Origin of the sequence: Butyrivibrio sp. FC2001 (assembly GCF_000424125.1) — a bacterium.
Classification (GTDB): domain Bacteria; phylum Bacillota; class Clostridia; order Lachnospirales; family Lachnospiraceae; genus Butyrivibrio.
This window is the reverse complement of sequence record NZ_AUJH01000008.1, coordinates 115,344-173,014: the sequence shown is the minus strand read 5'-3', so window position 1 is coordinate 173,014 and position 57,671 is coordinate 115,344. Positions and strand designations below refer to the sequence as shown.

At 42.5% G+C, this 57,671-nt stretch carries 46 protein-coding genes (1 of these 46 only partly in view); 11 read left to right on the top strand and 35 right to left on the bottom strand.

Features of this window, described 5'->3' with window-relative positions:
* Positions 1 to 40: 40 nt before the first annotated feature.
* The gene (locus G601_RS21935; protein ID WP_155834461.1) at positions 41 to 322 is read right to left on the bottom strand and encodes a hypothetical protein; all 282 of its coding nucleotides are present in this window, start codon (positions 320 to 322) and stop codon (positions 41 to 43) included.
* A 92-nt stretch (positions 323 to 414) separates the two neighbouring features.
* On the opposite strand from G601_RS21935, the gene G601_RS0104650 reads away from it, so the two are divergent.
* On the top strand, positions 415 to 942 hold the full coding sequence (locus G601_RS0104650; RefSeq protein ID WP_026664630.1) for an Abi family protein: 528 nt from the start codon (positions 415 to 417) through the stop codon (positions 940 to 942).
* Between the two features lie 1,353 nt (positions 943 to 2,295).
* Here G601_RS0104650 and G601_RS21930 read toward each other — a convergent pair.
* The 5 genes from G601_RS21930 to G601_RS24680 form a co-directional block, all read right to left on the bottom strand.
* Entirely contained in the window at positions 2,296 to 3,510 is a 1,215-nt protein-coding gene (locus G601_RS21930) for an AAA family ATPase (RefSeq protein WP_051205586.1), read from the bottom strand.
* 172 nt (positions 3,511 to 3,682) lie between these two features.
* The gene (locus G601_RS24685; RefSeq protein WP_026664629.1) at positions 3,683 to 4,795 is read right to left on the bottom strand and encodes an AAA family ATPase; all 1,113 of its coding nucleotides are present in this window, start codon (positions 4,793 to 4,795) and stop codon (positions 3,683 to 3,685) included.
* A 183-nt stretch (positions 4,796 to 4,978) separates the two neighbouring features.
* Positions 4,979 to 6,253 (bottom strand): hypothetical protein, encoded by a 1,275-nt coding sequence (locus G601_RS0104625; RefSeq protein WP_026664628.1) that lies wholly within the window; start codon positions 6,251 to 6,253, stop codon positions 4,979 to 4,981.
* 241 nt (positions 6,254 to 6,494) lie between these two features.
* Positions 6,495 to 7,496: a type II TA system antitoxin MqsA family protein gene (locus G601_RS0104620; RefSeq protein ID WP_026664627.1), complete on the bottom strand. Its 1,002-nt coding sequence runs from the start codon at positions 7,494 to 7,496 to the stop codon at positions 6,495 to 6,497.
* Positions 7,497 to 7,518: 22 nt separating this feature from the next.
* Positions 7,519 to 7,887 carry a type II toxin-antitoxin system MqsR family toxin gene (locus tag G601_RS24680; protein ID WP_051205584.1) on the bottom strand — a complete coding sequence of 123 codons (369 nt, stop codon included), beginning with the start codon at positions 7,885 to 7,887 and terminating at the stop codon, positions 7,519 to 7,521.
* Between the two features lie 271 nt (positions 7,888 to 8,158).
* On the opposite strand from G601_RS24680, the gene G601_RS0104610 reads away from it, so the two are divergent.
* The 3 genes from G601_RS0104610 to G601_RS0104600 all read left to right on the top strand — a co-directional run bounded on the left by G601_RS0104610 (position 8,159) and on the right by G601_RS0104600 (position 11,662).
* Entirely contained in the window at positions 8,159 to 9,631 is a 1,473-nt protein-coding gene (locus G601_RS0104610) for an ISLre2 family transposase (protein WP_026664626.1), read from the top strand.
* 404 nt (positions 9,632 to 10,035) lie between these two features.
* Entirely contained in the window at positions 10,036 to 10,725 is a 690-nt protein-coding gene (locus tag G601_RS0104605) for a hypothetical protein (RefSeq protein ID WP_026664625.1), read from the top strand.
* A 295-nt stretch (positions 10,726 to 11,020) separates the two neighbouring features.
* Entirely contained in the window at positions 11,021 to 11,662 is a 642-nt protein-coding gene (locus tag G601_RS0104600) for a flavin reductase (RefSeq protein ID WP_026664624.1), read from the top strand.
* Positions 11,663 to 11,752: 90 nt separating this feature from the next.
* Here G601_RS0104600 and pseB read toward each other — a convergent pair whose 3' ends face one another.
* Positions 11,753 to 12,754: a UDP-N-acetylglucosamine 4,6-dehydratase (inverting) gene (pseB, locus tag G601_RS0104595; RefSeq protein ID WP_026664623.1), complete on the bottom strand. Its 1,002-nt coding sequence runs from the start codon at positions 12,752 to 12,754 to the stop codon at positions 11,753 to 11,755.
* A 158-nt stretch (positions 12,755 to 12,912) separates the two neighbouring features.
* On the opposite strand from pseB, the gene pseC reads away from it, so the two are divergent.
* Entirely contained in the window at positions 12,913 to 14,118 is a 1,206-nt protein-coding gene (gene pseC, locus G601_RS0104590) for a UDP-4-amino-4,6-dideoxy-N-acetyl-beta-L-altrosamine transaminase (RefSeq protein ID WP_026664622.1), read from the top strand.
* Positions 14,119 to 14,292: 174 nt separating this feature from the next.
* Here pseC and G601_RS0104585 read toward each other — a convergent pair whose 3' ends face one another.
* The 17 genes from G601_RS0104585 to G601_RS0104505 form a co-directional block, all read right to left on the bottom strand.
* Positions 14,293 to 15,030 (bottom strand): DUF4276 family protein, encoded by a 738-nt coding sequence (locus G601_RS0104585; RefSeq protein ID WP_026664621.1) that lies wholly within the window; start codon positions 15,028 to 15,030, stop codon positions 14,293 to 14,295.
* Positions 15,030 to 16,196 (bottom strand): AAA family ATPase, encoded by a 1,167-nt coding sequence (locus tag G601_RS0104580; protein ID WP_026664620.1) that lies wholly within the window; start codon positions 16,194 to 16,196, stop codon positions 15,030 to 15,032. The genes G601_RS0104585 and G601_RS0104580 overlap by 1 nt, the downstream gene beginning before the upstream one ends.
* 60 nt (positions 16,197 to 16,256) lie before the next feature.
* A complete protein-coding gene (locus tag G601_RS0104575; RefSeq protein WP_155834459.1) occupies positions 16,257 to 17,093 on the bottom strand; it encodes a hypothetical protein in 837 nt (278 codons plus the stop codon).
* Positions 17,094 to 17,104: 11 nt separating this feature from the next.
* The gene (locus tag G601_RS21915; RefSeq protein ID WP_051205582.1) at positions 17,105 to 17,923 is read right to left on the bottom strand and encodes an ABC transporter ATP-binding protein; all 819 of its coding nucleotides are present in this window, start codon (positions 17,921 to 17,923) and stop codon (positions 17,105 to 17,107) included.
* The gene (locus tag G601_RS0104565) at positions 17,923 to 18,702 is read right to left on the bottom strand and encodes an ABC transporter permease (protein ID WP_026664685.1); all 780 of its coding nucleotides are present in this window, start codon (positions 18,700 to 18,702) and stop codon (positions 17,923 to 17,925) included. The genes G601_RS21915 and G601_RS0104565 overlap by 1 nt, the downstream gene beginning before the upstream one ends.
* An 11-nt stretch (positions 18,703 to 18,713) precedes the next feature.
* Positions 18,714 to 20,864 carry a glycosyltransferase gene (locus G601_RS21910; protein ID WP_051205580.1) on the bottom strand — a complete coding sequence of 717 codons (2,151 nt, stop codon included), beginning with the start codon at positions 20,862 to 20,864 and terminating at the stop codon, positions 18,714 to 18,716.
* A gap of 24 nt (positions 20,865 to 20,888) precedes the next feature.
* Complete coding sequence (locus G601_RS24675) at positions 20,889 to 22,118, bottom strand: glycosyltransferase (RefSeq protein ID WP_081673386.1); 1,230 nt, start codon at positions 22,116 to 22,118, stop codon at positions 20,889 to 20,891.
* 14 nt (positions 22,119 to 22,132) lie between these two features.
* Positions 22,133 to 23,338, bottom strand: a complete 1,206-nt coding sequence (locus tag G601_RS0104550; protein ID WP_026664617.1) for a UDP-N-acetylglucosamine 4,6-dehydratase — start codon at positions 23,336 to 23,338, stop codon at positions 22,133 to 22,135.
* Between the two features lie 140 nt (positions 23,339 to 23,478).
* The gene (gene rd / locus G601_RS0104545) at positions 23,479 to 23,634 is read right to left on the bottom strand and encodes a rubredoxin (RefSeq protein ID WP_022761029.1); all 156 of its coding nucleotides are present in this window, start codon (positions 23,632 to 23,634) and stop codon (positions 23,479 to 23,481) included.
* A 65-nt stretch (positions 23,635 to 23,699) separates the two neighbouring features.
* Positions 23,700 to 24,092, bottom strand: coding sequence for a DUF2304 domain-containing protein (locus G601_RS0104540; RefSeq protein WP_026664616.1), 393 nt, complete (start codon positions 24,090 to 24,092; stop codon positions 23,700 to 23,702).
* A 24-nt stretch (positions 24,093 to 24,116) separates the two neighbouring features.
* Positions 24,117 to 24,836 carry a glycosyltransferase family 2 protein gene (locus tag G601_RS0104535; RefSeq protein ID WP_026664615.1) on the bottom strand — a complete coding sequence of 240 codons (720 nt, stop codon included), beginning with the start codon at positions 24,834 to 24,836 and terminating at the stop codon, positions 24,117 to 24,119.
* A gap of 16 nt (positions 24,837 to 24,852) precedes the next feature.
* Positions 24,853 to 26,586 carry a hypothetical protein gene (locus tag G601_RS0104530; RefSeq protein ID WP_026664614.1) on the bottom strand — a complete coding sequence of 578 codons (1,734 nt, stop codon included), beginning with the start codon at positions 26,584 to 26,586 and terminating at the stop codon, positions 24,853 to 24,855.
* Positions 26,561 to 27,346 (bottom strand): ABC transporter ATP-binding protein, encoded by a 786-nt coding sequence (locus G601_RS21900; protein WP_035790319.1) that lies wholly within the window; start codon positions 27,344 to 27,346, stop codon positions 26,561 to 26,563. Before G601_RS21900 ends, G601_RS0104530 begins: the two co-directional genes overlap by 26 nt.
* 22 nt (positions 27,347 to 27,368) lie before the next feature.
* Complete coding sequence (locus tag G601_RS0104520) at positions 27,369 to 28,157, bottom strand: ABC transporter permease (protein ID WP_330368800.1); 789 nt, start codon at positions 28,155 to 28,157, stop codon at positions 27,369 to 27,371.
* Positions 28,158 to 28,170: 13 nt separating this feature from the next.
* Entirely contained in the window at positions 28,171 to 29,301 is a 1,131-nt protein-coding gene (locus G601_RS0104515; protein WP_026664612.1) for a glycosyltransferase, read from the bottom strand.
* Positions 29,302 to 29,388: 87 nt separating this feature from the next.
* A complete protein-coding gene (locus G601_RS0104510) occupies positions 29,389 to 30,723 on the bottom strand; it encodes a glycosyltransferase family 4 protein (protein ID WP_026664611.1) in 1,335 nt (444 codons plus the stop codon).
* Between the two features lie 160 nt (positions 30,724 to 30,883).
* Positions 30,884 to 31,699 (bottom strand): hypothetical protein, encoded by an 816-nt coding sequence (locus tag G601_RS0104505; RefSeq protein ID WP_026664610.1) that lies wholly within the window; start codon positions 31,697 to 31,699, stop codon positions 30,884 to 30,886.
* Between the two features lie 326 nt (positions 31,700 to 32,025).
* Between G601_RS0104505 and G601_RS0104500 the strand changes: the two genes are divergently transcribed.
* Positions 32,026 to 32,940 carry a hypothetical protein gene (locus G601_RS0104500; protein ID WP_242834379.1) on the top strand — a complete coding sequence of 305 codons (915 nt, stop codon included), beginning with the start codon at positions 32,026 to 32,028 and terminating at the stop codon, positions 32,938 to 32,940.
* A gap of 963 nt (positions 32,941 to 33,903) precedes the next feature.
* Here G601_RS0104500 and G601_RS0104495 read toward each other — a convergent pair.
* Positions 33,904 to 34,692 (bottom strand): hypothetical protein, encoded by a 789-nt coding sequence (locus G601_RS0104495; RefSeq protein WP_026664608.1) that lies wholly within the window; start codon positions 34,690 to 34,692, stop codon positions 33,904 to 33,906.
* A 1,237-nt stretch (positions 34,693 to 35,929) separates the two neighbouring features.
* Here G601_RS0104495 and G601_RS0104490 point away from each other — a divergent pair.
* The 5 genes from G601_RS0104490 to G601_RS0104470 are packed head-to-tail and all read left to right on the top strand — an operon-like array spanning position 35,930 to position 41,375.
* A complete protein-coding gene (locus G601_RS0104490) occupies positions 35,930 to 36,748 on the top strand; it encodes a PHP domain-containing protein (RefSeq protein WP_035785623.1) in 819 nt (272 codons plus the stop codon).
* A gap of 27 nt (positions 36,749 to 36,775) precedes the next feature.
* Positions 36,776 to 37,906 (top strand): ABC transporter ATP-binding protein, encoded by a 1,131-nt coding sequence (locus G601_RS0104485; protein WP_026664607.1) that lies wholly within the window; start codon positions 36,776 to 36,778, stop codon positions 37,904 to 37,906.
* A 6-nt stretch (positions 37,907 to 37,912) separates the two neighbouring features.
* Positions 37,913 to 38,812, top strand: coding sequence for a carbohydrate ABC transporter permease (locus tag G601_RS0104480; RefSeq protein WP_026664606.1), 900 nt, complete (start codon positions 37,913 to 37,915; stop codon positions 38,810 to 38,812).
* Positions 38,813 to 38,826: 14 nt separating this feature from the next.
* A complete protein-coding gene (locus tag G601_RS0104475) occupies positions 38,827 to 39,702 on the top strand; it encodes a carbohydrate ABC transporter permease (protein ID WP_026664605.1) in 876 nt (291 codons plus the stop codon).
* The gene (locus tag G601_RS0104470; RefSeq protein ID WP_026664604.1) at positions 39,699 to 41,375 is read left to right on the top strand and encodes an ABC transporter substrate-binding protein; all 1,677 of its coding nucleotides are present in this window, start codon (positions 39,699 to 39,701) and stop codon (positions 41,373 to 41,375) included. Before G601_RS0104475 ends, G601_RS0104470 begins: the two co-directional genes overlap by 4 nt.
* A 517-nt stretch (positions 41,376 to 41,892) precedes the next feature.
* Here the strand turns inward: G601_RS0104470 and G601_RS21895 are convergent.
* From G601_RS21895 to G601_RS0104420, 10 genes are all read right to left on the bottom strand, one after another.
* Positions 41,893 to 44,067: a glycoside hydrolase family 3 protein gene (locus tag G601_RS21895; RefSeq protein ID WP_051205578.1), complete on the bottom strand. Its 2,175-nt coding sequence runs from the start codon at positions 44,065 to 44,067 to the stop codon at positions 41,893 to 41,895.
* 9 nt (positions 44,068 to 44,076) lie between these two features.
* Positions 44,077 to 46,107 carry a beta-galactosidase gene (locus tag G601_RS0104460; RefSeq protein ID WP_026664603.1) on the bottom strand — a complete coding sequence of 677 codons (2,031 nt, stop codon included), beginning with the start codon at positions 46,105 to 46,107 and terminating at the stop codon, positions 44,077 to 44,079.
* A gap of 88 nt (positions 46,108 to 46,195) precedes the next feature.
* Positions 46,196 to 47,878, bottom strand: coding sequence for a response regulator transcription factor (locus G601_RS0104455; protein WP_081673385.1), 1,683 nt, complete (start codon positions 47,876 to 47,878; stop codon positions 46,196 to 46,198).
* A gap of 126 nt (positions 47,879 to 48,004) precedes the next feature.
* A complete protein-coding gene (locus G601_RS0104450) occupies positions 48,005 to 49,858 on the bottom strand; it encodes an extracellular solute-binding protein (RefSeq protein WP_026664601.1) in 1,854 nt (617 codons plus the stop codon).
* A gap of 35 nt (positions 49,859 to 49,893) precedes the next feature.
* The gene (locus tag G601_RS0104445; protein WP_035785666.1) at positions 49,894 to 50,862 is read right to left on the bottom strand and encodes a carbohydrate ABC transporter permease; all 969 of its coding nucleotides are present in this window, start codon (positions 50,860 to 50,862) and stop codon (positions 49,894 to 49,896) included.
* Between the two features lie 22 nt (positions 50,863 to 50,884).
* Positions 50,885 to 52,321 carry an ABC transporter permease subunit gene (locus G601_RS27180; protein WP_026491103.1) on the bottom strand — a complete coding sequence of 479 codons (1,437 nt, stop codon included), beginning with the start codon at positions 52,319 to 52,321 and terminating at the stop codon, positions 50,885 to 50,887.
* A gap of 166 nt (positions 52,322 to 52,487) precedes the next feature.
* Positions 52,488 to 53,654: a serine hydrolase domain-containing protein gene (locus G601_RS0104435; RefSeq protein ID WP_051205577.1), complete on the bottom strand. Its 1,167-nt coding sequence runs from the start codon at positions 53,652 to 53,654 to the stop codon at positions 52,488 to 52,490.
* Between the two features lie 20 nt (positions 53,655 to 53,674).
* A complete protein-coding gene (locus G601_RS0104430; protein WP_026664599.1) occupies positions 53,675 to 55,534 on the bottom strand; it encodes a sensor histidine kinase in 1,860 nt (619 codons plus the stop codon).
* The gene (locus G601_RS0104425) at positions 55,531 to 57,279 is read right to left on the bottom strand and encodes an extracellular solute-binding protein (protein WP_026664598.1); all 1,749 of its coding nucleotides are present in this window, start codon (positions 57,277 to 57,279) and stop codon (positions 55,531 to 55,533) included. The genes G601_RS0104430 and G601_RS0104425 overlap by 4 nt, the downstream gene beginning before the upstream one ends.
* A protein-coding gene (locus tag G601_RS0104420; RefSeq protein WP_026664597.1) for a glycoside hydrolase family 31 protein crosses the window boundary here: on the bottom strand, positions 57,279 to 57,671 show its end. It continues 1,644 nt past the right edge of the window; the window shows 393 of its 2,037 coding nt (coding positions 1,645–2,037); the start codon falls outside the window, past its right edge; it ends in the stop codon at positions 57,279 to 57,281. The genes G601_RS0104425 and G601_RS0104420 overlap by 1 nt, the downstream gene beginning before the upstream one ends.

Here is a 57,671-nt window from a genome sequence, read left to right as displayed (position 1 = left end):
ACTTGTAACAATCTCTTTATGCATGTAACCTAAAGTCCCGTCATTTTATACCAAGGTTTGAGCATGTCGGGACATTTACCCCCATGAACTCATAGAGTTCACACTGCTTTGCTGTTATCTCCGATAGATGATGTGCCTTTCCAGGCTGCTGATAATACTCAATAGTATCCAGTTCATCAAGTAATGACTGGATTGTGAACTTGTTAAACAGGCCATTTTCATCCATCTGCTTTTTGATATAAGACACCATCTGAAGTGCTATAAACTGAATAAACAGCTTGCCTTCAAAGTCTTCTTCTGATGCGACGGACATTCGTCGCATGGAAAGTCTTTCTTTGAGATTGCCAAAGGATTTTTCAATAAGATCCTTGAGGCGGTAGATGTGATGATTCTTGTAACATCCGGACAGGATTCTTGAATCATCATTGTGGTGATATAATTGTTAAGTATGATGGCGCGTATCCGATCTGGGCTTTTCTAGAGGTTATACCTTTTGGACGTCTTGTTTCGTTTTATGGTTTTTGCGCAGACAGATTTGCCGATAAGAATATGAAAAATAATTATTATAGGTTATTAACCTGTAAAGAAATACGAAATGCTTCTGCTCATAGTAACTGTATTCTTAATGATTTGAAGGCAAGAACAGCAAGCCATGATACCAATGCTGGAGTTACAAAGGCGTTGATGAGTATCGAGGGCATGAATAAAAATTTTAGAAAGAATCGAATGAGCAATGCAAGAATTCAGCAAATTGTGACTCTTCTTTATATGCACAAAGAGATTGTCACGAGTGAAGGCGTACATAAAAAAGCGGCTAAGGACCTTCAGGATGTGATCGCCAGGGCATTCAAGAATAATGATTATTATAAGAACAATCCTATGCTCAAGGGTACTTTTGATTTTCTGAAATTGGTTGTTGACAGTTGGTTTACTCCTGAGTAAAATACAAGTACAAAGAAAAAGTTCGACTTTTGCAGAGCGGCATTGCACATTGTGTGATGTTAGCTCTGTTTTTCGTTGTATAGTTATTCTTGCCTCAAGTTGGTTCCAATCTATTCTTTGGTCTGTCAGCCTTCACCATAATGAGCTATAGCAACTTATTGAGCATCCAACACCGGTGGCTTACATCTTTTTACACGGTCTATAATTGGATACAGCATTCTGAAGTGTAATCTCTATCTTGCTGTGGCTAAGACTGGAACATCCATCCTTATGATAACATTCTCCCGTTTTTGTAACATACACTATGGTTTCTCCACTTGCAGCCATCCCTGTATGTGTACCACGCTTTTACATAGAAGCCGCTTGCCGTCCATCCGTAAGCGAGATATATTGATTCGTCGTCACTATACGCCATATCAGGAATATCAGTAATGGGAGCGCATAAGCTATTATCGAATATAGTTGCAAGCTCTGGGATAGAGATATCCTGGATTATCGGATTAACATGACCTTCATGGGGCCTGACCCCATATGCCCTATGCCCAGCTTATCAGGCGGACGTTTGCAATCCGCTATATGAAGCGCCCTTAGCTAGGCGCACTGACAGGCCCAAGGTATTTATTGTTTTTATCATAGTCACAACCAAATTTGCAATTTACAGGATTATTTCTCTGTGGTAAACTTCTAAATCTAGGGTGTCACCAATTTTTGATGGTTGACGGTTAGCCCTCTTCTCGGAGGGACTGCGACCCTCCGTTTATATAATCTGTGAGTCAGGCATTTTATTATCCACACCAGAGCAGAAATAAAATAGGAGGGCTAAACCAATGGAAATAATCCTCGGAATAATCGCTGTGTTAAGCTTATGTCTTACCTGCTTTGCCGTTGGATACTCCATCGGCAAGGATATCAATAAAACGCAGAAATGACCGCCTAATCCCTGACAAAGATTGCTGAGCGGTCACATTTCTGCTTATCATAATTTGTTTGGGCTAACCGTCACGGTGACACCCTTTTTATTATTCTTACGCCTTAATCTTAGCATCTCGCCAGTCTGTTGTCAAATGGCAAAAATGCTCAGAAATTCAGTATTTATGCGTTGTTCATCCGTTTGTTAATAAACCTAAGCAATCCAAAACGCTTGTAATATTTTTGTATCATTATTAACATTTCCAAAATGGGGTCTGACCCCCGGTATAGTACCTATAGTACCCAGCCAAAACAATTTACCTGCTTATCAGTATAATTATTCACATTTTTCCAACGTCGTCATTATACCACATGCTCTGTAAAATACTTTCTCTGTTGCTCCCTCCAGGACAAAGGCTATTCCCCTTGTATACTCTCCCAAACTCAAACCACCTCCAAATAGCTCTCTAATATTTCAAATGAATCTGAGTCTCCGGATAAGAGTTCAAATAGATATTCACCTACTGAAAGCCCAAGATCACGTGCATTAGCTACGATATTTTTAACCTTATTCTTTTGAATTCTTCTAAACTCGGCTACACCATTGGCATTTGGAACACCGACATATATCTTCTCAGGTTTAAGGTATTGTACAAGATATGGAGAGTGGCTAGAAACAATAAGAGGTGCATCACCTAAAGCTTCATTGATTATCTCAAGCAAATTCTTAATCATTCGAGGATGAATGCTAGTCTCAATCTCTTCAACTCCAACTATTCCAGCTTTAACAAGATTTGCAACAAAAGCATTGGTTAGAAGCCAGATTGCTCTCTTTGTGCCTGTTGACATGTTAGCCATGCTGACAGGCTGATTCATAAATTCACTCTTCACAAATAATCTATAAACATGCTCTCTGATTTTGAACGGTATCTCTTTTTCCATTTCCTCAGGAGGCAGTTCCTTATCCCCAACTTTAACAGTAATATGCTGTTCCATATTCTGATCTGCCAAGGTAAATTCATTTAAGCCTATCGAGGCAAAGTCTGGAAACAACGTATATACCGCTTCCTCAAACAATTCATAAAGCTCCGGCTTTTTCTTTTTTAATGTAAACAAAGCTTTTGGAACATCTGCATCATCGAATCTTATAGAGTCTTCCTCATCCTCAATATATTCGAGTGGAGATGGCTGATATCTATCGCCAAGATCCAATGAAGAACAAACCCTAAAAGTAATGTCATGTATATCTTTAACTACACCTGAAATATCAATGTCATCCAAAAGAGCCAATACATCAATTGCCAGCTGTAGTTCATCTAGTTCAATCTTTCTATAGGCTACTGTGCTTTTGCCCTTTCGGTATTTTCCCTCGTTGCGCTTTAAGAAAGAATTATATCTGACGCTGGTATTTTCTCTTGCTTCAATCCATTCATCAGTAATCACTTCGCCAGAATTATCATCTCTGTGCCATTTAAACGAGAAACCGTATCTAACAAACTTATACTCCGCAAGCTCTTCATCGCAGAATTCCACCTCAAAATAATACTCATCATCCTGCATGATAGTACATAGAGGAATTCCTTTTATCCATGACATCATGTTTTTTCTGCCCTTACGTGACTCATGAATAAAATCAAAGCCAAAATCTATGGCCTCCATAAGATTAGCCTATCATCACAAATCCTTTACATAAATGTAGCTCCTACCCAAGCATTATTAATGTTACTTTTATAACAATGTTTAATTCATTTTTAAATATCCTCGTATTTCTATCAAAATAAAAAATGAATTAAACTTTTTGTGACTCATAAGTTTAATTCATTTTCATTAATTACTCAACTTCATCTAACATACCTCTTACTATCAGTTCAGAATAGGTAAATAAATCCTTATTATCCTTATTTTTTAATGGATCATCAACTATTGTACTTTCACCGGAAGACAGCCTGGATAACCAAATCCCATTTGCTACTGCAAAATAGTCTATGACTTCCGGGTTATGTGAAATCATCAGGCATTGTCCATTTTCTGATATCTCACTTTCTATTTCAGTACACCAGGGTTGTATCTCTCTAAGGGATAAATAATTATCAGGTTCATCCAGCAAAACTGTATACCCCTTCTTTATAAATCCGTAAAGTAGTAAATAAAGCGAAAATGTCATCCTTTCCCCATCCGACAGTTCGCTAAAACTGTAGGAACAAAGAACATCTTTATGTTGATACTCTGCCTCCAAACGCCTTCCAAATTGATTCACATTAATACGATATTTTCTTAAATCAGGGTATATTTCCTTAAGTGTATCCATAAGTTCAGAGTACACCTCCGGATCAGACTGAACAGCATATGCATATACCGATGCTATATTAGAAAAATTAACCTTTGCTCCTAATTCCTCATTTATAACAGTATCAACCATGGCCTTAGGATCTGGCGAGCAGAATATTATGCTATTTACTACAGATTTGAATCCGAAGATTAATGTATGGTTGTTATCAAACGGAGCATAGCTAACGCCTGATACTGATGAATCAGTAAGCACAGATGTCCCGGTAAAATCGTCATCAAAAAGGACAGCACTTCCTTTACTAAGCTGATATAATGTTTTCCCATCACAAGTAACCTTTTCCGAAATAATGGTACTTTGGTTCTTATATATATCCTGTTCTATTTCCACAACATAAGTAAACTTATGCGAAGTATCAGAAAGCCCTAATTCAAATGTCTGAATCTTGCTATTTGTCCACCTTGTCAATGTTAGAGGTGAAAAGAATAAACGCATAGCTTCTTTATTTCCCCTAATCAGTTCCAAAAGTGAAAACGTCAGCGAAAAGATGTTACTTTTTCCGCTGCCATTCTTCCCAAGAATAAGGTTCACCTGCTTAAATTCTATTTTAAAATTTACGAATGATTTGTAATTATTGGCATTTAAATAATCAATCATAGTTTATTCTTCCCTTCAACATATCCGATATTGCCATCCATCATACTCTCAAAATAATAGCTTATCATAATTATATAATCAGAATATCGTTTTTGAAAGGTACAATATACTCGTGATAATTTTTGAATTGCTTTTCGATTCGCTGAAGATGCGCACTTTTCCCTCTTCATTTAAACCGCCCTTTTATGCTATCTCACTTGAATTAATTATAATAAATTCTGCAATAGCCTTTACTAAAGGTATTTCCTTGTTCAATGCGCCTTCATCCCTATAAGGACGATATCGTTCCCGATTTTTCCCACTTTTGCTATGAATCAGTGCATTTCTAGTAAAATAAATCCTCTTCGAAATACTTGTGAATACTCCCTCCGAATCAGTCCATGGTATAATAGGTGCTCCTGCAAAGCCCACCTTATTATGCTGATAATAGTCTGTTATTCCAGCGTTGTCATTTTCAAGTTTATTTTTCAAGTCAGAAATATTTACATATTCCTGTATAACAAATTTGAGTGATTCTAATTCGTTTCCCTGACCAGTTTGATCATTCATATTCATTCTCTTTTTAACGAATGTAGCTAACTCATATACTTTATTCTCATTTTTATAAGAAAAATCCGGGTGCGTAAGCTTGTCAGTCAAATCCGAAACAAGTTTTCTTTTAAATATCTCATCATAAAAATATTCCATAATATGATAGAACGATATGTATTTAATATATTCATCCTTAGATGAACAAGCTATCCTATAATAGTCTACTACATCTGCAACATATTCCCTATGTGGTATTACATCTACATCTGAATCCTCTTTTCTTATACGTAGTCGCATGGGTTTTAATACAGAATCAATGTTTGGATATTCACTTATCGATGTGCCTGTCTTATAAATATATTCAAAAATATAAGCAGTTCTTAGTTTTTTAGATTTACATAAAGAATTATTATTGCTCATAATTTTAATAGAGTACTCTTTAATAATGAGTGGTAATATTTTTTTCCAATCTAGCTCTTTAATATTCTCATATCTGATAACATAACTTGCTCCCACCCTGAATTTCCTTGGCAAAATTTTTCTATCGCCATCATTTTTATGATAATCTATAAATTCATTAAGCAGATATATGCAGTATTCTATCGAACATATATCTATTTTATATATAATATTCCGTTCAGAATCTTCCGACTCAACCCAAAAATTATTACGCCTAACTTTATCATAATCCAGTTCTATAATAGATTCGTATATATTATTATCAATACATAATTCCAAACCATCTCTTTCACCTGAAACAACTCTATCATATATATCTTTTAATTCATCATTAAGTAAATAAAAAGTATCAGCTTCTCCATTTCCATAACCATGCAAATCAATTAGTACATCTTCATCGTTTTGTGTATCTAGCTTTTTTCCGAACCCTCTACAAATCATTTCCTTAATTTCATAAAATGAAGCCATTTATTTCATCCTCCTCTTTTCTATTTTGGTGCAAGGTAAGTTTAAAATGTATGCTGCTATCAAGCTCATCTATGACAAGTATCCTCCCCTGCTCAAATACTTCTATTAAATAGGACCAGTCACACTTGTACTGATCCTACTAAATCTCAGCTCCTCCTACACAAGGATAGGCGAGTAATTTAATTATATATTTGCTTTTGAGTATTTTATCTTGAACCAATTTAGAAAGCATATTTCCCCATCATTCTTTCATCTCCATCGCATACTTATATGAAATTTTCTCCAGATTAAGCGTACTCAAATATCCTTTTTCTTTATGAGAGTAATCAGAAATCTCCCTGGCAGACATCAAGCCAAATTTATTACATACAATCTCCAATACCTCCAGTTCATCCTCTGACAAAGAAGAGTATCTGCATTGATTAGTTCCATGCACTATCTCCCCTATCCCATAATGAGTGGCGACCTCCTCTATTCTAATATCTCCATTCTTTTCAATCAGTCCTAATAAAAGACTATATTCAGTCGGAACAGGTCCATAATGCTGATGAACATAATTCATTCCCGAAATGGATACGGTATAATTCCTAAAGAAATACATATCTGAATAAAACAAAAGCTTAAAAAGCTTTGTTTTGTATAAGTCAGTTATTCTATCCGCAAAATAGCAAATCATATTTGAGAATTTTTCAAAATCAAAATCCCTAAAACCACTATACTGATCTGGCTTAATATGAAGATAATCACCTAAATATTTAATCGAAAACAATTCTCTCTTTTCATTCTCATTATTTTTTGCTATTTTTTCTCTTATTGCATTAACGTCCCTTGGGGTCAGCTCTTCTTCTTTAATATCTAGCAATTCATCCATATTATCGGGGTTAGTCAACATACGCATAATATTGTTATGCGTATTATTCTGAATATCCCCTTTCTCATATCGAACGATTGTCGACTGAGAGCAGCCTATCAATACTGCAAGCGTACGTTGACTAAGTCCATACTTATTTCTAAGCTCTATAATTTCACTTGATGTCATCAATGCATGATTCTTCTTATACTTCAAAAAAGCTCTTTTTAAGTTTTCATCATCAAGTTTGAAATCAAATATCTCTTCCCCACAATCCTTGCAAACTTTTACATTTGCAAGAATTGTAGTATCCTCTCCATGTACAGGATATGTTTCCTCTTTGGATATAATCTCATAGTTCTTGTGATTACATTGCCGATTACCTTTATTCATCATACTTCCTTTATAATATAAATTAATACCTAAACACTAATGGGCGCTCCGCCTCATGAAACGATAGCACCAACATATTGTCATTTACTTTATGAACTATTTTGATATATATATCAATTTCATTTATTACGATTCCAAATTCCCAAACGCAGTCCTTTTCTCCAGTATCCCTATCATCTTCCGGTCCGCTTAAATAGTTCTCATAAGTAAGCTGTCTTAAATATGTCAAACATCCTGTCGCTGTTATTCCTAGTTTTGCGAACAAATCCATATTTTTTTTACGATTTGCCGCAATTTCTATTTTATCAGGGTCACTCAAAAGCAACTTGATTCTCACAAGTTCCAAATTTATGACCCATTTTTCGGCAGGAGGCGGTAAATTTTCTATCATGTGACACCTCCTCATATTGTATTTGTTGTAATGATATCATATAATATCAAGCAATTCAACATCTACTATTTATTGATATCTAATCCATCTCAAAAATATTAAGCGCTGTTTGACTTCCCCAATCAAACAACGCTCTTACTATAGCTTTAATTGTTTTGTCGTAGCTAGCGTAAAGTTTTTGTAGGATTAATTGAAAAAGGGGATTTCCTTCATGATATAGTTGATATTTGGGTGTGCAAGCCTAATAACAACTGAATGGAGGAGTCCCCTTGTGTTAAATAGTATACAGCATTTTATTGAGAATGGAGTACCAAATCTTCAGAAGGCATCAAAAGATTTCTCGGAGAATCCAATGGACTTTGCAGGATTTGTAAGCAGAGTGAGGAATGAAGCATTACAGATGGCATTGGACTACATCTCAGAGACACTTACAACCTGTAACCAGATCCTTAAAGACAGCCCTATTAGAAGAGAAAAATGGGAAGTGGTAAGGACAGATGAGAAAACCCTGATCACATCAATCGGAAAGGTTGTGTTCTCAAAGACTTTATTCAAAAACAAAGAAACCGGGGAAAGAAGATATCTTCTGGATGACATGCTAGAGTTTGATCCTCATGAAAGAATGTCAGAAGATGCCATAGCACAGCTTCTTTCAGAGACAGTACAGACTTCATACCGCAAAGGTGGAAAGGCTGCAAGTATCCTTGATGAAGTAAGCAAGGAAACTGTAAAGGATAAGATTCATGCGTTGGAGTTCCCTAAAGAACAGAAACGCAGAGGAAGAAAACGTAAGGTTGAATATCTGTATATAGAAGCTGATGAAGATCATGTATCTCTGCAGTTCCAAAAGAAAAAGGGTGATCTTCAAGTCAATCAGTATGGCAGAAAACTCAATGGAATGATAAACAAACTTATATATGTTCATGAAGGTATCGAAAAGGATGCGCCCAAAAGCACACGCCATCACCTCGTTAATGCCCATTATTTCTGCGGCGCATATGAAGGTAAGGCTAACAGTGATTTATGGGATGAGGTCTACACCTATATAGATAACAACTATGACATCAGCAGTATCAAGAGAATATATCTTGGTGCAGATGGTGGAGCGTGGATAAAAGCTGGCGGAAAGAGAATTAGTGGAATCACTTATATACTCGATGAATTTCATCTTAAGAAGTACCTGATAAAGATGACCAACCACATGAAGGACAGTGCCTATGATGCCAGGAAGGTTCTGTCAGAGACTATCAGAGACGGAAGTAAGGAAGACTTTCTGTCTGTAGTCGATATGCTTGAGTATCATGCTGAAAATACCAAGGAAAAGAAGTATATTCAGGAAGGCGCATCATATATCCTTGAAAACTGGTCTGCTGCAAAGATCAGGCTGAGATACAGAAGAATACCCGGATGTAGTACAGAAGGACATGTGAGTCATGTCCTTGCAAAAAGAATGAGTATGACTCCTATGGGATGGAGCCGTAAAGGCGCAGACAGAATGGCCAAGCTGAGCGCATATGCATGGAACAAAAAGGATATGCTCGAATTAGTGCGCCATCAGAAGACCATACTTCCTAAAGCTGCGGGTGCTGAAGAAATAACCACAGTAGTTGCAGAAGTTAGAAATACAATGCACAAGCAACCGGTATGGGGAAAATACTACGACAGCATGCAGGTAGAGCTTAGTGGCGAGATGAAGAAATGGATGAGCATAGGAATGTATAACTACATCTGGAAACTGTTCTAAAAGGTAGCCAGAGGCTGACGCCTCTGCCCTTGAATAAAGTGCGCTGGAGCGCACAATTATCCTTGATCTGCTTGACTACAGACTATCTGTCAGGAAATGTCTGTCAACCCCAAAGCCGCTACGCGGTGCGCTCTGCTCAGGGTTGACTGATATTTCCTGACAGATAAAGTAGTCAACAAGCAGACCAAGGATTAAAAATGACAGCCTTGAACTGTCATCTTACCAAGCGATATAATGAGTAAGGTTTGAACATCTGAACTAATCACAGGGGATATCCACCCTTTCAAATCCTACAGTAAATTTACGCCGTCTTTGTCGTATTTAGTTTTTGGCTAAAAGTGAAAGTGTGATATCATTGGATTTATCTGGTGAATTATTTTTCTATTAAAATTAGGATGTTGAAAATGGATACGACAGCAAATGTAGTTACTGACAGAGTTTATACAGGGGGACAAATAGCCAGTATTGGTTTTGAACAGCAAGATCTGGTTGGCATAAAATATGCATTCAAGTACCTGGATGCTGAAAATGGTCTGGATGAAATATCTTTTGAGACGGAAAATGATTTTGTTATCGTCTTAAAGGATTCTACTAAAATAAGTGCGCAGGTTAAAATAAAAGCTTTATCAATTACTCTCATTAAATCATTGCAGAAGGATTTAGATCTTTCTCAAAAAAATATAATAATTGGTTCATATGAGGATGAGGATTTTAGAAATCTACGACAAAAAAAAGAAGCTGTGATTGCAATGCTTCAGGGCAAAACCTTCGAAAAAGATAAAATAATGGCTGGTTGGACAGAGCACTGTAACAGACTTGGGTTGGACCCAAACTTCGTCCTTTCTGTAGATTTTGATACTGTAGATCCAAAAGGGAAATATGACAACGCTATTGGAGCCATAGCAGCATGGGCAGATAAAAGGAAAATGATAATCGATGCAAATGGATTGCTGAAAGACCTGGAGGTACATGTAAAGCACTGTCGTTGTAATCGAGCTAGCTTATCTGAAAAAGAAATAAAAAATATTATTGCTGAGCATGGAACTGTGAAATATGAAAGTGGAATTATCACTCCTTCCAATAATCTATCATAAACCAAGCGTTTCATTGCATTTATCCACCTTTCTAAGATGATTTTACATTTTTACAAGCGAATTTCTAATAATCTCACACATTTTTACGAGCGAAAAATTTTTATTTTCTACATTTTTTCAAATGAATAACTTAAACTACCTGTACCATTTATAATATAATAGTAATGTAATTATTCACTTTTCTACAAAACCGGAGATTTTTCAATGATAAAAATCAGTGGTATGTGGTTCAATCTTCTGACTCTTTGAAGGAATGAAAAAATCCACAGCTAACACAATCAAAGGAGGCTCTATCATGACAGAATTCGACAACAAAGCAATGTACAAGCTATCGTATGGTCTTTTTGTATGTACTGCGGTTAATGGTGAAAAGAAAAACGGCTGCATCATCAATACTGCTATTCAGGTGGCTTCTGACCCGAATAGAATCTCTATTGCTGTAAACAAGGCCAACTACACTCATAACATGATAAAGGAGACAGGCCTTTGCAATATATCTGTTATCAGTAAAGATGCCTCTTTTGACCTGTTCAAGCACTTCGGTTTCCAGTCAGGAAGAGATGTGGATAAATTTGACAGCTCATTCCCTGCCTCATCCTATGCTATAGCTGAAAATGGTATTCCCTACATCACTGCCGGAACCAATGCATATTTTTCTCTAAAGGTTGAAAAAGAAGTAGACCTTGGTTCTCACACTTTATTCATCTGCGAACCTACTTTTATGACTGTGCTATCAGATACTTCTTCCTGCACTTACGAGTTCTATCAGAGTGACATCAAGCCAAAGCCTGAGAAAGTGGGTACAACTCCAAAAGGAGAAACTGTCTGGAGATGCCGGATCTGCGGCTACGAATATGTTGGGGAAGAACTTCCTGATGATTTCATTTGTCCAATCTGTAAGCATCCAAAAGAAGACTTTGAGAAAATAGTACGTTAATATGACCATAAGAAAATAGCAACTAAGTGGCATTTATTTACCATTTAGTTGCTATTTTTATAAAAAGCTGTTTATGATACTTTCTTCTTATCAATGATCAACAGCTTCACTAAGTCTGTTTCTAATGTCCTCTACGCTCATCCACTGTGTGTTATTACCTGAACTATAGTAGAAGTCATCTGCTACTTTCTTACCCTTCGGGTCAGGCTGCTGTCTGTCGTTAAACACAACCTGAGGATAAACAATATAGTGCTTATCAAATTCATAAGTAAAGGGGGCATCCTCTACTGTTACCATGCATTCGTCAAGCTTCTCACCGGGTCTTATTCCAACCTCAGTTGTAGCAATTCCGGGATACATAGCCTCTGCAAGGTCCTTAACATTGAAGGAAGGAATCTTACTGATAAAGGTTTCACCGCCCTTAGCTTCATCAAGTGCCTTGAGAACAAGCTCAACACCCTCAGGAAGGCTGATCCAGAAACGTGTCATTCTGTAATCGGTTATGGGAAGCTCCTTCTCTCCATTTTCAACAAGTCTCTTAAACAGCGGAATGATAGAACCACGACTACCTGCTACGTTACCATATCTTACTATTGAGAAGTTGATATCCTTATTGCCTGCATAGGCATTAGCTGCTATGAAGAGCTTATCAGATACCATCTTGGTAGCCCCGTAGAGGTTAACAGGATTAACTGCCTTGTCAGTACTAAGTGCAACCACACGCTTTACACCTGTGTTAAGAGCTGCATTTATAACATTCTGAGCTCCGTTTACATTGGTCTTGATTGCTTCATCCGGATTGTACTCACAGGCGGGAACCTGCTTAAGCGCAGCTGCGTGGATGACATAATCTACACCTTCCATAGCGCGCTCCATACGGGCTGCATCCCTTACATCACCGATGAAAAATCTCATCTGATCTGCATGCTCTCTATATACCTTCTCGTTGGCCATTGTGAACTGTTTATACTCATCACGAGAATATACTATTATCTTCTTAGGATTGTAATGTTCAAGTAAATACTCTGTGAAGCAATGTCCGAAAGAACCTGTTCCTCCTGTCACGAGTATTGTTTTATCATCTAATCTCATTTTCTACCTCTTTTATATATCTTGATTAAACTAAATCTAAATTATTGTAGCACATAATTTGAATCACTTTCCATACTTTGATAAAATATGTTGAAAAGCTTGGCAGATACTTAATCTGTATCTGCCACCAATTTATATAAAAAAGAGGACATTATATTATGGATAAACCGGCTATACTTGGCGGAACACCAATCCGCAAGGACAAGATATATTACGGATCACAGTGCATTACCAGCGAAGATGTTGAGGCAGTCTCCAAGACTCTCACAAGTCCCTTTATAACCTGCGGTCCCAAGGTTGATGAGGCAGAGGAGAAGCTCTGCAAAATCACCGGCGCAAAATATGCAATCGCCATGACCAATGATACTGCTGCACTTCATGCAGCCTGCTTTATTGCAGGAGTTGGCCCCGGGGATGAGGTTATCACAACACCCCTTACCTTCATGGCCAGCGCTAACTGTGCATTATACTGCGGTGCAAAGCCTGTCTTTGCAGATATCAATCCTGAGACCTATGAAATAGACCCTAAGAGCATAAGGGAGAAGATCACAGATAAGACTAAGGCTATAGTAGCTGTGGATTATACAGGACAGGTGGTTGAAGCTGATGAGATTAAAAAGATCTGTGAGGAATACAACCTGGTATTTATCGAGGATGCAGCTCACTCTATTGGTTCTAAGTACAATGGTAAGCCCGTTGGCTCTTTTGCGGATATCACTACCTTCTCATTCCATCCTGTAAAAACCGTTACAGCAGGTGAAGGCGGCGCTCTTCTTACCAACAATGAAGAATATGCAAGAAAAGCATACCTATTCCGTTCCCATGGCATGGAACATGACCATTCAAAATTCATGACTCCTGCTGATGAGGATAACGTAGGTATCTGGTACTATGAGCAGCAGCTTCTTGGTATGAACCTCAGAATGACTGATATTCAGGCAGCTCTGTTATCAAGCCAGCTTGATAAGCTTGACAGATTTGTTCAGAGAAGAAAGGAAATCGTTGAGAAGTATAATGCTGCATTTGCCGATGTTCCTGAAATCATAGTCCAAAAGGACATTCCGGAATCAGACTCCTCAAGGCACCTCTACGTCATACAGCTTGACCTTGATAAGCTGACCTGCACACGCCGTGAATTCTTCGATGCCATGAGCGCAGAGAATGTTCAGTGTCAGGTTCACTATATTCCGGTGTATTGGATGCCCCTTTATCAGCAGATGGGTTATGAAAAAGGTCTATGTCCCGTATGCGAAAAAATATACAGCAGAATAATGAGTATCCCGCTGTATCCTAAGCTTACAGATGAGGATGTTGATGATGTAATCGCAGCTGTTAAGAAGCTTGTTAATTATTACAGAAAATAAAAAAGTTGAAGCCGCAATCCGATGGGTTGCGGCTTCTATCAATATATAAGTTTTTCTATTTTAACCTAAAGTCCCGTCATTTTATACCAAGGTTTGATCATGTCGGGACATTTACACCCATGAACTCATAGAGTTCACACTGCTTTGCTGTTATCTCAGATAGATGACCTTTTCCTAGCAGTTCCTTTCCAACAAGTTACAGTATTCTTCATAAAATGCTCCAAAACTAATTGAACACGTTCTTTTCAATTCTGCAATATCCGTTTCATCAGCTATTTTACAAAAATCTTCTGCTGTAACATTATAGTCTGAATACTTCTTATCAGATAGTTTTATTACTCGATCAAGCACATTCTTAGGATAATTACTTCTAGGATCGTTCTTACTCCCCCACAACAGCTCTGGTCGTCCGAGATAACTACTTTCTTTTATATTTATGCTCAAAGCGTTTTCAATAGCTCTTTTATCTCCAAGTATCCATGCCTCTATCATACGAAGAGCTACCATTGGAATAGCATCAACATCTAATAACGTCAATCCCTGCGCAATCTCATCATGAACCTTCTGAAACTGCCGTTGTGCTTGTCTCTCATCATTCTGTGTATGCGAATCTTTATCTGCATCACAATAATAAATACCATGATTAAGATTATTTTCTTTGATTTTAATTGCAAATTTTCTAGCTGGTATAGCCTTACCTTCTAACCCACGCATCGATCTATGAAGTTGAACTCTTTTTATGTCTTCTCTTTCAATGGGATAAAGTTCAATAATTCTATTCTTTTCCTCAGCTATCTTGTTTATATATACAGCTATTGGTCCCCAATCCCATTCATCTGTCCCATATTTTCTCTTACCATAGTCGGTGCTTCCTTCACCCGTTACAGCTATCTTAATCACATGCTGTTCCATCAAATGTATTCCTTCTCCATATCTGTATTAAGAATTATTTCACCTGGGTACATGTATTCCATCTTTTGTCTAAACTTTTCATTATTTAGTACTCTTTCTGATGCCGTAAAACCATCTTTTTTTCGATATATAAGTATCATATCTTCAGGATCTACATAGTCCATAATTACCGTACTATGCGTAGTTATTATCATCTGCATATGCTTCTCTTTGCATGTATTTGATAATAGTCTGATAAGTTTTTCAGCATACTCAGAATTAATACCATTTTCTATTTCATCAAGCATAAAAACCGCGCCTGGCACAGATATCTCAGAAATTGCTACAAACGCTAATAACCTAATCATTCCGTCGCTCATTTCTTTAGAATTAATCTTTACTGTAGCATTCCCAAATTGCTCTTCTGCATTTATCTGTGTCCATCCAGGCTGACCTTTGGTCTCAGTACTAACATCCGTAATCTGACTATCTAAAAGCCACCTGACTTTGTCCATAAACCTGTTTTTCTGTTCGGTATTCATTCTCTTTATAACCGAAGGTAGATTTTTACCATTTGCCTCAATAGTATTTGAAATCCCTCTACTACTAAGACGCATATTCTCTGGCGTAAGTAATTCAAAGGATTTGATCTTATCTAATTGATCTATGAGCAACTCTAGCCTGTAATCAACATCATCTGTATTTCTTAAATTCTTAAGAATAGAAGAACTTAATTTTAACCCAAACCAATTTTGGACATTCTGAGGATTCTTATTTACAGCAACTTTCACATAATTACCGCTACTACTGTATTCCAAGAGGATTTCATCATCTGCAACTACCCTTTCAGAGAACAAAGTTATTTCATTTTTCGTTGTATATGCTATTGCAACCAAATTCCATTCAATTATATGTTGTTTTCCTTCACTATCAGGCAACATAAAATGAACATCAAAATACAATCTATTTGAATTACCAAGCTTGGATTTTACACTTTCTACCCTCCAGCCTCGACGTTCTAGCCAAATCCCAAAGTCATCTTTTGTAGAAGAGCAAATAAAGTCTATTGCCTGCAATACTGAACTTTTACCTGTGAAATTTTTACCTATCAAAACAGTCAGATCATTAAAATCTAATGACACATCAACTAATGACTTGAAGTTTTCTATGTGTATTCCAGTAATCATCTCTATTCCTTTCGTAAACTATATTATCTATTGAATTACTCCCTACTTTTTTGAACCACCTCAAAGTGTAGCGCCTCTCCTATCCGCAAGAAAACACCCTATCGTACTAAACATCAATACCTCCAACGTCTCCCTATAAGGAATACATAGCACCATTCCTACTGCCATAATTACCACAAACAGTATTGCTTTTCTTTTTTCCAGGTCTTCACCCGTTTTAAGAAACAGCCTGATTCCAAGTATAATCATTACAGCAAACAGCGCTTCCTTCATAAGAACCGACACCATTCCATTATTGCCCTTAAACAGGCTAAGGGATATAGCACCTCTTCTTATCATTAAGAAAACTGAAATAGCAGATAAAAGTCCGCATCCTGCCTTTACCACCTTGCTCTCTACAAACAGTAATGAAATAGCAGTAAAGATTATCAGCATTCCCAGTTCAACCGCACTATCTGTAAAATACCCGGTAGTCTTATCAAGTACTACCTTTGCAAGGTTAAGTATTGTAATCGCAAGAAGAAATATCCACAGCTGTCTGAAGGCATCTTCCCAGAATTCTTTTTCTGTAGCTGCCAGGCAGTATCCGGTGAGGCCTAGTGCAAACGTAAGAATAGCGATTTTGACATTCGCCATGTCCCTGGGAACAAGCGCATAATATAGTGCATACACAAGCGCGTATAAAGGAAACATCCAATACTTTTTTATGCCCTGTATCATGGCTAATATATTCTGTTTCACATCTGACAATGCAAATACTATGAGGGCGAAAACAGTAAGCAGAATTGAGCTCTTATCATTCTCCAGGAATGTAAGGAGCATGCTTATCACAATCCCTATTACAAGATATCCGTCCCAGGCAATATCCGCCTTGTTCTCTTTTATATCTTCTTTCAAATTGTTCTCCATTAATGCCTGGTATAGCCGTCGATTCTTACTTCTTTTTGACGTTCTTCCAGTTCTTCTCTCTCGATTCTCTGCCGCTCAGTTACCGCAGTGTATTCATCCAGTACTTCTTCAGCATTACCATCTCGTCTTACAAGTCCCTGATCGATCCAGATTGCTCTGTCACAGACCTTAAGGATCTGCTCCTTGGAGTGGGATACCAGAACTATGGTTATACCTTCACCCTTAAGCTTGGCAAGGCGCTTGAAGCACTTTTTCTGGAAGGCTTCATCTCCAACCGCCAGAATCTCATCAATAAGGAGTATATCTGCATGCATGTTGATGGCAACGGAGAAGGCAAGTCTTAAGTACATTCCTGAAGAATATGTTCTTACAGGGTTATCTATATAGTCCTCAAGCTCTGAGAAAGCGATGATGTCATCGATTCTGGCATCTATCTCTTTTGCTCTTATTCCAAATATGGATGCATTGATGTATATGTTCTCTCTGCCGGAGAGGTCAGGATGGAAGCCTGCACCAAGCTCTATGATACTTGAAACTCTGCCGTTTTCAGCGATTGTTCCCTCGTTTGGTCTAAGGATCCTTGTGAGCATCTTAAGGGTTGTACTTTTACCGCAGCCGTTTCTTCCGACAAGCGCTACTGCTTCACCCTTTTTTATATCGAAGCTTACGCCTCTTAAAACTTCTTTTTTCTTATATTTATTTCTGCCGATATTTATTATACGTTCTCTGATAGTATGTGCCTTATCCTCATATACCTTGAAGAATTTGTGCACATTGCGAACTTCTACGGCATTCTCAGTATTTTCTACTTTATTCATTATAATTCCTCCGCGAAGTCGCCTTCTACTGCAGCAAATATGAGCTCTCCAAGAACAAATGCTGCGATTGCTGCTGCCCATCCGATAATGGTGTAATTAAGGTCCGGCATCTTTTTATAATACAAAATAGCATGATAGCTCTGGATGACACTGGTCATGGGATTACAGAGTAGTATGGTCTTAACCCACTGAGGAAGCTTGTCCATATCGTACATGATAGGTGTTCCCCATATCCATGCCATGAGGAGGATTCCTACGATATACTCCATGTCTCTGATGTAAACTGTTACTGCAGAGAAAAATACTGCAAAGCCAACACAGAGTACATATTCCATGAGCATTACAAAAGGGAGGTACCAGATGACAAGGGGATTGATTCCCACTCCTCCGCCTATTACAAACAAAAATACAATGATAAATGCCAGAAGCATGTTTACAAATTTCGCTGTTACTGCTGCGATGGGAAGAACTTCTCTGGGGAAATATATTTTCGTAACCAGGTTACTTCCACCTATGATACTTCCGGCTCCCTGGATAAGTGAGTCGTTAAAGAAGGTCCAGGGCACAATTCCTGCAGTAAGGTATATGTAGTAGTTTTCAATTGTGCTTGGGAAAATCACGCCAAACACGAATGTGTAAATTCCTATCTGGAACAGCGGGAACAGAAATGCCCACAATATTCCAAGGACAGACTTCTGATATCTGCCTCTTAAGTCTCTTTTTACCATGCTATATATCATATAGCGGTATTCAATAAGTTCTTTAATTCTATAAAACATCAGTTAACTCCTCAGGGTGTAATGTCCTGCTCTATTACACTTTTCGCTGCTTCAAGCGAGAAGTATTTCTTAATAAATGCCTTACCATTATCAGACATTTCTCTCAATCTGTCCATGTCTTTATATAATTTGCAGACTTCATCAGCAAACTCTCTGGCTGTCTCCGCTACTATCATGGTGTTTTCTTTAGTAGACATGCCCTCTGCCCCGATTGGTGTTGTAACCATTGGAATCTGGTAGTAGGCCGCTTCTACTATTTTGCCCTTTACACCTGCTCCGAATCTAAGGGGCACGACTGCAAGTCTGCACTGCTTGTAGAGCTGTACCAGCTTTTCATCCGATACAAAGCCCTCCAGGATGATGTGGTCTGATGCCAGCTGCTGTACCTCTTCCGGAGGATTACCACCTACTATGTGGATCTTCATGTCAGGGTATTCTTCCAGAATCTGAGGAAAAATGTCCCTTACAAACCATTTGACGGCATCAACGTTTGGCCTATGTCCAAAGCCTCCCACAAATATAATATCCTGCCTCTTACTAAAGTCCTTGGGGATATCGTTTTGCTCCTCTTCATATATATAAAGAGGTATATTTCTTATGCTGCTGTTCGGAAGCTTTTTCTGTAAGTAATGCTGTTCATAGCTTCCCACCACATGAATTACGTCTACGCTATCGAATATTTTGAACTCGATTTCTTTCATTTTCCTGGACTTTTCAAGATGTTTTGCGTCGCCGGTTACTTCATACTCTCTGTGTTCTCTTATGTGGTATAAATCGTGGGCGAAGTATATAAGCTTACACTTGCAATGCTTTTTAACAGCCCCCAGGTATTTCATGGTGATGTCCGGTCTTTGCAGGTATACGTAATCAAAATACCTGCCATTTTCATAGAGCCAGAGTTCCCAGTTATTTCGCATGAAGTTACCATAGAGTACTTCTATGCCTTCCTTTTCAAGGGCTGATTTATATGGCTCCTCCGGAAGGAAGGGATCTGTCAGGAAGGTTACCTGAAGTCCCATGCGTGCAAACTGAAGGAGGTACATGTATGTGCATCTTCCGCCTGCATCCTTATCATAGTGCGGTAGTCTGTGATCTATGACAAGTATGTGCTTTTTGTTTCTGCTTCTGTCTCTTGCAAGGAAAACTTCCTGTCCGTTGGGGAAGTGGTTTCTTGTGAGTTCTTCCTTCCACTTTTCGTAGAATTTTTTGCCGTTTTCTACCTGGTATGCCTTTAATCCGGTGGATGTGTCTGTTCCGTTGGATTTACCCTCGAAATGTACCACTACGGATTTGGGCTGGTAGATTACTTTATAGCCGTGTTTTCTTACTTCGAAAGCCAGGTCTGTGTCCTCGTAGTAAGCGGGGGCATATCTGTCATCGAAGCCTCCTATTTCCTCCCAAAGACTTCTCCTTATCATTATCGCTGCGCCGGAGATATAGTCTGCTTCCTTCACATAGTTAAACTGTGAGAGGGATGCATTCTGGCCGTTGCCGTAGTTCCAGGCGCTGCCATCCTGCCAGAGGATACCACCTGCTTCCTGGAGCTTTCCATCGGGATAAATGAGCTTGGAGCCTGTCATTCCTACGCTTTCATCATTTTCCATTATTTCGACAAGGGGCCTTAGCCAGTCCGGCTGTACCTGAGTATCGTTATTAAGGAAAAGAATGTATTTTCCCTTTGCATGCTTTGCTGCGTTGTTGCAGTTTCTAAGGAATCGCTGGTTCTCTGAGTTCCTGACGATTTTGATGTTGGGGGCTATTGAGTTTAAGTCTGTGGTAAAGTCAGTTGAGACATCATCTGCGATGATGATTTCGTAGGTAATTGCTGATGTTGTATTTTGCGCGATGCTCTTTAAACAGTTGTAAGTGTAATCGAACTGGTTGTATACGGGTATGATAATAGACACCTCCGGATTTAAGCATTCGGGGATGTCTATCTTTTCATAGTCTTCTATTTTTTCATGACTTGTGTAATCCAGAAGTTCGGGAATTTCCGAATCCTCATCGATTCCGCCAAGTCTCATTTTGTATGCATTGAGCTCCCACTGAATCTGTTTTATTCCACCCTTTTTAAATGCGTTGTAAAGAATCGAGAGGTTGGTGGGATTTATTGCAGATACGACTTTTATAGGCAGCTTTGCAATGTCTGTTATTTTACTCATAATTTCTTCTTTATATTGATTTGCTTATTTGAAACCCAGAATTATTTCACACAGTCCCTGCAGCTTCATATCGATATTGAAGTTTTCTGCTATGAAGGTTTTGCCGGATGTTCCAATCGCCTCTGTTTTATGTGTGTCATGCGCCAGATCTATTATAGCATTTCTATATTCTTCTTTTGTCTCGCAGTGCAGGTAGTCTTTCCTATCTTCAGCATATATGCCTTCTATTCCTATATTGTTGGTAAGCACCGGAACACCTGCGGACATGGCTTCCAAGACTTTTACCTTTATTCCTGCTCCGAGTTTTAATGGCGCCACAAGACACATGGCTTCTGACAGGTACGGTTTTATGTCTTCTACAAAGCCGGTGATGTTAATGGGGCTACCTGAAAGCTGTGCGTTGTATTTATCCGCAGCTGCTATGAGCCTGGGATGGGGCTTTGATCCTACTACATCTAAAGTGCAGTTTTCATCCTTAAGAAGTGGCATGACGTTCTCGATGAAATCGATGACACTTTCGTAGTTCTCTACGCGGTCCATCGCTCCGTAGTAGAGAAGCTTCCCGGGGATAGGTTTTCTTTGTACATCAGAATAGTCTTCGTAGTACAACGCGCAGGTATATATTTTATCCTTATTTATTCCGTCACGGATCAGAAGGTTTGTGTCCTTCTGATTGAGGGTTACTGCAAGGTCACAGTTTTTAATTGCAGTAAGCTCTGCCTGTTTTAGGCCGTTGTAAAGGCGCTTCCAGGATGCTGTGGGATTAGCTTCGTACTTTCTCTGATATCCCAGGTATGTTACGTCCTCTTCTATTATGATGAACTTTGCGCTGGGGAATAGTTCCTTCCACTCCGGCAGGAGCAGTCCCATTGAAGTCCAGTGAAGAATCACGATGTCAGGGTTTCCGCCTGCTGCCTTGTATTTTCGTACTCTATTACTCAGCTGTATGTGCTCATAGAGTAGGAGCTGCCTGTAGTATCTGGTCCAAGGATTAAGGAGCGTGAAGCCGCTGACTATTCGCCTTACGATGTAGTCAGCCCTTGAGTGGTCACGGTAGTAGATGTCTGACTTTATACCGCGCTGCTCCAGGTCCACATCCTTGCGCTCTTCTTCGTAGGCCAGCCCTATGAATGTGATATCGAATTCACCTGTGTTATTTATGTAGTTTAAGTAGTAGTTCATGTTCTTGCCGCCCGCGTGTCGCACCTTGGAGTAGGGGACGTAGGGAGCAAGCCATAGGATTTGTTTTTTCATTTGTTCACATTTTATTACATTCTTCCATCCAGGAACTTACCAGTCTCCTTATGATTGAAGTTAGGAATCATCTCGTTAAAGAGATCAATGAGCTCTGACCTGTCCCATGATCCTCTGCTTCTCATTTTAGCTATAGCGTCAGAGAACATGTCGAGCTTAGCGCCATCGAATCCAGGCTGGTTCTTGATGATACCGATAGATTCAAATCTGTCCATATCAAGTACTTCGTTATCTGTGTAGAACTCCTCGAAGTCCTTCTCACCTGTAGTATCGCTGGCAAAGAAATATACAGGATATTTACGGAGTGCCTTGAGCTCAGCAACTCTTTCTCTTGCTTCCTGCTCTGTTGCGCACTGTACAGGCTCATAGCCGAGGTTTTCAAGGTATTTCTCAGCAATGCTGCTGAAGGTTACAAGATTAAGCTCCTCATCAAGCTTAGGGAAGTAGATGTCTCTGTTTTCACCGGTAAGGCATGACATAAGACACAGCTCACCTGACTCCTTGGGCGTTACGAAGTATCTTCTAACATCATTAGGTGCTGCTATGGGCTGATTCTTCTCAATTCTTCTGTTGAAACCGTAGAGAAGGCTTCCGTCTGAAAAAGCAACGTTGGCAAATCTTGCTGTTGATACAGGCATTTCCTCACTTCTTCTTGCAAGGAACATCTCCATGATGCGCTTACTTGCACCCATCATGTTAACCGGGTTAGCTGCCTTGTCAGTAGATACACAGAAGTATTTCTTTGCCCCCATCTCATGAGCCATTTTCATTGTGATATCTGTGTTGAAGATATTAGTGTCAATCATGCGCATGAGAGTGTAAGGATCCTTCTCAGAACGCACATGCTTAAGGGCTGATGTATTGAAGATGTAATCATATCCACCGATGCGTTTTTTCTGATCTTCGATGAAAGCCTTGAAGATATCACTTCCGCAATCAAGAGCGAAGGTTGCAAATTCACCTGTGCCGTAGCCCTTAGAGGATCTGATGTCTCTAACAAGCTCTACCATGTTGTTCTCAGATATATCTACTACATGGAGCACCTTGGGATCTCTTGCAAAGAGCTCTCTGCAGATAGCTGAGCCGATTGTTCCTGCTCCGCCGATTACAAGGAATCTGGAATTCTTTATGATTTCTGAGAGTTCCTTCTCTCTTGTAAATATGTCATTTTCAAATAAGGGCTTAGTTCTGCCCACCATAGCTAAAATATTATCGCTCATTAAATAAATCTCTCCTTTGTTTTATTCACAATTTATTCATGGTGCCTGGCACCTTTGTGTGTTAGTGCATTAAAGTGCCGAGCACCTATACAGTGAGTAAGGTATGAAGCAGTGCTTCATACCTTACTTTTTACTATCTCTTATTCAGCTTTAAATTCTTCCTTGCCAACTCCGCAGAGAGGACAAACCCAATCAGCTGGGAGATCATCCCATTTTGTTCCGGGAGCTACTCCGTTATCCGGATCGCCTGCTGCCTCGTCGTAAACATAACCACATGTGCCACATACATATTTCATAGAAATAATCTCCCTTCAGGTAAAAAGAGCGTCACAATAGTTAACGTACTTATTATACCATATTTTCAGGTTGTATCGTTTCCTTCTTTTTCATCAAGTCTCTCCTCAAGTTCGCGTACCCTTTTCTCTAAAAGTCCCTGGGTCTGGATGAGCTTGGTGATTCTGCCCGCCTGGCGTGAGGCGATACTGGTAAGTGACAACACCAACATGATTAGGAATCCGATTAGCAGAATAAACAGACCGTTCATGGTTCCTACAATCCCGCATAGATTAAGGAAATATACGAGAATCATGGGATTAAGAACAAGTATCAGAAATACCACACCCGTGAAAAGCCACAGCAGTGTGTATTTCATATTCAGTTTCCTGTGTTTTAATAATGAAAGTATGATTACAAAGTAGCTGATGATCGCGACGATGAGCACGATCGTCAGTCTTGTAGGTATTATCTGATTCATGGTGTTCTCCTGTGGATCTGGTAATTATCTGCGTATGCCATAGCTTATGCGGCACACTATAATATCCATGGTAACTTTTATCATATAGTAGATGGATCTCTTGAAGTTTATGGAGCTTTTTCCGGTCTCACGCTCACGCATGATAACCGGGAGTTCCAATATCTTCTTCCTTCTCATCACGGCATCCATGATAGCCTCGGGCTCCGGGTAGTCTATCGGATAGTTATCTGAAAATACGTCTATAAAGAATTTATTCACTGCGCGGAATCCGCTGGTCACATCCTTAACCCTGTAGAAGCACAGCACAGTAATAAGTCCGCTTAAAAATCTGATTCCCATGCGCCTTGTGACAGAGCTCTGAAAGCCTTCTTTGTTAACAAATCTTGATCCAATGACATAGTCAGCTTTTTTCTCAAGGATAGGTGCGATTATCTGCTCAATATAAGCAGGGTCGTGCTGACCGTCACCGTCAATCTGCACTGCGATCTCGTAGTCCTTCTCCTTAGCGTAGCGATAGCCTGTCTGAATAGCGCCGCCAATTCCAAGGTTGATCGGGCAGTTGATGTGGTTAAAGCCTCTCGCCTTCAGTATCTTAGCTGTATTGTCAGAAGAACCGTCGTTTACCACCACATAGTCGTACTGCGGATATCCGGTTGTAATCTCATCTATGATGTTCTCTATATTTTCCGCCTCATTATATGCGGGAATTATTATTAAAACATCAGACTTTTTCTTTGTTTCCATTTATGTACTAATTCCTTCAATTATTCTTATATACAATATAGCTGCTGCCGGACAGCTCCGGAATAGTGTCCAGTCCGGTTTCTGATAGTGGGTTGCTGCTATTTTTATTTACAATATAAAAATCTATCTGCTGCGGTGTATAGATTGTTCTCCAAATAGGCTCAGTCAGTATGCCCTCTGACACCTCCTCAGATAATATCATGTATTCTCTGTCCGCGCTCCTAAAGTAGAGATCATACACCTTTGCTTCCTTGGAAAACTGGCTGTCATCCACGAAAGCAACATTTGTAGTCTCAAGGCGATACTCCTTAAAGTAATCGTCAATTAACACCATCTCGTCGATCAGTTCCTGGTCTACATGATAGGTGTCGTATACGTTCTTTAATCCGAAAACTATATTTATAGCTGACAGGACAAGAGTACCTGCAAAAAATATGCCTGCTGCCTTTTTCTTATCTGACTTCCCTACGAGATAAAAGAGTATTATTCCCACTGCAAAAATGAGAGCGGTTGTCACTCCCACCGGGTAAAAGGGCTTAATATTAGGTATGAGCTTCCTGACAGGATAACAGTAGAGAAGTGCTATGTTTCCGGTGGTACAGGTGTTGTACACACCCTTATACACAAGCCCCGTCGCAATCATAAAGGGCATCAGCAGCTTTAAATCTCTTCCCTCGATTTTATCATCATTGGACAAGCCTGCAAAGAAAATACAGCTAAATGGTACCACTAATTGTGACACATATCTCAGATGCACTGCCGGAACTGTTTTTCCAAAGTCCTCTCTCGCAGTGACTGTCACTGTGATAACAAGGATAGATCCTATAAATAAAAGGAATGTGTATAATAAAAACTTCCTGACTTCCGGGTTGTATTTTTTGTTATTTATAAGGGGCATCAGCACCGGCAAAACATAGAACGCCAGGGTGAAGGCCGCAAGGTAATAGATTATCGTGTATAGCAGATATAGTAATTTGTGGCAATCTGCGTAATACGAGAAGTTCAGCGCTCCTCCGATTATGTATGTGTTGGTAAAGCCGCCAAAGAACAGATATCTAACAGTAATGTAGCAAAGAAGCGCTGCGATTATAAACGCGATAATCGCCACAGGCTTTTTTAAATTCTGTCTGCTGCCTTTTTTCCCAATCCCCGAGAGTATCTCCGTCGCCACATAGCTTAGCGCCAAGCATATTCCAACTTCCTTGGTAAAATAAGCGAGGATTAAAAGCGCAAGTACTATCAGCTTATATCCTGTTTTTTTATATTTATAGTCTAAAAGAATAAAGTAAAAGCACAGGCAGGAAAGCGGAAAGAACAGATTCTCCGACATGAAGGTTCCTGAAATCACTATGTCCGGCCAGAATGCCGAAAGCACCGCAGCCATGATGCTATAGGTTCTGCTTACGTTTAGCTCTTTGCACAAGAGATAACTCAGGATGATCGGCGTCGACATTAGGAGCGAGTTTATCAGCATAATCACATGGACTCTGGCTGTTATGTCACCGATCAGGAAGGTGGGAAGCAGCACAAATGAATAGGCCAGCTTGGAAAACTGCAGGCTGACGCCGTGCATCTGAAGCTCTGTCCCCTCAAACATGCTCTTTGCCAGGTCGTAATAGACCAGCTCATCGGCATAGGTCTCCATGGCCTTACTATAATTCGACAGTAGGAACAGCAGCATCGTGTGTATTACGAACGCCACTGCAAGTATAGTCTTTTCTTTTTTATCTAAACTGATTCTTTTCCCCATTTTCAGCCTTTTTATCCAAGCCCCTCTTTGACAGGTACTCAAGGTACTTCGGATTGATGTCTCCGGGCTTTCCCTCTGCTTTTATTTTGCCATCGGAGATCCAGATGCACCTGTCGCATATTCTCTCTATCTGCGCCTGATCATGGGATACCAGGACAATTGTGGTTCCGCGCTTAAGTATTTCTTCAAGCTTGTCGAAACATTTTTCCTGAAAAGCAGCATCTCCCACCACCAGTATCTCATCTATCAGCAGTATGTCTGCGTCCACATTTATAGCCACTGCAAATGCCAGGCGCATGTACATTCCGGAGGAGTAGGTTCTCACCGGGTTATCTATATAATCTCCAAGCTCTGAAAACTCGATGATGTCGTTCAGTCTAGCCTTGATCTCTCTGTGCGTCAGTCCGAAAATCGCAGCGTTTATGAAGATGTTCTCTCTTCCGGTCATGTCCGAGTGGAACCCGGCACCCAGCTCGAGTAGGCTCGACACTCTGCCATGCATTTTTATAGAGCCTGAGTCAGGGTATATGATTCTGGTCAGCATTTTTAATGTGGTACTTTTCCCGCAGCCGTTCTGACCGATCAGGGCAACTGCCTCACCCTTCTTCACCTTGAAGCTGATGCCGTCTATTACAGAGCGCATCTCGTAGCTTCGCCTTTTTTTGAAAAGTGATGCTTCCTTTAAGGTAAAGCCCTTGTCGTAATACACTCTGAAGCTCTTTTTTATATTGTCTACTTCTATGGAATATTCTTCCTGCATTTTTATCTCCGAAAAAGTCTGTTTATAAGAACTCTGCAAACTTTATTTTCAGTCTGTTGAACATGTGCCAGCCAAGGACGAGGAATCCAACTCCCATGATGCAGGCTATTGCCAGGGTCTCGATCTCAGGCACCTGCTGATAATATAGGATGTCTCTGTAGGCCACGATCACTGAAGTCATGGGATTTAAGTAAAATAGCTTGATCAGGTTCCCGGGTATCATGTCAACGGAATACATGACCGGGGTCATGAACTGCCATGCCATGGTTATGATGGATAGCATGTATTTTACATCTCTAAGGTACACTGTCCAGGCGCTGAATATAAGCACCAGGCCCAGAGCCAGCGAGTATTCTATCATCATGATAAGTGGCAGGTACACAAATACCACAGGGTTAGTAATTCTGCCTGCGACAAGAAGCGCGATGAACACGATGATGAAACACAGCAGCATGTTTATAAACTGACTGGTCACATATGAAATCGGTATGACTTCCCTTGGAAAGTACACCTTTTTTATCATGTCCTCTGTATCCCTCAGGCACCCGCAGCCTTCGCTAATACAGGTTCCAAAGAAGATCCAGGGAATCAGTGTGACGAATAAAAAAAGCGAGTATTGCTCGATGTTGTTACGGAGGATAACAGAAAACAGGATTGTGTAGACAATCAGCTGAAACAGCGGGTTTAGAAACGTCCACAAAAATCCCAGAGCAGAGCCTTTGTATCTGCCTCGGATGTTCCTGTGTATCTGGGTAAAAATCATTTCCCTGTAGTTATATAGTTCCTGCAATCGTTCTATGGTTGAATCCATTTTTAAATCCTTGTTACTTGTATATGGTTATGCCTTCAAGCTGTTTTTCTTTGAAAATATCGTACTGCTCTTCTACAAACCTCTTGAGCCTGTCCTTAAAAACGCTCTCGTCGAACTCCATGGCGTGAGCTCTTATTTTTTCCTTATCAAAGGTCATCCCCTGGAATCTGTGGATGGCTTCCAGCAGGGATTCCGGTGTGGGTTCATCAAAAAAGATTCCTGTCTCATTCTCTATTACAGTTTCAAGAATCCCTCCCTTTCCAAGGGCTATGACCGGCCTTCCACTGGCCTGGGCTTCAAGAGGGGTTATTCCAAAGTCCTCAACTCCGGGGAATATGAGGGCTTTACACTTAGCGTAGTATTCTCTCAGCTCCTCATCCTGAACAAATCCAAGGAATTTCACAGTGGGGCCTGCCATGGCTTCCAGCTTTTCCTTCATGGGTCCTGTTCCTATGACATAGAGTGGCAGATTTTCTTTGGTGCAGGCTTTCACAGCAAGCTCGATTCCCTTATATTCCTGTAGTCTCGAAACACAAAGATAATACTCTCCCTCAGTATCAAGGGTGTGAAACATGCTCATTCTGACAGGGCAATGGATAACGTAGGCGTCTCTTCTGTAGTGCTTGCGGATTCGTCTTGCCACATTTACCGAATTTCCGACAAAAACATCCACGCGCGCTGCTGCCACATAATCCCATACACGCATGAATGTCATGAAGTAAGATATCATTCTGTTTTTAAAAGCACCCTTGCCTTCCAAAGGTCCGATGTAGTTGTGTCTCTGCTCCCAGGCATATCGCATGGGTGTGTTGCAATAGCAGATGTGAAGGGTATCAGGGCCAGTTATGACACTTTTCCCAACGCTGGTACTGCTGCTTATGACGACGTCGTATCCGTTCAGGTTGATGCTCTCCATGGCCGTTGGCATGTAAGGAAAGAGCTTTCTGTGGTTGAGCATTTTCCTGTTGGTTTTCTGAAGGTGAGTCGTCCTAATGTCTGCGTCGCGAAGTGATCCTCTCATGTTCATCCGATTACACATGGATGTGTAAATTGGTGCATCCGGGAAGACCTCATGCATATTTATGATAACATTCTCCGCACCTCCCATGAAAGGAAGCCAGTCATGTACGATTGCTACTCTCATTATTATTTGTTCCCTCTTGTCCTGGGGTGTTGGCAGGTGTGTGCTGTTAGCGGGATTGTCCTGTGCTAATCGCCGCGACTTTTGGTGTTAATTGATGGTTTTAAGTATTGCCTGTGCCGTTGTTCTCCAGGAGTATTTATTTAGATAGTATTCTTTTAAATTTGGTTTGTTGTTTTGTGGTTTGTCTATTGTTGCGTGGTTTGTCGCCATATGATCTGTTGTTGTACTATCTGTCGTTATATGTTCTGCTATTGTGTTGGCTGTGACTATATGATCTGTTGTTGCACGGTCTGTCGTTATGCTGTCTGCTACTTGCTCTTCAAGTTTTTGGAAGTCGAATTTCTCCGGGTTCTTTGGATCAAAGAAATAGCACCCTTTTGTATATATTTCCCTAAGGGCCGGTATATCCGCAAGCGCTATGTGTTCATTGCCCATCGCTATGGCTTCCATGGGCGGTATTCCAAAGCCTTCATATAATGAAGGGAATATGAATGCCTTGGTATTTTTGTATAGATTCTTTAATTCTTCATCCGTTATGTAGCCGGTGTATGTTATATTTGGTAGTTTGCCCGTGGTTACTGTTGTAAATGAGCTATGGTGCCTGGCACTTTCTATATTGTCGCTTTTGGTGGGGCTGGCGCTTTTTCCAGGGTACCTGGCACCTGTTATGATAAAGTTTTTGTCCGGATGTAGTCGGGCAAGCTCTTCTATAAAGCTTTGGTTTTTGTGAATGCTGGCACTGCCTACACTAAGATAGTAGGGGGTGTCGGTTCCTGGCACTTCTTCCATGGGACCTGACACCTTTGTTTCCTCTATGGTACCTGGCACTTTTTGCACATTGGGCATCTCTATGGTGCCTGGAACCTCAAAATGTTCTGCTGAATTCCCTGCTATTGTGATTCGGTTTTCATCAAGGCCGTAGTAGCTCATCAGCTCGTTTTTACTAAACTGTGATACCGTGATGATTCCTTTACATCTGAGCAACGTCAGCCTGTATCCGATTCTATATAACAGTCTAAAGCTCAGCTTATAAGACCTGGAATATCTTATGAAAGATATGTCATGAGCAACTACATAGTCGGGGCGAGTAAGCGGCGGAATTCCTGCGAAAGTGAGTATGCTCCCGTTTTTCCTTGCAGCAAATCCCGGGAGATCTATCTGTGTCCATAGATTACCTCTCCTGCCTCCGACCACTTGTGTCTGAATGTTTCTAAGCGTTAGATTTGTCTGCAATTCTTCATCCGGAACAGCAAGAATCACCTCTCCCGGCTGTACCAGCTCATCTATCTGCTTGATCACCTCAATGCCATAGCGCTGCACGCCTGTGATCTTCTGAGTTAATATTTTCCCATTCAGAATAAGCGGGTGTGTTTTTGAAAAGCCATATTTTATTTGGTTATCTTTGTTTTGGCTATTGTTCATGATCCGACTTTTTTCATATATTCACGACATAACTGTCACTGTTTAAACATAGGTCATTTTAGCACACTTTTCATATCTCGCCCATGTAATAACGCATTAAAAAAGCTGAATGCGAAAAACATTCAGCTTAGTGTCTGATATTCAATTAACCACATCTGCCTTACGCACGACGAAGCGTAGCGGGACGAAGTCTTAGATGTGAGTCAAAATTCCTGGTGTGTGACTCAGCCGCCTCAGCACCCTCTGTACTCTTAAGCTCACTGGACAAGCTGGTGAGCATCTCGCGAAGAAGCGATCCTGTTCCACTGTAGGACGAGATCACGTCATCTGCAAGCTCGCCGAAATCAGAATTCTCCAGCAAGGTCTTGTAAGTTGAGTAATTGCTGATAGCACCAAGCGTGCTGTCCTTCAACGAACTGAGCGTTGATGAGCCATCCTCATCCTCTGAACCCACTGCAAGTTCGGAAAAAAGTCCGGACGTAAAATCTGCCTTCTCAGTCAGGGAATTCTCAAGTGAATCCTTCATCATCGCCGTGTAAAGGTAATTCTGAAGAATCATATTGCTTCTTGCTTCGCCCTCAAAAGCGGCATCTGTGCCTGCTCCGGCTATGCCAACAAGCTTATCAACAGCCTCGTCCGACAGACTCGTTGCTACATTAGATGACTGCTCATCCGTAGCCTTCGTCAGCAGTCCTGCCGTGGTCTCGAGCACTGAAGTATAATCCCCCAAAGCGCTGTCACCTTCTAAACCATCAGTTCTTCCAGCCTTCATCGCTGATTCTAAAATTGCGGAAAAGGTGTTAGCTCCCGCAAGTGAGCCCGTATCCTCAAGCGAATCAAGTGAACTGCCTGTATTTAGCAAGGTAGACACACCCTTCAAAGCAGTATTCCCACCAAGTGTACTTCCCCCAAGCGCACTCAGGGATGTTAAATTACTGTAATTTGAAACTATAGAAGACAGATAATCATAGTCCATGACTCACCCCAACAAACCTTTCAAACACCTGATCATCTATGCTCCCCAGCACAATCAGGCATTTGGTGGAAACATGACTTCTTACGTGCAAGATCGGATATGCGCGCAAGAATCTATATTATTTTCACCTCCCGCACCAACCACAACATGTTGTAGTTCGTACTCGTTTATTATACCATGGATATGGTTTATATCAAAGAAAAAACTGCACTTCTTTTCATTCTTTTTTTATTACATTTTCCGAAATTGTGTTATAATAGGCGACGGTAATGTCAAATGGCAGTGAGCCGGTTTCCGGCAGCTGACCTTTTATGGAGGAGAAAATTATGAAAAAGAAGACTATTGCAACATTATTAACTCTTGGTCTTGCATTCAGCATGATCGGATGTGGCGCAAAGACTGAGCCCACAGAAATCGAAGCTACAGTAGATGCAGCTGAGGGTGAGTCTGTTGAGGCTGAGGACGCTGCTACTGAGGAGAGCGCTGAGACAGAGGAAGCTGCTGATGCTGAGGAGAGCACAGACGCTGAGGAAACAGCTGACGCTGAAGAGAGCGCTGATGCTGAAGAGTCTGCTGACGCTGCTGAAGGCGATGTTATGAGCCACGATGATTACGTTGCTGCTGATCTTGATTCAGAGGTTACAATCGAGACTTATGTTCAGGCTAAGCAGGGCTGGTGGGAGAACGAAGGCGTAGGTAACGCTACATTCTACACACAGGACGAGAACGGTGCTTACTTCCTTTACAATATGCCTTGTTCACAGGAAGAGTATGACAAGCTTGCAGAAGGCACAAAGATCAAGGTTACAGGCTACAAGTCAGAGTGGGAAGGTGAAGTTGAGATCACAGATGCTAAGTTCGAGATCGAGGACGGAAGCTATGTTGCTGACGCTGAAGATGTAACAGCTTTACTTGCTGATGATTCACTTATCGAGCACCAGAATGAGTTTGTTTCTTTCAAGGATATGGTAGTTGAGGCTTCTAAGGATGCTGACGGAAACGATGTTGCTTTCCTTTACAACTATGATGGATCCGGTTCTGAGGGCGATGACCTTTACTTCAACGTTTCTGCAGACGGCCAGACATATACATTCACAGTAGAGTCTTACCTTTGCGACAAGGATTCCGACGTTTACAAGACTGTTGAAGGTCTTAACGTTGGTGACACAGTTGATATGGAAGGTTTCCTTTACTGGTACCAGGGTGTTAACCCTCACATCACAAACGTTACTGTAAAGTAATTGTGGGATTGGATTTGTTGAGACGCCATCTTCGGATGGCGTCTTTTTTGTGCTTTGGGGCAGTGTTGTTTGCAGAGGTGTTGCTTGTGGAGTTGGTGTTGACCTGAGGGAGGTAGTGGTTGATTAGAGTCGACGCCTGCGGGTGGTGTTGGCAGGCGGGAGTTGGTGCCTGCGCGAACAAATTAGGTCATAGACGTAGCGGGGTCGATTACTCTGGGGACGCGTGCAACCAGAATTGTGGATGCAGCCTCTTTAGGCGTAACAACTATTGTTCTTTTCTGACGGCTAGGTAACCGATGCCAATGAATATCGCCTAATCGACGTAACTCCATTATTGTCTTTTATTCCTGTCTTCAACCAGGATTTATAATTGTTCGCGAGTAGACGCAACTCCTCAATGAAAGTTTTTTCCGCAGGGTAACCAATTGATTAATTTGATTGCGAGTAGACGTAATGCTCACCTGTTGAAATCACCCGCGATTGGACCAGAAAAGGTGTATGGATCAACATCGGATGAACGATGGATCTGCTATCAATATTTTCATTCAACCAGTTGCGCTCGATACGCTTAAATCGGTTGATGTGCGGGATGAATGTCCAGGAATGATGTGCGTCAATCCGCGAACAAATTAGACCATAGGCGTAATGGTGCCAATAAACATGGCATAAGCGTGCAACCAATATTATGGGATTACCCCTATCGGTGTAACACGACTAAGAAGGCCCCCAAAAAGTTCAACCAGTATGAATACAAATCCTCTAATAGACGCAAAGTGCATCTAAAAGCAATATTCAAGAAGCAATATGCTTAGTATTACTCCCAACCTATTACTCTCAACATTATTGAGAGTATTCTTATTCTTCCCCTGCAATGTTATGCAACTCAGCCAATTTTTGCCTAAGAACATCTTTTGGAATTAATTTTTCCTTTGCTTCGTAAATCATTTTGAACTATACACGTCATCACAATAAGTAATGCTCAATAAGTCTTCTGACCTGCTTCATGTTAAGTGGCTTTTCACTTGTCTCTCTTGTGATTATCAGATTGTCTCCCAAGAATATTCCATTTTCTTCATAGCAATCAATTTTCTCTAAGTTCCTCGTAATATATTCAGGATCATCAAGAAGTCCCAGGTGTTCCCAATACACCACTTTACGTCCTGGCATTTTCATAATTGTGAAGTCAGGGTAAACCTTCTTGTTTCCCAGAAATAAAGGACACTCATACTTATAAGAAATACCTTCTTTATTTAGTGCATTTGCAATCAGAACCTCAGATTTGGATCTGACTCTCTCACCACAATCTGTGTAATGCTCAGCTAAGTCTCCATCAAAATTCAATGGTTCATAGGGTTCTGCAAGCCATTTTTCCACAAACACTTCATCCGGAAGAAAATGCGGAGTAATCAGAATTTTTCGACCGTAGATCATTTCATCGTAAACATGCTCGTAGGTCTTTTTTGGCATTGCTTTTGAATAAAGCGAAAGCGCCTTCATCTCATCAGAAAGAGCCTTTTTGACCTGAATCTCATAATCCCTCTGTGCAAGCTTCCTTGCTTTATCCAGATTCTTGCGACGAATATAGGTACCACTTGCATCTTTGCCATCCTTGCGAAAATAATAATAAGGCTTACCTTTCTTGGTGATGACCTTTAGCTTACCTTCCGGCATTTTCTTAAGCCTATTGTCGCATTCTGTAAGAACAGCATTTAATTCTTTTTCTCTTTTTTCAAACTCGTTTTTAATGTTCATTTATTATCCTTTCTTTGGGTATGTTTTGTAATACGCAAAGCTTTTGAATATGCCATGAACACTGCAAAACTCCATTCTGATGCGAATGGTAAATAATAATTTCTGCAGTAAACAATTGCATAATCACAGAATTTGCGCGCAATTTATCAAAACAAATGAGAGCTATGCGCATAGTCTCTTTGCTTTGAATGAACGATATTATTGGTCTTGAAAATGAAATGGAATCATGTGGAAATCACAAGATAGTTATAGACCGATATTTAATTAGTTTTCCCTGATACAAGAGAATTGGATGATATCACAAATCATATCGCGTGTCAAATATGCAAATAGCATTCATGTTATGATTTTTTGTGTCTGCCTTGCGGGATATATTGATAAGCTGGGGTTACGTCTAGTCGCGAACAAATTTTGATACTGTCTGAACACCTGAGACGCTGAGATTTTGTGATTGAGTCTGAGGCAGGATTTGTTCGCGAGTTGGTGTAAAGACTTCCACTATGTTTTTCCCGTGAGGTAACCAAAAGAAATAATTGTTCGCGGATAGACGTAACTCCTACCGGCAGGGATCACCCGCAGTTGGATCGGAAGAGATGGATTAGGCAATACTGGATGAACGCCTGAAAAGTTCTTAGGAGTTCTTATGGCGTTCTTAGGGTGGCAGTTCAACCTGCGGCGCTCGATAAGCACAAACCGGTTGATGTGCGGGATGAATGTTCAGGATTGAGTTGCGTCTATCCGCGAACAAATTAAATCTTAGGCGTAACGTAGCCAACCCCCCTGACGCTAGCATTCAACCGATAGTACTTGATATTCTCTAACCGGTTGACGTGCGGGATGAATCTTCAGGAATGAGTTACGCCAACCCGCGAACAAATTAAATCATAGACGTAATGGAACCAACACCCCCGGCGCTAGCGTTCAACCAATAGAAAAACAAGTTCGCTGATAGACGTAACGGCCACCAGTACGTAACCTCCGCGAGGCAACCACAAAAAAGCAAGTTCGCGGATAGACGTAACAACCGCCAGTACGTTACCTCCGCGAGTTAACCAATAGAATAGCAAGTTCGCGGACAGACGTAACTACCTCAAAAAAGCCCTCCCCGCAGAGTAACCATCTCCAAGAATACCAAGAATACCAATAAGCCAACCAAACACACCCCTTAAACATATGGAAAAATATGAAAAATCTGCTATCATGTATAGGAAAAGTCAGTTGTACCAAGGGGGGAAATATGCTGAACATCAAATGCGATCTGCATACACATACACTTTACTCAGCTCACGCCTACTCCACGATAGAAGAGAATGTCAAAGAGGCTGAGAGTATAGGCCTGGAGCTTCTTGCAAGCACCGACCACTTCAGTTCTATGGTTGTTGCTGAGGATGAAGACCTCAGATCTTATCAGTTTTTCACCAATCAGGGGTGCTGGAAACGCACCTGGCATGGGGTTAAGCTCCTTAGAGGTTGCGAAGTGGACATCGTTTCACCCGAGGGATATCTTTTCGGAATGGGACTTCCCATAAAAAGATCAATCGTAGGCGACCCCTATAAGGATGACAAGGACCTTTTCACAAGAACAACGGAGCGCCTGGACTTTATCATCGCCAGCGTTCACGGAAAATGGGGGCTTCAGGGAATTAGCAAAAATCAGGCAACAGAGATGTATATCACTGTTCTTGAGGATCCAAGAATCCTTATGCTCGGTCACATCGGAAGAGCGGGAATTCCCTTCGAGACAGATGAAGTCCTGCTTAGAGCAAAGGAGCTGAATAAGCCTATAGAAATCAATGAGCACAGCGTAATCTGGAGCGGCGACGTGGCAGACAGATGCAAGGAAATCGCCGTCAGATGTGCAGAGCTGGGGACATCGATCTGCGTAAACACTGACGCTCACATCGCAACAGATATAGGAAGATTCCCAACAGCAATATCAATGCTTGAGGAGATCCATTTCCCGCAGGAGCTCATCATGAACCGCGACAGCGAGAGCTTCCTTGCACAGTACTATGCGGCCGGATTTGAGAAAATAGATTTTGACGCAGAGATGTAAAAATATTCAAAAAGGATACTGGGGAGTATGAAAATCGTTTTAGAAAATCTCACAAAGAAATTCCCAAAGATAGATAAAAAAATAAAGAGCGAAGTCATTGCTGTAAACAATTTCACTCATGATATAGAAGACGGCAGGCTGATCGGACTTCTTGGTCCTTCAGGCTGTGGAAAGAGCACGGTTTTAAATCTTATAAGCGGCCTTGAAAAGCCCACCTCCGGAAAGATTTTTTTCGGAGAGGATGACGTAACCGAGCTTCCGCCTGAAAACCGTGGAGTCGGACTTGTTTTTCAGAATTATGCACTTTATCCGCATTTAAATGTAAAGGATAACATCAAGTTTCCTCTTGAGAACCTTCGCGGAAAAGATAAACTCACAAAAGACCAGATGGACGCAAAGGTCCTGGAAGCAGCAAAGCTAGTGCAGATTGAGAATCTTTTGGAGAGAAAACCCGCTAAAATGTCAGGAGGTCAGCAGCAGAGAGTTGCAATTGCAAGAGCACTGGTAAAGCATCCAAAGGTCCTTCTTCTCGATGAGCCCCTGTCCAATCTTGATGCAAGACTTCGTCTTCAGACAAGAGAGGAATTAAAGCGTATTCAGATTGAGACAGGAATTACCACAATTTTCGTAACTCATGATCAGGAAGAAGCCATGAGCATTTGTGACACAATAGTTGTCATGAATGAGGGACGCATAATGCAGCACGGCGCGCCTCAGGATGTGTATGATCATCCGGAAAACCTCTTTGTTGCGAAATTCCTTGGGACTCCTCAGATAAATGTGTTTAAGGGCGAGATCTGTGACGGCGGCCTTTTTATAGGAAAGGATAAGGTCATGGACGTTAAGCCGGAAACGGCATCCGGAAATGCGCAAAAGCGAGATGTCTACGTGGCAGTGCGCCCTGAAGGATTCGTTGCTGTAACGGAAGCGGAGTCTTCTGAAGAGAATCTTCTTCACTGCGATTTCATAAAAATGGAGGTCATGGGCCGCGATACCAGCATTATCAGTAACCATGAAGCCTTTGATGGAACTGTCATCCGCGCAATTATTCCATCTGACACCAGACCGCAGTTTATCAGCGGCGAAGTGAGCTTTAAATTAAAGCCGTCAAAGGTGCACGTTTTTGACGCAGAGACTGAAGAAGCGATAAGGATTTGACAACCAATGAATAACAAAAAACAGACATTAACCGCATTGCTGTGCCTATTGCCGGCGATCATATTTTTAGGAATTTTCCTGGTCTATCCCATGATAGACGTTTTCATATATTCCTTCGAGGAGGGCTACAACTTCGCATCACAGAGCTACTTTGGACTTGGAACCTACAACTATTCCTATGTCCTGCACGACCCATATTTTATCCAGGCTCTGAAAAACACGTTCATTATCGTACTTATCACAGTGCCGCTTTCCACAGCGATTGCACTGATTATTTCCCTTGCTCTTAGCTCCATCACGAAGCTTCGGGAACTTTTTCAAACAATCTATTTCCTGCCCTATGTGACTAACACGCTTGCTGTCGGGCTTGTTTTCATGATCCTTTTTAGGAAAACTGCATACACTGACGGAATGGTGAACGCCCTGATAAATCTTTTTGGCGGAAAAAGCATTGATTTCATCGATGGCCCCTACGCCGCTAAGATGTTTGTCATGTGTTTCTACACAATCTGGGTGGTGCTACCCTTCAAGATTTTGATTTTGACAAGCAGTCTTGCGTCTGTTGACCCGCTTTATTACAAAGCGGCGCAGATTGATTCCACACCTAAGTGGAGGGTATTTACGAAAATAACCCTGCCGATGATTTCGCCCATGATCTTTTACCTTGTGATCACAGGCTTTATAGGAGCGTTCAAGGCCTACAGCGATGAGGTTGCACTTTTCGGAACAGACCTTAATGCAGCAGGAATGAACACTATAGTCGGCTACATCTACGACATGCTCTATGGAAACAGCGGCGGTTACCCGTCATATGCATCGGCAGCTGCGATCATACTGTTTGCGATTGTTTTCACCATCACAGTGATTAACCTTTTGGTTAGCGAGAGAACGGTATATTACCAATAATTTGAGGACGAAAAATGTCAGACAATCAGGATTTTGAGAAAATTAAAGCAAATGATAAAGCAAGGAAATTAACCAGTGGTGTGGCGCGTTATCTGCTTCTCACGCTCTGGGCGCTTATAGTACTTTTCCCTTTTTACTGGATGATACTAACATCCTTCAAAAGCTACAGCTCCTACAACGGTGAGTACGTTCCAAGGCTCATTATTACTTCGCCGACGGTGCAGAATTACATCAGTGCCTTTACGGAAGTTTCCCTTGGCAGGTATCTTGTTAATACATTTATTTTTACAGTTGTAACAACGGCGATCATGCTGGTCATCGTGGTGCTCTCTGCCTTCGCATTTTCAAGATTGGAATTCCCAGGAAAGAACCTTGTTTTTGCGATGTTTTTATCCCTGATGATGATTCCAAACGAGCTCGTAATTATCACCAATTATGTGACGATAACCGACCTCGGAATGCGCAATTCCTTCCCCGGACTGGTGCTTCCGTCTGTGCTTTCGGTTTTCTATATCTACCTTTTGAAAGAAAACTTCGAGCAGATACCGGATGAGCTCTACAAGGCTGCAAAGGTGGACGGAACCAGTGATATGAGATATCTTCGCCGCGTCATGATTCCAATCGCAAAGCCCACGCTCATCACAATCACCATTCTTAAGGTAATCGAGTGCTGGAATTCCTATGTGTGGCCTAGGCTTATAACTGATGATGCCAACTATTTTCTTGTGTCTAATGGAATCCAGGAGATTCGCGAGAACGGATTTGGGCGTGAAAACATCCCTGCCATGATGGCTGCGGTTGTGGCTATTTCTGTGCCGCTTATGATCTTGTTCCTTATTTTCAGGAAAAAGATTATGGAAGGTGTTGCAAGAGGAGGCACGAAGGGATGAAGAAAAATATACATATTATAGGGACGATTTTTGCGTTACTATTTTCTACTACGGTTTTGACTGCTTGTCATGGAAGTAAAGAAGCAAAAGGCTTTGAGATACCCGAAAATTTTGATGAGTCGAAAAATTATGAGATTACCTTCTGGGCTAAAAATGATACCAATAAAACCCAGACAAAGATATACGAAAAAGCGATCAATAATTTTGAAAAGCTATATCCAAATATCGATGTAAAGATTCGTCTGTACACAGATTACGGTAAAATTTATAATGACGTAATTACAAATATCTCCACAGATACTACGCCAAATGTCTGCATTACTTATCCTGATCACATCGCAACTTATCTGACGGGAGCTGATACGGTAGTACCTTTGGATGATCTTTTCGCGGATGAAAAATATGGACTTGGCGGAGCAGAGCTAAAGTATGATGCACCAAAGCAGGATGAGATAATTCCTGAGTTTTTGAAGGAGTGCAGGATTGGCGAGAACCATTACGCTGTGCCTTACATGAGGTCCACAGAGGCCTGCTACGTCAACAAGGATTTTGTTGAGAAGCTGGGATACGAGATGCCACAAACCCTCACCTGGAATTTTGTGTGGGAGGTTTCTGAGGCAGCTATGGAGAAAAATGAGGACGGAACCTTCAAGCTAAATGGACAGAAGGTTTTGATTCCTTTCATTTATAAGTCAACCGACAATATGATGATTCAGATGCTAAAGCAACAAGGGGCTGACTATTCAGATGCCCAGGGCAACATTCTTCTTTTCAATGATGTGACAAAGCAGGATCTTAAAACCATCGTAGAACACGCTAAGACAGGTGCTTTTTCAACCTTCAAGATTTCAGGATATCCTGCAAACTTCCTAAATGCGGGGCAATGCATATTTGCAGTGGACTCCACTGCCGGATCCACCTGGATGGGCACCAATGCGCCGCTTTCTGACATCGCTGAGGATAAGGTTGTTGACTTTGAGACAGTGGTTTATCCTGTTCCACAGTTTGTGGGACGAGGAGCTTCTGATATGCAGAGAAGAAGTGATGGTACTGCAAATGCTGGCGCTGATGATTCTAAGAATCAGACTACAGGGAATAAGCAGTACGCCATGATTTCTCAGGGACCTTCAATATGTATCTTCAATAAGAAGGATCCGCAGGAGGTGCTTGCTTCATGGCTCTTTGCTCAGTACATGCTCACTAATGACGTACAGACAGGCTATGCTGAGACCGAAGGCTACGTCCCTGTAACCTCTAAGGCTCAGAATTCCGAGGAATATCAGGATTACTTATCAAGAGGCGGAGAGGACAACACCACTCACTATCAGGTGAAGATAGATGCTACAAAGCTTCTTCTTGAAAATCAACAGTATACATTTGTAACAAATGTCTTTAGCGGATCGACCTCTCTTCGAGATGCTGCGGGACAGCTTATTGAAAATGTTACAAAGTCCGTCCGCAGAAAGAAAACCGTTGACGATGCCTACATGGAGCAGCTTTTTTCTGACACCATGAATCTCTATCACCTAAACCAGAGTGGCGCTGTCATGACCGGTAAAGCAGCTCTTGGTCCACTGCCGAAGGAATCCAAAAGGCTCATAGAGATACTTATCATCGTGTGGGTGATTATCGGAATATATATAGTTTATGGAAGAAAAAACAAGGCTGAATGAGCCTTGTTTTTTGTGTTTTACGCGGGAGTAGTGTTTTTTGGGGGGGTGGTTACGTCTACTCGCGAACTTGTTTTTATACTGGTTACTCTGCGGGAGCTATCTTCCGGCGCCGTTACGTCTATTCGCGAACTTGCTTTCCTACCGGTTGAACTATTTTATTGCTTTTTGGGGAGTGTTACACCGGTAGGATTGTTTTCCTCAATATCGGTTGCACACTCATACCAACTTTATTGACTCCACTACGCCTATGATCTAATTTGTTCGCGGGTTGACGTAACTCATTCCTGGACACTCTTCCCGCACATCAACCAATTTGCGCTTATCGTGCATCGCTGGTTGAACAGCCACCTTTGAAGCCCCTGAGAAGTTCATCCAATATGACCACACTAGCCTCTTCCGGTCCAACCGCGGGTAATTCCTACCGGTAGGAGTTACGTCTATACGCGAACTTGCTTTTATATCGGTTACCCTGCGGAAAATACGTCACTGTGACCGTTAAGTCTACTCTATCTCATCATTACTCTATCTCTATCAAATCCCTACTGTTAAATCCAACAGCATACTTGCCAACTCCAATCCTGTCTCGCACAGGAACCTCAAACTCTATCTCAGAGTTAGCACGGATGTAAACCTTCTCAAAGCCTACAAGCTCCAGATAGTCCTGATGCTCGTCGGGGAGGCGGTAAACCTGGATAATCTCAGCGCCGTCCACATCAGATTTGTTGGTAAGCTTACCCTTAGCGGTGTGTTTTGCATGATTAAAGGAAGGTGAGCTTATCTCAAAGTCTGAGTAAGTGATTCCATATCCGAAGGGGAACTGAACCGGAATGTTCTCCTTGTAAATATGTCTGTAGCCGATGTGGAAACCCTCGCGGTAATGAACCATTTCAGGGTCACCGAAGTCGCCAACGCTAAGAGCGGAGGAGTCTTCAGCCTTGCAGTAAAAGGTCTCCGGAAGATGTCCACAGGGATTGATGTCGCCAAGGATTACCTCAGCAAGGGCGTTTCCACCCTCCATGCCGTTGTAGTACATCCAGATAAGTGCCTTACACTTATCAAGCCATCTTGTCATATCCACGGCGCCGCCACCGATCATGGCAACAACTGTGTCAGGGCGCTTATCTAAAAGAGTCTCAAGAAGTTCATTCTGCTCATAAGGAAGATCGATGTTCTTTCTATCAATTCCCTCAGAATCAATATCGTGATTAAGACCACCTACAAATACAACGTAGTCATAGTCATCAACTGCTGCCAGAGCTTCCTTGCGCAGATGCTTCCTATATTCAGCGATATCCTTCCAAGTACCATCGCCACTACCATTCACCCCTGCACTACCGGCATTACCATTTCCACTAGCACCCTCGCATCCGCAAGTACCCTGATCTGCACCCTCACCATCAGCGGTCTTTCCACCGCCGTCCTCAAGGCTAAGTGCCTGCCAGTTTGTTCCGTTAGGAGCAACATTCTCAACAATTGTACTTGCATAACCGCGAAGGTAATCAACCTGAGCAGCACCGCCGATACGAGACTTAAGTCCCATGAGAGGTGATATCTCATAAAGAGCCTTGATTTCAGCACTTCCACCACCATTTGAATGAATTCTGTTGGCGTTTTCACCGATAACAAGAATCTTCTTTGTCTTGATATTGTAGCGTCCAATAGGAAGTGTGTTGTCCTCATTTTTCAGAAGTACAACACTTCCGCGGGCTATGTCGAGGCAATCCTGTCTTGCTGCGAAAGAATTGTAAGGAGCATCCTTTCTTATCATCACATCATCATCAAGCATGTTGAGACGAAGCATAAGAATAAGGATTCTCAGCACCTTCTTATCAATCAGCGCTTCATCCACCTCTCCGCTAAGGACCTTCTCCTTAAGCGGATTAGCAAGCTTATAGTCATCAAAATCATCTGTAACTGACATCTCACAATCGATATCAGCCTCTGCTGCCTTAACTGTGTCATGGACAGCGCCCCAGTCGGACACTACAAAACCCTCGTAGCCCCACTCTTTTCGTAGGATATCATTGAGCAGGTACTTACTCTGGCTGCAGTACTCACCGTTTAGCTTGTTATAGGCCACCATGATACTGTAAGGATTCGCATTATCAATTACATCCTTGAAAACCTGAAGATACAGGCCGCGCAGTACCTCATCATCAATCTCCTCATCCACTTCAAGTCTCTGGGTCTCCTGATGATTTAAAGCAAAGTGCTTAAGGCAGGCAGCCACATCCCAGCTCTGAACACCCTTTACATATTCAGTGGCGAGCTCAGAGGTCAGGAAAGGATCCTCACTAAAATACTCAAAATTTCTTCCACAGAGAGGTGATCTCTTCAGATTCATTCCGGGCGCAAGAATCACGTCCTTGCCGCGACCTCTTGCCTCTTCGCCGAGAACATTTCCCGTTCTGGAAGCAAGGTTGCGGTTCCATGTGGCTGCAACTGCGCTGTTACAGGGCAGATATGTCACATAGTCATCAGTGTTTCCTACAGGAATCCACTCCGAGGGATGAAACTCCGCACGAACTCCCATAGGTCCATCGGACATGGAAAGCGGCGGTATTCCCAGACGCGGAACGCCCTTAGTCTTGAAAAATTCATTACCGTGAATCATTCCGATCTTTTCATCAAGTGTCAGCGCTTCAAGTATTTCCTCTGCACGGTATTTAAGTGTTTGTATTGATCCTTCCATTTCTTATCCTCATTTCGGTCTTCTGATAATATGTACATCCTTCGGTGCAATTCTATGCATTCCGGATGCAAGCTCTATTCCGCTTATAAGCTCTGTACCATCCTCGTGAAGCTCGTAGATTCCTTCACTTTCGCCATGGTTCAGAACATACAGAATCTTTTCCTCGTCGTTCTCTCTGCTGGTGACCTCCACATCGCTTGATGTAAAGGTAAGCGGGTGAACACCGGCTTTTCCGAGAACATCTGATAAAAATACTGCCCTAAAATCCTCGTCAGACTCGGTCGCAACGTAGTAAGCTCTTCCGCCGCCAAGCTTTCTTGAAGTGATTACAGGCATTCCCTGATAGAAGTCCTCCAGGTATCCGTAGTCATCCAGCATCTTGGCACCCTCAAGGTGTACCAGATCGCACATCTTTCTTGCGAAGTACCTCTGTCCGTGATAGCTGAAGTGGTTGTGCTTTTCAGGAGGAAAAGCGTCCGTCTCCTCAACCCAGATGCCAAGAATATCGCGGAGCTTTCCGGGGTAACCGCCTGTTATAACAAGGTCACTTTCCTGAACATATCCGCTGAACACACCTGTCACGAAGCTTCCTCCGCCCTCGATGAAGGCTCTTATTCTCTGATCAAGATCGTCCTTTATCATGTAAAGAAGAGGCGCGATAACAACCTTATATTTTGTAAGGTCTGAGTCCTGAGAGATGATGTCCACGTTCACGTTGAGCTTACGAAGAGACTCGTAGTACTGGGTGATGGTCTCTCTGTAGTTCATTTCATTTGTGGGACCTGCTGAGAGCTCCGTTGCCCACCAGTTATCCCAGTCGAACATCACTGCAACCTCAGACTTTGTCTCCATTCCGATAGAGCATCTGCCAATCTCCCACAGCTCTTTTCCAAGCTCTGTGATTTCTCTGAAAACTCTGGTATTACCTGTGCCTACATGGTCAATCACTGCTCCGTGGTATTTTTCACAGGCACCGATACTCCTTCTCATCTGGAAAAAGAGCACGCTGTCAGCTCCGTGTGCCATGGCCTGATAGCTCCAAAGTCTCATGACGCCAGGTCTCTTAAGTGAGTTGTAGGGCTGCCAGTTAGTTACGCTGGGTGTCTGCTCCATAAGTGCGAAGGGTGCGCCGTCGCCAACACCTCTCATGAGATCGTGGCTCATTGCTATCCTTGCAGGCGAATCCGAAGGCTGCGGGTAGTTATCCCAGGACACGAAGTCCATCTCCTTAGCCCACCTGCGGTAGTCCAGAGGCTTGAAAAATGCCATGAGGTTCGTGGTGATATTTGCATCAGGTATCACCTTCCTTATCTCGTCTCTCTCAAGGCAATAGCAGGAGAGAATCGCATCGGAATTGAACCTTCTGTAGTCGATGGAGATACCCTGGAAATCCGTGTGGAGTCTTCCGCCCCATACGCTCTCCTCTGAGAGTGCATTGGGAAGTACTATCTCATCAAAATCGTAGAAGGTATGTCCCCAGAAGGATGTATTCCAGGCCTTATTAACCTCTTCGATTGTCTTATATCTGTCCTGAACCCACTCTCTGAAGGCCTTTTCACAGGACTCGCAGTAGCACTCGCCGCCAAACTCGTTGGAAATGTGCCATGCTATTATGTTCTTCTGATTTTTATACTGAGCAGCAAGTCTTGAAGCAAGTCTTCCTGCGTACATGCGGTATGTGGGACTTGTGGGACATGAGTTGTGGCGTCCGCCAAATTTTCTCTTTCTGCCCTCAAAATCCGTTCTCAAAATATCCGGGTGACGCTTAGCCATCCATGCAGGATGAGCACCTGTTGATGTCGCCATGATTATATTCATGCCATTGTCAGTGACCAGCTTAACGATCTTATCAAGTCTCTCAAAATCGTACTCATCCTCAGAAGGCTGAAGCGATGCCCATGAAAAGACGTTCAGCGTAACGGTGTCGATCCCCGCCTGCTTGAACAGCTTCATGTCCTCCTCCCATATCTCCTCCGGCCACTGCTCCGGATTGTAGTCTCCCCCATAGGGAACTTTTTTCAAATTTTCATTCCAGCTCATTTCGCCTCCTTTTTCCCCTCATTCGTCAGCTTAGCTGACACCTTCCCCCAGTGGGGGAAGGCTTTAATGATGTTTTTTTATATTGTCTTTAATTTGTCTCTTTTTTCTGTCTGCGGAACTCCGCAGGTGTCATTCCGGCATGCTTTCTGAACTTTTTGCCAAAGTAGTCCACATCGTTATAGCCCACTAGCTGTGCCACCTCGTACACCTTGTACTTCCCTTCTGCCAGGAACTCCTTGGCCTTGGCGATTCGGCACTCATTCAGGTAGTAGTTGTAGCCTGTGCCAGTGGTCCTTGTGAAAAGTCTCCCCAGATATCCGCTGTTATAGCCAAACCTCGAAGCCAGATCTTCAAGTGTAAGCGGCTGCGCATAGTTTCTGTCCGTATAGGATATGATGTCGTCTATAATGTTCTCAGAACCCGCGTGTTCATGGAGTTTCCCCAGCGCCTTCTCCAGCGTCTCCACCATATACTGCATGATCTCATATAGGTAAAAACGTCCCTCTATGAACTCAATTATTCCCGCATGTGTATCAAAAATATCAGCGAGCATCGGGTACTGCTTTGACAGTCTGTCCTTAATTCCAAGAAGAATCTCCGTCACATAAAGGCACGCATCGGAGTTACCTGAAATGTTATCCTTTATGTAGTCGTAGAGCTCCTCCGTGGAGTTGATCATGGCTGTTCTGTTTCCTGCTATTATCGCATCCATGATCTTGTCTGTTATGCGTCTCTGCTCTTCCTTAAGCGCTGCTTTAGCTGCTGCTAAATTATCTTCTTCAGTGCTCTTTTCAGAGTCCAAATGGCTTGTCCCATTCTTATCTCTGCACTGATTATTTACGAAGCTCTCATTCTCCGCTCTCACGAAGTGCTCCGCCTCATCACAGAAAAATCTTCTGTCCGCAAGGCTCTTGGCAGATTCGTAAGAATCCTCTATTTTAACCGGTGAATCCACAGCCTTTCCGATAGCTATGAAAATATTATCGAGGGGGCTGTCCGTTTCAATCGGCGATTTTTCATAATGTAATATAAAGTCCTCAAAGCGCGAAACCGCTGCCTTCCCCTTAAGAAGAATGCAATCGTATCCGCTGACATTAAGAAGCTCAAAGCTGTTTTCATCAAGAAATGTGGGTAAGAGATCCGGCAGCTTGTAATCGCCGGAGGTCTCATGGATCACCACCTGATACAAAGGAGAAAGGAGCTTCATGGATTCGAGCTCTTCCCTTCTGTCCTCAGTCAGTGTGACATTCTCAGCTTCGTCCTTTTCAAAATATGTGCCTAGAAGGAGCTCGCTTGTAACAACGCTCTTGGCCTTATTTCTTATCTGACCGGAGCGTCTTCCTTCCTTGGCATTTTTATCGATCTCGTCTTTTATCTTTTTTACTGTATCGTAAAGCTCATCCTCGTCGATGGGCTTGGTGATATAGTTGGTTACTCTGTTTCTGATGGCGTCCTGGGCATAGGAAAAGTCGGAATACCCCGACAATATGATGAAGTATCCCTCGTAGCCTTCGGCCCTCGCCTTTTTTATTACATCTATTCCATGGACCTTAGGCATCTGCATATCCATGACAACAAGTGAAGGGTTGAGCTTTTTTATAGAAGAAAGAGCTTCCTCTCCGTTAGAGGCCGTTCCGGCGATCTCGAATCCAAGCTCATCCCAGTCTATTATCAGCTTAATTCCTTCTCTGATATTTTCTTCGTCGTCCGCAATAAGTACGGTCTGCATGCAGAGCTCCTTCCAATTAGTTTCCAGTCTGCTAATTATCATTCTATCATACCGTTTGTCATTTAATCGTTAAATTTCAATTAAAAGACTTTAGAAAAAGCTGCGACCATTAAGCCGCAGCTTTTTCAACAACTAAACACCCAAAATTAGGAGGTGGGTTACAAAAAATTATTCTGCAAGTGCTGCCTTCTCAGCGTCTGCGCGAAGCTTAGCCTCGTTCTCCTGGAACTCAACGCACTCTGCATAGCCGTACTCGTCAGCCTGCTGGATCATGTCTGCAACGATCTTGTCGAACTCTTCATCAGACTCAGCATAGATAGCCTTCCAAGAGTTGTCCTTTACGCAGGTAGCAACCTGATCCCAAACAACCTGGAGCTCGTCAGAACGAACGCCGCCAGTGTACATTGTGCCGGGTGCAAGGATGTAATCCTGCTTATCAAGGTAAAGGTCAGGTGTGTTAGCGCCTGCGAAGTCTCTCCAATCCTTCTCGATGTCAGAACCAGCCTCGTTTGAGAAGCTTGCCCAGTTACGATAGTTGAAGGTTTCACCGTTGCTGTCAGGGTTAGGAGCGTCAAGTGCCCATGTTGTATTGTTTATCTTGAAGGAACCGTCATCATAAGTACCTTCGTAGCCGTTGCCTATCTCTGTTGAGATGTCTGTCTTGCATGCAAGACCTGTCTCTGTGAAGCATGTGTTGCCGTTTTCATCGTAGTACCAGCAAACGTCCTTAGGACCATACTCAGCGATCATACGTCCCTCGGGAGTTGCAAGCCAGTTGATGATAGCCATGCAAAGCTCAGGATACTCTGTGTTTGCACCGATTGACCAGATTCTGTTACCACCATAGATGTTAAGACCATATCTGATAGGCTTAGCCTCTGCAGGCTTTACAGGGAACATACCCTTGCCTGCTGCCAGGTGATCAGGTGTGTTGTAAAGAGCGGAACCCATGAAGTTAAATACGTTTAAGAAAGCTGTTCCGTTCTGATAATCTTCCTGCATACCGTTGAAGCCCTGTGTCTGTGAATCGGGATCAAGAAGGCCCTTCTGGTAAAGTGTGTTGTAGAACTTAAGTGCTGTAAGGTAAGGACCGTTCTCCTCAAGTACAGGATGATATGTCTGTGTTGAAGGATCATAGAGTCCAAGACCGAACTCATCATATCCGTAGTAAGCTGTTGCTGTAGACTTAACGAACATTACCATGTCGCCGTCCCAGTCATTGAAAAGTGATACGCCGTAGGTCGGATTGCCGTTATCATCTGTAGGGCAAGCTTCCTTCATCTGTGCAAGAACATCTACAAGTCCGTCGAGGTCCTTGATTTCAGGAGAACCGATCTCCTTGTAAAGATCATATCTAAGATCCCATGTGTACATGAATGAGCCGGGATCTTCTGCAGATCTTGTAACATCATGACCGATACCATAGAGCTTACCGTCTGATGAAATTCCTTTATTTTTCTCAAGAGCAGGTCCCATGTTTGCCTGGATGTAAGGGCCATAATCCTTTACAAGATCATCCTCTTCCCAATCGAAGAGCATTCCCTTATCTACTGCCTGCTGATACTGGTCACCGTCATTTCCCCAGATCACAAGGTCACCGAGGTTACCGGACTCCATACGTGTGTCATAGACACCGTCATTCTCAGGGATGATGTTGAGCTTAACATTGAACTTCTCAAGCATAACCTGGCCAAACCAGCCTGTCTGCTCGCCTGAGTAGTTAGCAAGCTGATCGTAAACATCAAGAGTTACTGTCTCTGAAGGGATGATGTCTGATAAATCTCCCTCGAGCTCTCCTGAAGTTTCTGCTGCATCTGCAGCATCACCTGCGTCCTCTGCAGTGTCTGCGCTGTCAGCAGCTTCCTCTGAAGTCTCTTCTGCGCTGTCCTCTGCATCGTCTGCGTCATCTGCAGTATCTGTGTCTGTACCTGTTGTAGTTCCTGCAGGGTTGCTTGTTCCACAGGCAGCTAATGAAAATGCCATTGTGGAAGCCAGTAAAATTGATAATACCTTCTTTTTCATTTCTTCCTCCTTTATGAAATACCCATACGGGTGGGTTAACCTTTAACCGCTCCAATCATTATTCCCTTCTCGAAGTAGCGTTGCATGAAGGGATATACGAGCAGGATCGGGATGATGGTTACCATTGCAATTGTGTACTTGATAACCTTTCCGTTCAGCGCTGAGTCAAGTACGCTCTTGCTGATTCCGGATGTACTGCCGGCGCTCATGAGTGCTGACAGGTTACTTGTTGTATTAAGGTAGATGTACAGTCTGTGCTGCAGTGTGTAGAGCTTGGGCGCTGACTGCATCAGGATAAGTGAATCCTGGAATGAGTTCCAGTGACCTACCGCACCGAAGATTGCAATTGTTGCAAGGATCGGCTTTGAAAGCGGAAGGATTATTGTCCAGAAAATCTTAAGGTGTGAAGCTCCATCGAGGGATGCACTCTCCTCAAGCTCTCCGGGAATCGCTGACTCAATGTAGGTCTTAACCAGGATGATGTTATAGGGAGCAACGATTGCGGGAATAATGTAAGCCCAGAAGGAATTGGTCAGTCCCAGCATTGCCATGTTCAGATACCACGGGATGATTCCTGCATTGAAGTACATTGTGATAACAAGGAATCTGTACCAGAAGCTTCTTCCCCACATCTCCTTTTTTGTAACAAGATAGCCCACGAAGGCTGACGCAAGAACCATGAACATTGTTCCGAAAATAGTTCTCGCAAGTGTTACTCCGAATGCTCCGAAGAGGTCGTTAACCTGAAGAAGTCTTATATAGTTTTCAAAGTGTATCCCTCTCGGAACGAAGTTTATAAGTCCTTTTCTTACCAGCTCATTGTCACTTATCGTGTTAATGAAAAGGTAGTAAAACGGGAAAATACAAATGATCGTAAAGATCGCAAATACCGTGTAGTTAATGATATTGAAAATGATGTCTCCCGGTGTTTTCTTCATCATTTTGCTGCGCTTTTTTTCATACTCTCTCTCGGCCTTGGCCTCAAGTCTAGCTGCACTTGCCATGCTACTCATTTTTTCACTCCTCTTATACGATGGTCTCGCCGCGAAGCACCTTACTAATGGTGTTTGCAACATACAACAGTGTTACGCTTATCACAGATTTAAGCATTCCCACTACGGTTGAAAGCGGGATAGCACCTTTTACGATACCCATCTTATAAACGTAAAGGTCGAGAACCATGATCTGTGTTGTATTTGATGAATTTTCAAAAACCAGGTACTGATCCATTCCGTTTGACAGGATACCTGCCACAGCCATCAGGAGCAGAACATAGAAGGTAGGCATAAGTCCGGGAACAGTTACGTGCCACATCTTCTGGAAACGTCCTGCACCGTCAACTGTTGCCGCTTCGTAAAGCTGCTGGTCAATACCTGAGATGCCGGCGATGTAAATGATTGCGCTCCAGCCAAGTCCCTTCCAAAGTCCCCAGAGAAGCATCTTCAGCCATGTGTTAGAACCACTCATAAGGAAGTTCTTACCTTCGGTCCAAATGCCGAGATTGATCATCATTGAGCTTATGAATCCGTCTGTTGAGAAGATACAGAAGGCAATCGCGAACACAAGAACCCAGCTTATGAAATTGGGGATTGTTGTGAAGGTCTGTACGAATCTTCTGAATCTGCTGTTTTTAATTTCTGATAAAAAGATCGCAAAGGCCATCGGAAGCCAGCTTGTTGCGATACCGAGTCCGCTCATTGCAAGGGTGTTTTTCATAACATTTACGATGTCCCTTGTTGTGGACTTATTTCTGACAAGCTGCGCGAACCACTTGAAGGCCACGAAGTTGTCCATGCTCAGCGTATCTCCGGATTTGTAATCGAAGAATGCGTATCTCCAGCCAAAGAGAGGCAGGTAGCAGAACACGAAGGTCAGAACTATGAAGGGAAGGAACATAAGGAACAATTTGAACCTTGTTTCCATCTCGAACTTTTCACTCTTCTCAGGTCTTCCTACAAGGAAGAGGACCGCGATGGAAATAACCACCATGAGAACCAGAAGCACCAGCATTATGTAGAAGAAGTTCTGGAACATGGGCTCAACCTTTGAGGGCTTTGTGGTTGCAGCTATCTGAAAATATGCTGACCATATGCCTCCCATTGAGCAGGCTGAGATCACTGCTCCTACAGTGCTTATGAGGTTTCCTGCAAACTTGCATTTCCTGTTTCCAAGAGAAAGGCACGCACCTACCGCACAAGCGATAATTCCGATACAGATTGCAAGACTGGAAAGATTAAGGAGTCTCATTGTGGACTCTAAAACCCAGCCCTTTCTAAATGCTCTTCCGAAATTGGATATTAAATTTCCATAGGAAAATCCGGTTGTAAGAAGCGATGTGCTTCTATTGATAAGACCACTTACTCTCGCAACATTAAGTCCCGGAAAGAACAGAATCACGAGAAGTGCTACAGAAATAATACGATAGGGATAGTAGGCGATTTGTGCCGCTTTTTCCTTTTTCACTTTTTTATCCTCCCATACATTTCACAGGTGTATCCCATGAAAAAAACACTCGTAGGTTGCCGTTTCCTCGGCAGTATTTCCTACGAGTGTAATTTTAGAAGAATATGTATTTTTCAAGTACCCAAATATTTTTACATAAAATACTGTAATTTTTGTACCTGGGTTATCAGGAGAAAATAATGTTCCTGAACTTACGGGTAGCGGGGCCTGTACCGTAGTCTACGCGCTGGGTCAGCATAAGTATTGTAGTTTTGGACTCGGGATCGTTTGCAAAGTAAGGTCCGAGCCATCCATCCCAGCCGTACTCTCCCATGCCTGCCATGATGCCTGCGCGGTCAGGATTCTTCATGATACGCATAAGGTTACCATAGGAAAATCCTCCGAGTGTGGACCAGCCGTAGAGGTCATTCTGCTGAGCATCTGTGAGCTGAGGGCTTGTCATGAAGCGAACACATCTCTTTGTGAGGATCTCTTTTCCTTCGAAGGTTCCGTCGTTCATGAGCATTCTTGCAAAGTTAGCGTAGTCATCGATTGTTGAGAAAAGTCCTGCTCCGCCTGACTCGAAGGCGTTCTTTTTGCCATCGTCGCGGATTCCAAGGTTATTGCCGCTGTAGGGAACGGGCTCCGGATCGTAGCAGTTATAAGCCATAGCGTATCTGTCCTGCTTTTCATCAGGCACATAGAAGGCTGTGTCCTTCATATTTAAAGGCTTAAAAAGTCTCTCCTCCATGAATTCACCAAGCTTCATTCCGGATGCCTTCTCAATTACAGCTCCGAGAATGTCAGCGCTTGTGCCGTATCTGAAGTGCTCACCGGGCTGAAAAGCAAGCGGAACCTTGCCGAGACGCTCAGCAAATTCCATGGTGCTCATCATGTTGTCAGTGCTGAATCTGTCTATCATTTCGTTATAGATATTGCCTGTCTCGATCTCAGAGATTGTATCTGTGAAGGGATACACAAGTCCTGAAGTCATGTCCAGAAGGTCCTTGATGAACATGGGGCGATCAAATCTTACAGGTCTTCTTACTCCTGCTTCGACTATCTCCTGATTATTGAAGCTGTCGATGTACTTTCCAACGGGCTCGTAGAGATCGATGATTCCGTCCTGGAAAAGAAGCATTGCTGCAGCTGCTGTGATGGGCTTACTCTGTGAGTAAAGTCTCACGATGGTGTCACGCTTAAAGGGCTTTTTCTCCTCGCGGTTAGCAAAGCCAGCCTCAGCGTAGAGCTCCTCTTTTCCATCCTTAAGAACAAGGAAATTAACTCCCGCCAACTCATTTTCTTCAATCATTCTGTTCATGCAGTCCTGAAGTAATTGTTTTTTGTCACGCATTTTCTTTCTCCTCTTATTTTTTATTCCTTCGTACTCTCCGGGAGGCGCAGCTCAACGCTGGTACCCTTGCCTTCCCTGGAGCGTATTGTCAGTCCGTATTGCTTACCGTAGTGGAGCTTTATCCTCTGATGTATGTTATAAAGTCCTATGCTGGCAGCTCCCTTTCCATCAGTATCTGTTCGCTTCTCATCAAGAGACTTATTAAGGGCTATGACTTCTTCCTCGTTCATTCCCTTACCATCGTCATTGATGGTGATAATAAGACAGCCCTCATTTTCCTTATTTTTGCTCTCGTACTCTGCGACGATGCTGATGTGGCCATTTTTATCCATATCCTTAAGGCCATGGCTTATGGCATTCTCAACTATGGGCTGTATCAAAAGCGGCAGAATCTCATATTCATCAGGCTTAACGTCATCTGATATGTAGAAATTCCAGGCAACCTTCTCACCAAAGCGGAGCCTTTGTATCTGAAGGTAGCTCTCTACGTGCTTAAGCTCATCCGAGAGCTTGGAGGTGCTGGTTCCCGTACTCTCAAGAACATAGTGCATAATTTTCGCAAGATATTTTACAGAGGTTGCTACGTCTCTGTCGCCTCCGCGGATTGCCTGCATGCGGATGGCCTCTAAGGTGTTATATAGAAAGTGAGGATTTATCTGTCCCGATAGCATCTTGAATTCCATGTTCTGCTGCATGTTTACAAGTTCCTGCTCATGGATCTTGGCCTCGTAGTATTTCGCTTCGTTCTCTCTTATCTGCTCGGTTGTGAGCTTTAGGTCATTGAAGGTGTCGGAGAGCTCATCGTCTCCGCTGATGCTTTCAATTATGTCGTAGTCACCTGTGCTGGCGCGGTGCATGGCTTCTCTCAGTGTATAGACTCTGTGGGTGAAGTACCTTGAATAAAGCACGATCGCCGTCACAGGTCCAAGTATTGCTATGAAAAGCACCAGCAAAAATCCCATGAGGATTTCCCTTACCGCTTTGTGAGCGCTGTAGTCACCCACAAGTACGTAGAATCTTTTATCAACCTTGTAGGGTACAAAGCTGGAAACGTAGGTCAGAGCCAGTTTTCCATCCAGCATGATATCCCCGAGATAATTGTAGTTAGATGTGTTTTCGGAGAATATCTCCGGCATCTCCTTTTCCCTGTCATCATACTCAGATGAGAAAAATGCAGGTAAATCCTCGAGACATGCCAGCATGTAATTATCAGTTGTTATAAGTCTGTTCCTGAGGTAGTTGGTGCTTACGGTTGCAACAACGTAGGCTCTGTTCTTCGAAGCTCCTGTATTGAAGCGCCTTACAAGTGTAAGCTCATAGGCTGCCTCGTACTCGTTCAGCGGCACATGTATGCAGGTGTAGGACTCCCAGGCATCAGGATCTATTCCTCTGTACCACTCGAATCTTGAAAAAGGATCATCCGCGGGACCGCTTCCTGCTGCCATCCCTGCCGCATCTCCCGACTCCTCTATTCCTGTTGTGCCGACGTTAATTATGTAGTTCCCCGTAGGAATCCCGGGATTATTGGTATATACATTTATAGATGAGATGGAGGCGGTGGATCTTTTCGTCGAAGTGATGGTGCGGTTTACCTCGTTGTACTGCCTCTCCTCTGTTTCACCGAAGGTATCCGATGAGAACATGTCTCTATATGCCTGCACGGACACCACTGGCTCAAGGTTCGTGTAAAGACTCGAAGTCACATCAAACAGGATTGATTTAACTCGTGTGTTCTCAGCCTTTACCTGCTCCTCATATCTGCCGTTCATCTGCCTTACCAGAATCGCTGCGGCGATGATACCGATTATTCCTATTGGTATTATCAGGGTCAGGAGCAGAATCCTGTACATCTGCTTTCCAACCCTTCCCTGGCGCCTCATTGTGACACCTCCGCCGCATTTTTCAAAAGCTCGTATCTGTCCTGAGCGTAGCGGACGTTGATCTTTATAACCTCATCAAATCCCAGTCGCACCAGAGTACTAAGCATGGTATCCTGAAGACTGTCAAATTCATCCTCGTCCCTTGCAAATACCATTTTCCACGAATAATCTACCAGTGTCTGTCTGCACTGCAGCTCCACGGTTTTGATGTAATCCGGATAGTCCTCTGCTGCCCACTCGGTTCCGGGGATTACAGAGATAAGGTTTTGTTTTTCAAAATATTGTATCGGTGTGAGGTCTGTCTTATAGTGCTTCTGCCAGTCCTCCGTGATGCTGACTGTGGTCTTCTCCTTGTAGTCATCCCAGTTCTGGTAGCAAAAATCTATGTCGTTCTTGTCAGCATTCTTAAGATCAACGGGCTTGAAGTTAAGGCCTGATACGCCCGCCTTCCAGGTTCCGCCGCCAAATTCCTCTGGAACATCCAGCGCCTCAGTCATGTTTATGAAAGCATCCACTCCGAAGTCTGTGAGCTTTGGTCCGTTTTCTGTGTTAACCCAGGTGAGGTTTTCAGGACCTCTGAAGTCACCTGTAGGAGATCCACAGCACTCGATTCCTTCATCAGAATATAGCCAGTCGATGAAGTCCACCATTCTCTGGGGATCCTTGGTATTGCCGCCGACCATTATTGAAAAGCTCTGTTTTCCATTTGGATCATTACCCCAGCAGATGTAGCTTGCATCATCCATTTTTACTGATGCGAAGCCCTTGCCAAGAGCCAAATGCTCATCGGAGTTGTAAAGTGATTCTCCCATCCAGGGCCAGAAGGAATAGAGCACCGCGCCATCCTTCATCTTTGATGCGACGGTCTCGTAGTTCTGCACCTGGGATTCCGGATCTACCAGGCCCATCTGGTTTGCTTCGAATAAAAAGTGAAGCACCTTAAGGTAAAGGGAATTGGGATTGGCAACGGATTGTATATCACCGTTCTCGGGATTTAGCATGACAAATCCCTGAATGTCATATCCATATAGTGACGTCAGGGCACCTGCGTTCTGCATGGCTCCGCCGTCCCAGTCTCCGAATAAGCTGAAGGCATAGACGTCTTTTCCCGAATCACTTTTTCCTGCCATGTTCTGCATGGTCTTAAGAATTGGTAAAAGGTCCTCTAAGGTAGTGATCTCAGGATAGCCTGCCTTTTTATATAAATCCCATCTGAGTGTCGGAGCGTTAGTGGGCTCGATGATCTCAGAGGGCTCAGTTGACGGAAAGTCTGATATCTCGCTTGGAACCGCCCAGCTTCCCTCCGCGTCCGCAAAGGCGGAAGTTAATGTGATCTGTTCCTCATATTGTTTCAGGTTCTCGCAGTTATCAAGGTAGGGCGAGAGATCTAATACCAGACCCTCGCGTACAAGCTCTGAAAGCCTTCCGTTATCTACATTTGTGATTATAATGTCCCCCAGCTTTCCTGATGCACGCATGGTTTCATAGGTCGCATCAGAGCTAAGGTCTGTGTTGGAGGAGATGATATTTAGCTGCATATTGAATTTGTCGCGAACCTTTTTCGCAAACCATCCGCGCTGCAGTCCCTGGGTATTGGCCTGGGTATCGTAGATGTCGATAGTCAGGAATTCAGGGTATTTTCTCTCCCCCTCCGTGCGATTGTCTGCACGAAAAGGAAGTCTGCACCCTGACAGGATGCAGACTGTTAATAGTAATGAAATTGTGCGATGAAATTTTTTCTTCATTAAACTCTCTTAAATACCGGAATTGACTCGATGGGTGCCTTGGCAGTTATTGTCTGGCCACCCTCGTAGGTCTTGCCGTCTCTTATATCTTCCCACTTTCCGGCAGGGAGGTAAACCTCTCTCTCGAACTGGTTGAGCTCAAGGATAGGTGCTACGAGATACTTATCACCGAACATGTACTCATCATAGGTTTCCCAGCACTTTTTGTCCTCAGGGAATTCGTAGAAAAGTGTTCTGATGATAGGTGCTCCGTTTTCGCTTGTCTCCTTGTAAAGAGTCTTGATGTAGGGCTTAAGCTCATGACGAAGATCAAGCTGATCCTTCATGATCTTGAAGTTATCCTCACCGTAGCTCCAAAGCTCGTTGTCCTGACCGGTGTGGAGATATCCGCC

What these genes read in the sequence shown, in the direction of transcription:
- G601_RS21935 (WP_155834461.1), bottom strand. Translation starts at nt 322, where the DNA reads ATGCGACGAATGTCCGTCGCATCAGAAGAAGACTTTGAAGGCAAGCTG.
- G601_RS21930 (WP_051205586.1), bottom strand. Translation starts at nt 3,510, where the DNA reads ATGGAGGCCATAGATTTTGGCTTTGATTTTATTCATGAGTCACGTAAG.
- G601_RS24685 (WP_026664629.1), bottom strand. Translation starts at nt 4,795, where the DNA reads ATGATTGATTATTTAAATGCCAATAATTACAAATCATTCGTAAATTTT.
- G601_RS0104625 (WP_026664628.1), bottom strand. Translation starts at nt 6,253, where the DNA reads ATGGCTTCATTTTATGAAATTAAGGAAATGATTTGTAGAGGGTTCGGA.
- G601_RS0104620 (WP_026664627.1), bottom strand. Translation starts at nt 7,496, where the DNA reads ATGAATAAAGGTAATCGGCAATGTAATCACAAGAACTATGAGATTATA.
- G601_RS24680 (WP_051205584.1), bottom strand. Translation starts at nt 7,887, where the DNA reads ATGATAGAAAATTTACCGCCTCCTGCCGAAAAATGGGTCATAAATTTG.
- G601_RS0104605 (WP_026664625.1), top strand. Translation starts at nt 10,036, where the DNA reads ATGGATACGACAGCAAATGTAGTTACTGACAGAGTTTATACAGGGGGA.
- G601_RS0104600 (WP_026664624.1), top strand. Translation starts at nt 11,021, where the DNA reads ATGACAGAATTCGACAACAAAGCAATGTACAAGCTATCGTATGGTCTT.
- pseB (WP_026664623.1), bottom strand. Translation starts at nt 12,754, where the DNA reads ATGAGATTAGATGATAAAACAATACTCGTGACAGGAGGAACAGGTTCT.
- pseC (WP_026664622.1), top strand. Translation starts at nt 12,913, where the DNA reads ATGGATAAACCGGCTATACTTGGCGGAACACCAATCCGCAAGGACAAG.
- G601_RS0104585 (WP_026664621.1), bottom strand. Translation starts at nt 15,030, where the DNA reads ATGGAACAGCATGTGATTAAGATAGCTGTAACGGGTGAAGGAAGCACC.
- G601_RS0104580 (WP_026664620.1), bottom strand. Translation starts at nt 16,196, where the DNA reads ATGATTACTGGAATACACATAGAAAACTTCAAGTCATTAGTTGATGTG.
- G601_RS21915 (WP_051205582.1), bottom strand. Translation starts at nt 17,923, where the DNA reads ATGAATAAAGTAGAAAATACTGAGAATGCCGTAGAAGTTCGCAATGTG.
- G601_RS0104565 (WP_026664685.1), bottom strand. Translation starts at nt 18,702, where the DNA reads ATGTTTTATAGAATTAAAGAACTTATTGAATACCGCTATATGATATAT.
- G601_RS21910 (WP_051205580.1), bottom strand. Translation starts at nt 20,864, where the DNA reads ATGAGTAAAATAACAGACATTGCAAAGCTGCCTATAAAAGTCGTATCT.
- G601_RS24675 (WP_081673386.1), bottom strand. Translation starts at nt 22,118, where the DNA reads ATGAAAAAACAAATCCTATGGCTTGCTCCCTACGTCCCCTACTCCAAG.
- G601_RS0104550 (WP_026664617.1), bottom strand. Translation starts at nt 23,338, where the DNA reads ATGAGCGATAATATTTTAGCTATGGTGGGCAGAACTAAGCCCTTATTT.
- rd (WP_022761029.1), bottom strand. Translation starts at nt 23,634, where the DNA reads ATGAAATATGTATGTGGCACATGTGGTTATGTTTACGACGAGGCAGCA.
- G601_RS0104540 (WP_026664616.1), bottom strand. Translation starts at nt 24,092, where the DNA reads ATGAATCAGATAATACCTACAAGACTGACGATCGTGCTCATCGTCGCG.
- G601_RS0104535 (WP_026664615.1), bottom strand. Translation starts at nt 24,836, where the DNA reads ATGGAAACAAAGAAAAAGTCTGATGTTTTAATAATAATTCCCGCATAT.
- G601_RS0104530 (WP_026664614.1), bottom strand. Translation starts at nt 26,586, where the DNA reads ATGGGGAAAAGAATCAGTTTAGATAAAAAAGAAAAGACTATACTTGCA.
- G601_RS21900 (WP_035790319.1), bottom strand. Translation starts at nt 27,346, where the DNA reads ATGCAGGAAGAATATTCCATAGAAGTAGACAATATAAAAAAGAGCTTC.
- G601_RS0104520 (WP_330368800.1), bottom strand. Translation starts at nt 28,157, where the DNA reads ATGGATTCAACCATAGAACGATTGCAGGAACTATATAACTACAGGGAA.
- G601_RS0104515 (WP_026664612.1), bottom strand. Translation starts at nt 29,301, where the DNA reads ATGAGAGTAGCAATCGTACATGACTGGCTTCCTTTCATGGGAGGTGCG.
- G601_RS0104510 (WP_026664611.1), bottom strand. Translation starts at nt 30,723, where the DNA reads ATGAACAATAGCCAAAACAAAGATAACCAAATAAAATATGGCTTTTCA.
- G601_RS0104505 (WP_026664610.1), bottom strand. Translation starts at nt 31,699, where the DNA reads ATGGACTATGATTATCTGTCTTCTATAGTTTCAAATTACAGTAATTTA.
- G601_RS0104500 (WP_242834379.1), top strand. Translation starts at nt 32,026, where the DNA reads ATGAAAAAGAAGACTATTGCAACATTATTAACTCTTGGTCTTGCATTC.
- G601_RS0104495 (WP_026664608.1), bottom strand. Translation starts at nt 34,692, where the DNA reads ATGAACATTAAAAACGAGTTTGAAAAAAGAGAAAAAGAATTAAATGCT.
- G601_RS0104490 (WP_035785623.1), top strand. Translation starts at nt 35,930, where the DNA reads ATGCTGAACATCAAATGCGATCTGCATACACATACACTTTACTCAGCT.
- G601_RS0104485 (WP_026664607.1), top strand. Translation starts at nt 36,776, where the DNA reads ATGAAAATCGTTTTAGAAAATCTCACAAAGAAATTCCCAAAGATAGAT.
- G601_RS0104480 (WP_026664606.1), top strand. Translation starts at nt 37,913, where the DNA reads ATGAATAACAAAAAACAGACATTAACCGCATTGCTGTGCCTATTGCCG.
- G601_RS0104475 (WP_026664605.1), top strand. Translation starts at nt 38,827, where the DNA reads ATGTCAGACAATCAGGATTTTGAGAAAATTAAAGCAAATGATAAAGCA.
- G601_RS0104470 (WP_026664604.1), top strand. Translation starts at nt 39,699, where the DNA reads ATGAAGAAAAATATACATATTATAGGGACGATTTTTGCGTTACTATTT.
- G601_RS21895 (WP_051205578.1), bottom strand. Translation starts at nt 44,067, where the DNA reads ATGGAAGGATCAATACAAACACTTAAATACCGTGCAGAGGAAATACTT.
- G601_RS0104460 (WP_026664603.1), bottom strand. Translation starts at nt 46,107, where the DNA reads ATGAGCTGGAATGAAAATTTGAAAAAAGTTCCCTATGGGGGAGACTAC.
- G601_RS0104455 (WP_081673385.1), bottom strand. Translation starts at nt 47,878, where the DNA reads ATGATAATTAGCAGACTGGAAACTAATTGGAAGGAGCTCTGCATGCAG.
- G601_RS0104450 (WP_026664601.1), bottom strand. Translation starts at nt 49,858, where the DNA reads ATGAAAAAGAAGGTATTATCAATTTTACTGGCTTCCACAATGGCATTT.
- G601_RS0104445 (WP_035785666.1), bottom strand. Translation starts at nt 50,862, where the DNA reads ATGGCAAGTGCAGCTAGACTTGAGGCCAAGGCCGAGAGAGAGTATGAA.
- G601_RS0104435 (WP_051205577.1), bottom strand. Translation starts at nt 53,654, where the DNA reads ATGCGTGACAAAAAACAATTACTTCAGGACTGCATGAACAGAATGATT.
- G601_RS0104430 (WP_026664599.1), bottom strand. Translation starts at nt 55,534, where the DNA reads ATGAGGCGCCAGGGAAGGGTTGGAAAGCAGATGTACAGGATTCTGCTC.
- G601_RS0104425 (WP_026664598.1), bottom strand. Translation starts at nt 57,279, where the DNA reads ATGAAGAAAAAATTTCATCGCACAATTTCATTACTATTAACAGTCTGC.